Origin of the sequence: Fusobacterium sp. IOR10 (genome assembly GCF_010367435.1) — a bacterium.
Classification (GTDB): domain Bacteria; phylum Fusobacteriota; class Fusobacteriia; order Fusobacteriales; family Fusobacteriaceae; genus Fusobacterium_B.
The window spans coordinates 1-40,496 of the sequence record NZ_WJWY01000020.1 but is presented as its reverse complement, the minus strand read 5'-3'; the positions used below and the strand labels follow the sequence as shown (position 1 = coordinate 40,496).

The following is a 40,496-nucleotide window of genomic DNA, read 5'->3' as shown; positions in this document are numbered from 1 at the left end:
CAACTTCACCTGTTACAGTTGTACTATCAAATGGATCTCCATCAGTTCCATCTGCTAATAATACTTGTTCTTTATTAACATCATCTTCAAAACTTATATCATTAATAATTGAATTTCCTGTATTTTCGATTACTACATTATAGACCATTTCACCATTTGGATAGTAAGTTTCAGTTTCTGCTGTTTTTGTTATTTCTATTTTATTTTCTTCTGGCTTAAATGCAATTAAATTACTATAATTTTCACTTCCAGCACCTAAAGTATAAGTTGAATTGTTTTTTATTTCTCCAACTGCATTTTCATTTACCTTTGCTGTTATTATAAATGAATACTTATCCTTTGAAGCTAGATTTCCTGTTGATTTTAAATTATTATCATTTGTTATTGTATTAGTTATGACACTATTATTATTAGTTGGAAACTCAGACTGTACTATTGTCCAGCTGCTAAAGGCATCTCCATCACTTCCATCTGCTAGTTCTACTTTCATAGATTTTAAATAGTTATTTATATCTATATTTTGAGCAAATGTATCTTCAGGATTCTCTATGAATACTTTGAATATTACATCTTCACCTGGCACATAACTTGATTCAAATAAATCAAATTCCCCTGTATCTGGATTTTTAATCCTTTCTGTTACAGATAGACCTTCATTTTTTTGTGTGGCCAAAACTTCATTTGAAGTTTTAGAAGTTATTGTTCCCTTTGAATTTTCATATTTTGAATCAAGTGTTATTGTTCCAGTAATATTATCATTAACAACTCCTTCTATTTTGAAAATAATATCTTCCCCTGGAGCAATATCCATAGTTGCATCTAGATTATAATCACTTGAATCAAAAACTACATTATTCCCAGATTCTAAAGTAATAATTATAGTGCTTTCCTTAAATGCAAGACTTTCAGTTCCATCTGAAGCATCTGCTTTAATTTCATTAATTAAATTACTCAATTTAACATTATTGTCCCAACCTTCACCTGTATTTGATAGTGTTACCTCATAATATAATGTTTCACCTGGAATATAGTTAACTGGAGTTTCTGAGTAAACATGTCCATATTCTGATATTCTAGTTACTATATTTAACTTTGGAAGAACTGTTTCTAAACTTACAGGATCTTTTAATTTAGTTCCATTATATGTTACTACTGGATCATTTACTATTTCTCCAAGTATATTATCATTAACAGTTCCTGTTAATGTTATAACTATACTTTCTCCTGGCGCAATATTGAAATTTCCTTCATATCCATTACTTGTACTTGGAGTTCCTATAGAAGCGCTATTATCTCCAATAGTTGTATTTACAGTATCTATTGATTTAAAAACTAATCCCAGAGGACTTCCATCTCCTGATATTTCCCCTGTCATAGTACTTAACAAATCTTCAACATTTACATTTTGAGCATATCCATCACCATTATTTGTTACTGTTAAAATATAAGTTACTGGCTCTCCTGGAGTATAACTGCCTACATCTGCTGTATTTGTAATTTCAACTTTTCCCAATGAAGAGCTTATATTTACAGTTGATTCTGGTATATCATCCTCTCCATTTTTACCTGTAACTGTATTTGATATATCTCCATAAGCCTGTGAATTTACAGTTCCTTCAACATAAAGTGTTAAAGTTTTACCACTTTCTATATCCACATCTATATCCAAATCCTTTCCAGTAAATGATGTTAAATCTGGAATAACATTTGGAAGTTCTTCTGTTTCCTTTGTCCATTCCCAATCATTTTCACTAAATGCAACTGCACTTCCATTAACTGTATCAACCATTATTTTTGAAATTTCATCTACTATATTTATATTGTCTCCAAATCCTTTTCCTGTATTTTCTATTGTTATTTTATATTTTATTTTTTCTCCAGGAATATACTCATTGGATGTAGGTTCTTCTACAACTTTCGTTAACACAATTTCAGACTCTTCAGATATAGTAGTTACTTGATTACTGCTAACTGGCGTTCCACCATCAACTGTATATGTTGCAACATTTTTTATATCTCCCACAACATTATTATTAACTGTTGCTGTTATTTGGAAGGTTATCTTTTCTCCTATTTTAATATCAAAGGAAGTTGAAGTAACCTTTCCTGTTGTACTGTCTGCTGAAACATTTGGATGAGTTGTTGTTATAGTTGTTTCTCCTGAAACAACTTCCCCTTGAACAGTTGTACTATTAAATGGATCTCCATTATTTCCATCTCCTAATAAAACTTGTTCACTGTTTATAGCATCTTCAAAAACTATATCATTAATAATTGAATTTCCTGTATTTTCTATAACTACCTTATAGACCATTTCTCCATTTGGATAATATGTTGTAGAATCTGTCGATTTTATCATTTCTATTTCATTTTCATTTGGAGTAAATATAATAGTATTGCTAGGATCTTTAACTATACCATTTACAGTTAATAGGGATTTATTTTCTATTGTTCCAACTGCATTTTCATTTACCTTTGCTGTAATTATAAAGGCATATTCATCATTTGGTGCTAAATTACCTTCTGACTTCAAATCATTTCCATTGGTAAAAATATTAGTTAGCACACTTTCTGATTTTAAAGGCCCCTCTTGCATTATTTCCCATTCACTAAAGGCATCACCTTGGCTTCCATCTGCTAAGGTTACTTCCATATTAGTTAATAGATTATTTATTTCTATATTCTGTGCAAAGGTGTCTGCAGTATTTTTTATAAATACTTTAAATGTTACATTTTCACCTGGTATATAATTTGACTCATCTAAATTAAATACTCCTGTATTAGGATCTTTAATTTTTTCTTCTATTGATACTTCCCCTATCCCTTGTGTAGCTACAACCTCATTTGAAGTTTCAGTAGTTATTGTTCCCTTTGAATTTTCATATTTTGAATCAAGCTTAATTTCTCCAATTATATCAGAATTAACAATTCCTTCTATTTTGAAAATAATACTTTCCCCTGGAGCAATATCCATAGTCGCATCTATATTATGTGCACTTGAATCAAAAACTACATTATCCCCAGATTCTAAAGTAATAATTATACTACTTTCATCAAATGCAAGACTTTCAGTCCCAACAGAAGTATCTGAATTAGTTGCCTTTATTTCATTAATTAAATTACTCAATTTAACATCATTATCCCAACCTTTACCTATATTTGATAATGTTACTTCATAATATAGTTTTTCACCTGGTATATAGTTAACTGAATTTTCTGAATAAATACTTCCATCTGTTGATATTTTTGTCACTATATTTAACTCAGGAAGAACAGTTGTTAAAGATACTGGAGCTAATAATTCCTCTTCATTATATGTTACTACTGGATTATTTATTATTTCTCCAAGCATATTGTCATTAACAGTTCCTGTTAATGTTATTACTATACTTTCTCCTGGGGCTATATCAAAGTTACCTTGATATCCATTAGTTGTAGTTCCTGTTCCTATAGAAGCACTATTATCTCCAATAGTTGTGCTCACACTATCTATTGATTGGAAAACTGCTTCAAGACTTCCATCCCCTGAAGCTTCTCCTGTCATAGTACTTAATAAGTCTTCAACATTTACATTTTGAGCATATCCATCCCCTGTATTTTTAATTGTTAAAGTATAAGTTGCTTGTTCTCCTGGAGTATAAGTTGCTTGTTCTCCTGAAGCAATAATATCTCCATCTGCTACATTTGTAATTTCTACCACACCTGGAGTTGGTTCAATTGTATCTGATATAGTTACCTCAGTTCCTGCAGGAGAATTTATATTATAGGTTGCTATATTTTTTATAGAACCTACAGCTTTCACATTAGCTTTTCCTGTTAAAGTAAAGGAACATGAAGAATTTTCTCCTAACCTTATATCTGTATCCAAGTCCCCAGTTATTATTTTTTCTCCTGATAAAAGCTCTATGGAACTAGATGGACAATAAACATCTCCACTTTCTGTTTTTAAAACAAATTTATAGTCTGATTGGAAAGCATTAATTTCTTCCCCACCTGGTCCAGTTACTTTTAAATTAGAAACTATATCCTTAATATAAATTATCCCAGGTCCATCTCCATTATTTTCAAAGGTTAAAGTATATGAAATATCTCCCCCTGGAGTATAGTATACATCTGTAGTATTTGGATCTGTTCCTGCTATTTTTCTTCCAACTATGTCTGATGGAATTGATTCTGTTGTTACACTATCAGATTTTCCTGATTCAATAGTTGGATTTCCTTCTCCTTCAACTAATATTTTATTTGTAATAGAACCTATTGCATAGGCAGTTGTTTTACCAGCAATATAAAATTCCACTGTTGAATTTGGAGCTAAATCTATAGTTGTATTTATTAAAGAACTTCCTGAAGTATCTCCAGTAACATAAGTTTTACCATCATTTGTTCCTTCTAATGAAGAAGTTCCATTATAAATTTTTGTTGTCACTGTTACCTCTCCATCTTGAAAGGCCTTATCATTTTGACTTGTTTTCAAATCATAAATCTTATCAATTACACTTAAGTCATTAGCATAACCTTCCCCTGTATTTTTAATTACAAGTTTGTAGAAAAGTGTTTCTTCTGGTGCAAAATTCTCTTTATTTGGAATTTCATTCTTTAAAGAATCAGTAAAAGATTTATAATATGTTATTTCTGGAGTTTTTTGTTGTAACTTTTCACTTTTTGCAATTATATTATTGTAAGTTACTATATTTTCATCTATTTCTCCTATAATATTATCCTTTAATTTTCCTGTAACTTTTATTGTTACAACTTCTGGAGCATTTTCTTTTCCTGGATCCATATCAATTACTGTCTTTAAGCCAACCTGTCTAATATAACTATTTCCACTATCAATAACTTCAAATGAATAATTTTCAAAAGCTTCTGATAATGTATTCCCAGCTATTTTAGCTTGAATTTCATCTATATTTTCATTTAAAACTAAATTATTTTTATGTCCATATCCTGTGTTTGTAATTGTTATCTCATATTCAACTGTATCCCCTGGATCATAATTAATAGGGTCTGTTCCTTCTGGAATAGTTGTATCCCCTACTTTAATAACTTTTTTATCAAGGGAGATATTTGAAGATTTTTCTCTTACTGTTACACTTTTAGAAATATTTCCAAATGTAACTTTATTAACAATATTTCCCATAATATTTTCTTTAGTTATTCCAGTAATTTCAAATTCAACTGTAGCTCCTGGAGCAATAATTAATACATCATCTATATCAATATTTTCTTTAGTTGAATTTAATTCAAAAGTTCCTATTTTTGTTATATTATCTATATCATTACTACTAGTTTTACTTGCTGTTATTGTAAAGCTATCAAAACTAGCTTCCTTTGGATTATTTCCATTGCTTCCAGTTTCTTCAACTAAAGATAAAATACTACTTATTCCATCTTTAATTGTTCCAGAGATTATTCCTTCCCCTGTGTTTTTAACAATAACCTTGTATACTATTTTTTCCCCTGAAATATATCTGCTTTTAGAAGTAACTCCATCTTCTTCGTAAGCTTTCTTAGTTAATACAGCTTTCCCAACTAAAGATTTTGAAGTTTCTGAACTATAATCTTTTCCATCAACTGATACTGTATTTTTAATATCCCCAATTGCTCCTTCATCCACATGGGCTAAAATATTTATAGTTACACTACCCATAGAAGGAATATCCATTTCCCATCCTAGAGAAGTACTTCCTAGGGCTTCTGTACCACTAGTTAAGTTAATATTAGATTGACTATCTGTTCCTGTTTTTTCACAGCTTAAAATTTCCCATTCTGAAAAAGCATTTATCTCTTTAGTTGATCCATCATCATCATAGGCTGTTGTTTTTATACTTGCCAAAGTATCTGAAACAGCTATATCATCTGCTATTCCCTTTCCAATGTTATTTATAGTTATTTTATATTTTATCCAACCATTTGGAACATATCCTCCATTTACTTCACTTGTTCCATTATTTCTATAATAAGATACTACTTCTTTTTTTACAGTTAAATTGGAAGATAAACTTTGTACATTTGCAGAAACAGTGTCACCATCAAGTATTACTTTATTAACTGTAGCTCCAACTGCAAGTTCATTTACCTTTCCTGTAATTTTATAAATTAATTTTCCTCCAATAGGAATACCAATTTCAGTATTAATATCACTTAAATCTGTATAAGTTCCTGCATTTATATACTGTGAATTATCCCCTGATTTTTCAGCTGTTATTGTCCAACCATTTGGGAATAATTTTCCTGTGGTTCCATCAGAGAGTTCTAACTCTAGACTGTCAATAAGATCTTGCAAATCTATATTTCCTGCATTACCATTACTATTATTTTCTATTGTTGTCTTTAGTGTTATTTCTTCACCTGGAATATATCCTCCCTCTTCCACTGTTGTCTCTATTGATAAATTATGTCTATAGGGTTCTGTTACTAGACCATTAAAATTAATTGCTCCAACTATATCCTTTCTTATAGTTCCTTTCACCTTATATATAATAGTGTCCTCTGGAGATACATCTATAGTTTGAACTATATTTTCATTATCTGACACAGGACTAGTTACAGTACCATTAGAATTAGAAGTTCCATCTAAAACTCCATTTACATATCTTTCCACTGTAAATTGAGGCTCACCATCATCTATTGAAAATGGATTTCCTGTAGTTCCATCTAATAATTCAACTTGAATATTCTTTACATCCTCATTAACACTATAGTTGTTTAAATATCCATTATTTCCCTTAGCTGTAAATGTGTATGTTAATTCTTCACCTGGAATATACAAACTTTTATCAACATTTCTTGTATAAGAACCACTGTTACTTCCATCTATTTCATGGGAAGTAATTGCTATTTGTGTTCCGTCTGTTTTTTCTATAACTGCTTCATTTTTTATTTCTCCAGAAAGAACCCTATCTTTCAAAATTCCTCTAAATTTATAAGTGTATTCACTAGGCTTAATTAAGTTCCCTGATTCAACTATTCCTGCTAATAAACTTGGTTGATGCACATAATCTGCTTCTGCTGTTATTTCAGTTTCTGATCCACCATTTACTGAAACAAATAATTTTTTAAAAGGACTTCCTGTTGTATCTGCTATTGTTCCACCCATATCATTTGCTAAATTAGCATCAATTTCAGAAAATTTGTCTCTAAATTCATACCCTAAAACTCCAAAATCAAGAGGAAGAGATGTTGTATTGTAAAGTGTAACTGTATAATTTATTTCCCCCCCTGGGCTATATGAATACTGAGATGCATTTTTTGTAATGTATATTCCAGTTGGATCAGCTAGCATTAATTTAGCTGAAGCTTTATATGTATTTCCCCTTTGAGTATCTGTAACTGTTCCTATATTTGTAATTGTTTCCCCTGAAAGAAGAGATTTTACTGTTCCTGTTATTTTATATGTAATTATTTCCCCTGGAGCTATATCTATAGTTCCATTTATATCTGTGTTATTTGAAATATTTCCATTAACATCTGCATCAGTTCCTACAAATGGAGAAGGAACTTCTTCTTCTATAGTCCATTCACTAAAATTATTTGATAATTCATCTGAAATAGTTGCATTATCTGCATAACCTTCACCTATATTTTCAACTTTTAATAAATATTCAACTGTTCCACCTAGAGTATATGATAAATTTGAAGTTGATTTTTCTATCCTTAAAGCTGGAAGTTTTTTACTTGTTGTATAAGATACATTTATAGGAGACATAATAACTTCATTTTTATCCTTTGGAGTTACTGTCACAGTATTTATTATATTTTCATATGGGATTATATCCATACTTGGATCTCTTTTTGCCTTTGCTTTAATTATATATTCCACATACCCACCAGCTGTAATATTTGCAGTATCGTCAATATCTGTAGTTGTACTTGTTAGTGGATAAGCACTAGAACTAGTTAAAACAGTACCATCTCCATAAACATTAGTTGATATATCCCAACTTTCAAATAAATTTGATATTGTACTTCCATCTAAAGCTGTAGTTGATACATTACTTAATGCATCTTCTATTTTAACGCCCTTAGCAAACCCTGCTTCACTATCATTTGAAATTTTCACTGTATATGTTATATCAAATGGTGACTCTAAATCTTCCCCTGTTTTGGGATAACTAGGATAATCACTTGAAATTGAAACATTTATGTCTGGATCAATTGCAAAAGAACCTTTGTCTGAATAAAGTTCATCATTAATAGTTGCTATATTTTTTATTTTACCACAAGCTTCTCCACTAACAGTTGCCTGTACTGTATATATTAATCTTGTTGCAGCTCCTATTCTAGCTGTAGTATTTAAATCCTCATCCACAAGTGGTTCTGTAATTAATCCTGAATCACCACTAGGAGTAATATTAGTATCAATTCCTTCAAAGGAAGAAGTTATATTCCATGATTTAAATGCATTATTTATACCAGCTCCGTCCTTATCTTTAATGGAACTTAACAAATCCTTAATATTTACTTCTACATCATAACCTTTCCCCTTATTTTCAATAATAATATTATATGTTAATACTTCATTTGGGCTATACTGTGTTTTATCAACTGTTTTTCTTATAGCAATTTGAGATGGGAAAGATTTGATTCCATTTCCACTTTCCATAACGTTATCTAAACCACTACTTGTATTATCTAAAATATCTCCAACAGAGGTAACTGAAACATGAGCTACTAATTCATATATAATTTCTTCCCCTGGAGCCATATCAACAGTTAAATTTATATTATCTGTTATTTGTGACCCAGCAATGTTAGTTCCAACCTTTGTTCCATTAGTTGAAGTTGTAGGAGACACTACATTTAAAGTCCAATTACTGAAAGCTTGCCCTTGTGTTCCATCAGCTTGGGTAGTTAAAATATCACTTATATTGTCTATAATATTATAGTTATTCACAAATTTATCATCAGCATTATTTTTAACTTTAATTGTATAAACAACATCTGTATCTGGTTCATACTGAGTTACTCCAACTGTTTTTTCAATGGTTATGTCTGAAACATTCAAGTCTTCAGGATCCATTGATATTATACTACTATCATTTACATCTGTTCCATTTGTAAATGATACTTGATTATCAATTTTACCAATTGCAGATTCATTAACTTTCCCAATAATAGTATAGGCTAAAGTTTCCCCTGGTCCAATATAAATATCATCATTTAGATTTAATGTATTTTGAGAATTCCCTTCTGTATAATTACTAGATCCAGAATTATCACCTTTTTCAGTAAGAGTAATAATTGCTGAATCAAATGCACTTCCTAAAGTTATATCACTTGAATCATCTATGGAACCTGTGCTATCATTTGCTAAATCAGTAGTTATTATACTTAAATCATCTGATAAAGTATATCCATAGGCATAACCTTCTCCATTGTTAGTTATGGTAATATTATATTCTATTTCATCCCCTGGTAAATATTTTCCTGTATTTGTCTTCTCTTTTATTATTGTAATATCTGGTTCTTTAGGGGATAATTTATTCAAAGCATTTACTAGTTTTTCATTATTATTTCTTAACGCTTCATATACCTTAACTAGTTTTTCTCCACTTGTACCAATGGTTCCAATTTCTCCAATAGCTCTTTCCTTTGTTGAAACTATTATCGTATATTCAATTACCCCATTTGGTCCTAAAATTATATTTTCAAGATTCCCCTCTTGTCCAATATCTCCATAACTAGAATCTATCCCTGAAACTACTGCTGTTATACTAACATTTGAATAGTCAAAAGCCTCTTGATTTGCTTCAACTGTTCCATCTTCATTTAATATATCTGTTAAAATATTGCCCCAATTATTTTCAGCTTTTAATCCTTTTATCGTGTCTATAGAGCTGTTATTTTCCAAACGTAACTTAATAAGTTACTAAACTACCTGGTGCATATGTTGACTCAACAGATTCTAAAGTCGCACTATAATCATAAACTACTCTAGATAATGTTGAATCCACTGTCACTTCTAATATATTATCTGAAGCTCTAGATAGTTCCCCGTTACTTACTATATTCTCACTAAAATTGTCCTTTACTTTCCCTTTAATTTTTAACTTTATATATCCTTTTTCTTCAGCTGTTGTAATTACTTCATCAGTTAAAACTTCATTAGTGTGTCCTAAGGTGATTCCTGAAATTATCAAATTACCCTCACTTGGTGAACTTGGAATATTTATAGAAGTTCCATCCCCTCTACTTTCAAGTACTTCAACTGAAAGATCCTCTAACCCACTTGAATTAAATAAAGTGTCTGTTAACTGTAAATTTTCTTGAACTGTGCTGGTTTTATTTTCCAGCTCCAAAATATATTCAATATAATCCCCATTTTCATAATGGACCGTTTCTGTTTCTCTTTCTAAATTAACAACTTCTCCAGCTGCAAATATGTTTAAACTAAAAAATAAAAGTAAGATCACACTTACAAACATTTTCGATAATCTTTTTATTATAGAACTATTAATATGATTTTCCATACTTTCCTCCCCTTTATATACATAAAAATTTAAATTTAAATATTCTCTATCTTATTTATGTAATTATACCTCATAATCCCTAAAAAAACACAACTTTAAAAGAACTTTTTGCTTTTTTTTATTAAATGGTATATAATTGACATTCTAATATGCTATAATGTTTAGTAAGATAATTTAAAATCAGGAGTGAGTTTATGAATTTTGAAAAAATAAAATATAAAGATAGAAAGACCAGTGAAATATTAACAGAGGATGTTCCTGGGGAAAAGTTTTTAAAGTTTTTGTATTACAATCCCTTTGGGAAACTAGCTTTAAATTTAATAGTTAAAAGAAAATTTTTATCTAGCCTATATGGGAGAAAAATGAATTCTCACAAATCTGTTAATTTAATAGAGAATTTTGTGAAAACTTATAATATTAATATGGAAGAATCTGTAAAAAAAATTCATGAATTTACATCTTTCAATGATTTTTTTATCAGAAAATTAAAACCTGAGTCTAGAAAAATAGACTTTAATAAAAATACTTTAGTTAGTCCCTGTGATGGGAAAATTTTTGCTTTGGAACGTATTAATGACAGTTCTAAATTTTTCTTAAAGGGAGATGAATTTAGTTTAGGAGAGTTTTTTAAAGATGAGAAGCTTGCTAAAAAGTTTTTTAGTGGAACTATGCTTATAATTAGACTTGCTCCTGTTGACTATCATAGATATCATTTTCCTTGTGAAGGAAAAATTTTACCAAGTAAACTAATAGGTGGAAATTATTTTTCTGTTTCTCCCCATGCAATAAAACAAAATTTTAGAATTTTTTGTGAAAATAAAAGAGAATTTTCTATTTTAAAATCTAAAAATTTTGGAGATGTTTGTATAGCTGAAATTGGAGCTACTATGGTTGGAGGAATTGTGCAAACATACAAGGCTAACTCAATGGTTAAAAAAGGTGAGGAAAAGGGTTATTTTTATTTTGGAGGCTCTACAGTTATCTTACTTATTGAAAAAAATAAAATAATTATTGATGAAGACATTTTAGAAAACAGCAACAGAGGAATTGAAACTCAAATTAAAATGGGTGAAAAAGTGGGAATTAGTATTTAGGAGAAAATTGTGAGAAGAAAACCTTGTTATTTTAAAAAATGTGATTTAATTATATATTTTTTTATTTCTTTAATATTTTTTTTAGGAATAACCTATGCTTTATCTTTAAAAGTACAAAGGGGAGAAAAGGTAGAAATATACGTAAATAACCAATTAAAGTATGTTTACCCCCTTATAAAAGAGAAAAAAAATTATTTTATAGATACAAATATAGGGGGAGTTAATGTGGAATTTGTTAATATGAAAGTTCGAGTAACATCCTCTAATTCTCCACTGAAAATTTGTGTGAAACAAGGGTTCATATCAAAATCAGGTCAAACTATAATAGGTATCCCAGATAAGCTTCTTATTAAAATTACAGGGGAACCTGAAAATGATTTAGATGGAATCGCTAGATAATCTATTTAAAAGGAGAATGGTCTATGAAAAGAAAAAATTTTTTACCTTTTTTTATGTTAGGATTACTTATTGTAACTGTCCAATCATTATTTCAAAACACTTCCTCTTTAACTAACGTTTTAGGATTAATTATAAATTACATAAGACCATTTATTTATGGAATTTTCATTGCAATAATTATAAATCCTATGGTAGAATTTATAGAGAAAAAATTTAAAATTTCCAAAGGAATATCTCTTTTTATTTCCATGATATTTATAATATTGTTTTTTGTAGGGGTTATCTTTTTAATTCTTCCAAGTATTGTTGACAGTTTTAAAGAGATTTCAAATCAAATGCCTACATTTAAAATTAGATTTACTAAGTATCTTGAAAATATTTTAGCTTTTTTAAAGGAAAAAAATCTTTTAATTATGAATATTGACCAAGCTAAAAATACAATTGAGGACTTTTTCATTAAAAATATTTCAAATATAAGAAATTTTATATTATCCTTTAGTTTAAATATAATTGATTTAGTTATGGAAGCTTTTATAATTTTACTTGGAGGATTTATTGCTATGTACTTTATTCTTGAAAAATCATATTTTACAACCTTTATTAAAAGAATTATTTTCCTAATTTTTGATGAGAAAAAATCCCAAGAGGGATATGAATTTTTAATAAAATGTAAAAATATATTTCTAAAATATTTACAAGGTCGTACTATAGTATCAATTGCTGTCGGAATTATAGCTTATATTATTATGAGAATATTTAAAGTTCCCTATGCTTCCATCAATGCAATTATGTTAGGTATAGGTAATATGATTCCATATTTTGGATCTTTAATTGCTGGAACAATTGCATTTATTTTGGTAGTCCTAGTGGCTCCTATAAAAGTGCTATATGTTTTTTTAGCAATATTTATAGCACAAATGGTTGATGGTTATATTATTGGACCTAAAATACTAGGGGAAAGCGTAGGACTTAGTTCATTTTGGATTGTTACATCAATTATAATAATGGGAAATATTATGGGAACCTTGGGAATGTTCTTAGGAGTTCCTATATTTGCTATTTTAAAATTAATTTATATACATTTATTAGAGGCAAAAAAAGAAAAGAATTAGTTATATATTTAAGGAGGATCAATGAAAGAATACACAATAATTGCATCATCTACAATGGGTCTTGAAAGTCTTGTGAGAGATGAATGCAAGGAGTTAGGTTTTAAAGACATTGAAACATTCAATGGTAAAATTCAGTTTAAAGGAACTTTAAAAGACGTTGTAAAGGCAAATCTTCATTTAAGATGTGCTGATAGAGTTTTTATAAAAATGGGTGAATTTAAAGCTTATACCTTTGAAGAATTATTTCAACATATAAAAAAAATAAATTGGAGTGAATTTATAGAAAAAGATGGGGAATTTCCAATTAGTTGGGTAAGTGCTGTTAAATGTACATTATTTTCAAAATCTGATATTCAAAGAATATCAAAAAAAGCCATGGTTGATAATTTAAGTGAAGTATATGGTATTGACCAATTCCCTGAAACTGGAGCTAAATTTAAAATTAAGATACAAGGAAACAAGGATCTTTTCAATGTTATGATAGATACATCTGGAGAAGGACTTCATAGAAGAGGTTATAGAGCTTTAATTAATGAGGCTCCTTTAAAGGAAACTATGGCTGCTGCCCTAGTTAAGCTTACTAGATGGAAAGGTGGAGAAAGACCTTTCATAGATCCAATGTGTGGTACTGGAACCCTTGCTATAGAAGCTGCTATGATAGCTAGAAATGTTGCCCCTGGGGTAAATAGAAATTTTGTCAGTGAAGAATGGAAAATAATTCCTAGAGATCTATGGATTGATGCTAGGGACGAGGCTTTTTCAAATGAGGATTTAGACAAGGAAGTTAAAATTTATGCTTCTGATATTGATCCTGAAACTATTGAAATTGCCATTGAAAATGCTAAAAAAGCTGGAGTGGAAGATGATATTATCTTTGAAACTAAAAACTTTTTAGAATTGGAGTCACCTAGTGAAACAGGATGCATTGTTTCTAACCCTCCTTATGGAGAAAGACTTTTAAATGATGATAAAGTTGAAAGACTATATGGATTACTTGGAGATGTATGCACTAAAAGATTCCCTAAATGGTCTTATTATATAATCACATCATACAGAAATTTCGAAGGATCTTTTGGAAAAAGATGTACTAAAAATAGAAAACTTTATAATGGTGGAATAGAATGTCATTATTATCAATATTTTGGAGCTAAATAATTATGGAAAGAAAAGACTTTATATATTTTTCTTTAGAAAGTATTTTACAAGTTCTAAAAAAATATGATTTGGAATTGAAAATAGCTGAAAAGGAAAATGACACAGAAAAAATTAAATTATTAAAAGAAGAAATTATTCCTAAATATGACAGACTTTATTTTGGTTTTAAACATACTGATTTTAAAGAAAAAACCAATGAAGAAATTCAAGGAATAGAAAAAACAATTAATGATATTTTAGAAAAAAACAATATTTCAAAAACATATATAAAAAAATGTATTGAAAAAAGAGAGGCTCTAAAGGAAAATTCTGGAGCAGAAGTTACTAAAAATTTATTTCTTTATACTATAAAGGAACTAGAAAAGAAAAAGGGAATTCTTCATGATAAGTTAAAACCATTACTTGAAAAGGAAAAACAATTGGAAGCTGATTTAAAGGAATGTATTCAATATGATGAAGAAATGAGAATTTCTGGTGAAATTATTGATCTAATGGAAGAAAAAAGAGAGCTAAATGAAAAATTTGATCACATTGACTTTTTAATTAATCAAATTAATTACGATTTAGATTGTGGTTGGAAATATGAAATATTTGGCACTATTTCCAAGGAAGAACTTAAAAAAAATATATAATAGGAGAAAACTATAATGACTAATACAATTAAGTATGTATCTATTATTCTAGGTATATTTGTGCTATTTCTACTTACTAAAGCATTTTTTATTAAATTAAAAGGTGGAAGTAATAAAATAAATATTAATACGGAGGTAAAATTAATGAAAGACATTAATTTAAATGCAAAAATTATAACTGATAGAGGAGAAATAAATATTAAATTATTTCCAGAAACTGCTCCTTTCACTGTTTTAAACTTTGTACATTTATCACAATTAGGTTATTATGACGGTTTAAAATTCCATAGAGTTATTTCTGACTTTATGATTCAAGGGGGAGATCCTGAAGGAACTGGTGCAGGGGGACCTGGTTATCAATTTGCTGATGAATTTACTAAAGAAGTTGTTTTTGATAAACCTGGACTTTTAGCAATGGCAAATGCTGGAAAAAATACCAACGGTTCTCAATTTTTCATAACTCATGTTGAAACTCCTTGGCTTAACCATAAACATACTATTTTTGGTGAAGTTATTAGTGAAGAAGACCAAAAAGTTGTAAATGCTGTTAAACAAGGTGATACAATTACAAAAATAGAAATTACTGGAGATATTGATTCTCTTTACACTGAAGAAGTAAAAGAAACTGTTGCTCAAATTGATGCTAATTTAAAAGACAGATTTCCTAATTTAAAATATTAGTACTAAAAGCACAACATAAGTTGTGCTTTTTTTTTTATTTACGTTACCTATGCAACAAAAATAATTAAAAAGAAGTGGTATACTTATACTATAGAAAAGGAGGTATTTATGAAAGGACTTAAAAATTTACCAATAGATAATCCTAAAAAATTAGGAGATTTAATTAACTCTGAAAAAAATCAAGTTGTCAGTATGTCTCTTTCTAACAGTGAATATTCCCATATGATGCTCTTTAGTTTTCCACAGGGAGAAATGTTAGAAGAGGAAAAATATCCTTTAAATACTATGTACTTAGCAGTTGAAGGGGAAGTAATAATAAAGCAAGGTGATAAAATTAATATACTAAAAGAAGGGGAAGTTTTCATGGTTCCTGCTGATGTTTTCCATGAAATAGGTGGAAAAAAAGCTTTTAAACTTCTACAAATAAATATTTAACTATGGAGGTGCTATATGGAATTAGTAAAAAATTTAGAAAAAGCAAAGGTATTTAAAGCAAAGGAATTAATAAATTATAATGAAAAAAAAGTCACAAGTTTAAATCTTGTTCAAAAACCTGGATTGAACTTAACTGTTATTTCAGTTGATGAGGGGGAAGAGCTTAGCACTCATACTGCTTCAGGGGATGCTATTGCTATGATACTAGAAGGACAAGCACAAATAACAATAGATGGTAAGGTAAATATTGTAAAAGAGGGAGAAGGTATCCTTATGCCTGCAGGATTGCCCCATGGATTAAAAGCCTTAACAAAATTTAAAATGTGGTTAACTGTTGTCAAATAAAATAATATAATTAAAATATAAAAGCACAACCTTAGTTGTGCTTTTTTTATTTTAAGCTTTCTAACTTTTCTTTTATTTTTTTCAAATCTTCCCAAGCATCTCTTTTTTTACTTGGATCATATAGCAAAGCTGCAGGATGATAGGTTCCTATAATCCAAAAATCACCCCGTTTAATCCATGTTCCATGTTCCATTGTTATTTTAAAATTAGGATGAATTATTCTAGTTCCTGCTACCCTCCCTAAACAAACTAATATTTTTGGTTTAATGATCCTAACTTGATTTCGTAAATATTCTATACAAGCTTGTTGCTCCTCAGGAAAAGGGTCCCTATTACCAGGAGGTCTACATTTAACTATATTTCCAATATAAATGTCTTCTCTTTTTAAGTCAATAGCTTTTAACATCTTATCCAAAAGATGCCCTGCTTGACCTACAAAGACTTCCCCTGATAAATCCTCTTGCTTTCCTGGACCTTCCCCTATAAGCATAATAGTAGCATTTGGATTTCCATTTCCAAAAACCATTCTGTTTCTAGTTTTAGACAAATTACATTTATGACAGTTTTTACATTCTTCCTTTAACTTTTCTAAATTCATTTCTCCTCCCCTATTTATAGCAATTTTCCACTTTGGTTATATATACATCCATATTAAATTTTCTTTCTAATCCCTTTGCATTCATATATCTAATTTTCCCAAATATTTCTCTTTCCTTCCATGCTCTATCATGTTTTCCAAAACACCAAGCTACACCTGCATAGGAATTTGGATCTCTACCATCATAAAAATATTTATTATTTAAATATATAATAGTTTTATATGCTTCAATTGAAGATTTGCTCCATTCTATAATTTTTTTACCCCAGTACATTCTCATATAGCTATTCATAAATCCTGTGCAAAGCATTTCCCTTTGAGCAGCATTCCAATAAATATCATGGGTTTTGAAGTTTTCTAAATCTTCTAGTGAATATAAATATTCCCTTTGATCTTTACTATGTAATTCAAGAGAATCATATGCCCATTTGTAGGTTATCCCATCCCAATTGTCATAATTTTTATTATAATAAACAAAATTAAAAGCGAGTTCCCTTCTTATTAATAACTCTTCTAAAAATTTATCCCTTTGTTCTTTATGTTCTTTAACCTTTATTATTTCATTATATATATAATATGGGGAAATTTGTCCAAAATGTAAATATGGAGATAATTTTGATGAAAAATCATTTTCTGGGGAAGATTTATCATAATTTTTTAAATTTTCCCTTATAAAAAATCTTAATTTTTTTATAGCTTCCTTTTCACCACCTATAAATTTCCCATCTAAAAATTTCTTCTTCTTTGGTAAAATATCATTTGCTAAATTATCTATTTTTTTTAATTGTGTTAACTTGTGTTCATAGGGTATTTTCAAGAAAAAATTATCAAAATCACTAAGTAATTTACTATACTTTAATCTCAAATTTCTAGCACTATATTCTTCCTTTACTGAAACTTTTTCAACTGGGATTAAAACACTCCCCTCTATTTCAATAATATTACAGTTAATAATTTCCTTTAATTTTTCCCTTTGCTTTCTTTGAAATTTTAAATAGGATTTATCCCACACTAAATACCTTGATTCTTCACATATTTCCTTTAGGTTTTCCTCTATGCTCCCATCTAACATAATGAACTCTATATTTCTTTTTAATAAATTTTCCTTTACATCTAAAAGTCCTTGAAGCATAAAATCAAAATGTCTTTTTTGAGCCTCTGGATAATTGGAAATATAGTTAAAAAAAACATATACAGGGACATTATATTTATTAGCTATCCCTATTGAATATTCTAAAGCATAGTTATATTTTGTTCTTTGAGCCTCTTGCATCCAATAAACCACATAACCCTTTTGTATACTATTATTTTCCTTTACTATATTTACCATAAGCTCACCTCATTTTAATATAAAATGACTCCCTTAAAATTAAGAGAGTCAATTGTGTATTATTTATTTTTATTCAACTGTAACTGATTTTGCTAAGTTTCTAGGTTTATCAACATCTAATCCCTTTTCAACTGCTGTATAATAAGCTAAAAGCTGCATTGGAATAACTGCTAATTCTGGAGTTAATAATTCTCCATTATCCCCTACTAATATAACATCATCTGCTACCTCTATTACTTCCTTATGATTTTTCTTTGTTATTGCTAATACGTAAGCTCCTCTAGCTCTAACTTCTTTTATATTTGATGCTACTTTTTCTACCATTTTATCTTGGGTAGAAACAACTACAACCATAGTTCCCTCTTCTATTAAAGCAATTGGTCCATGTTTTAATTCCCCTGCAGGGAAAGATTCAGTATGAACATAGCTAACCTCTTTCATTTTTAAAGAACCCTCTTTAGCTATTTTGTCATCAATTCCTCTACCTAAATAAAATCCATTTTTTCTATCTTTGATTTTTTTAGCTATTTCTCTTATTTTTTCTTTGTTTTGTAAAATCTCTTCAATATTTTCTGACAATTTATATGCATCATCTAAATATTTCTCATATTGATCATCTGTTATTTTACCTGATCTTTTTGCAAAGTATAAAGATAATAAATACATAGTTAAAGCTTGAGTTGTATATGCCTTTGTTGAAGCAACTGATATTTCTGCACCTGCTAAAGTATATATAACCTCATCTGCTTCCCTTGAAATTGTAGAACCTAAAACATTTGTAACTGCTAAAGTTGTAGCGCCTTTTTCCTTAGCTAATTTCATAGCCATAAGAGTATCTAAAGTTTCCCCTGATTGACTTAAGAATATTGCCAGTGTATGTTCATCTACAAAGGGATCGTTATATCTATATTCTGATGCTATATCTATATATGTTTTAAGACCATTTATTTTTTTGAAAAAATAACTTCCTTGAAGTCCAGCATAATAAGCTGTTCCACAAGCTATTATTTGTATTTCTTTTATTTTGTCAAAATCAATATTTTCAAAGGATTTACCAAAATTTATTTCCCCTTGAATATTAATATAAGAAGATAGAGTTTTTTCAACTGCTGAAGGTTGTTCCTCTATTTCCTTTATCATAAAATGAGGATAACCATTTTTAGTTGCTTGTTCCATACTCCAGTCTATTTTTGTAATTTCTTTTTTTATTATTTCTTTTTTATCATTATATACTGTTACTTTATTTTCTTCTAGTAATGCCACTTCTCCATTATCTAAGAACATTACATCCCTAGTATATTTTAAAATAGCTGGTACATCTGAAGCTATGAAATTTTTATGCTTTCCAAGACCAATAATTAAAGGACTTTCTTTTCTAGCACATATTATTTTTCCTGGATGATCCTTATGAATTATACCAAAGGCATAGGAACCTCTAATTTTTTCTTTTAATATATAAAAAGTTTCAACTAAATCTCCAGTATAAAGTTCTGAAAATAATTGAGCTATAACCTCTGTATCTGTATCTGAATGAAATACATATCCTTTTTTTATTAGCTCTTCCTTAAGGGAAGAGAAATTTTCAATAATTCCATTGTGAACAACTGCTACTTTTCCATCATTACTTAAATGAGGATGAGCATTATTATCAGTTGGTACACCGTGAGTTGCCCATCTTGTATGACCTATTCCAACTTTAGAATGGTGATCATCATTATCCAAGGCATCTACTAAATTAGATAGTTTTCCACTTTTTTTCTCTATGAAGATTTTACCATCTTCAACTACAGCAATTCCTGCAGAATCATAACCTCTATATTCTAATTTACCAAGTCCTTCTAATATAACTTCTACAGCTTTTTCATCATTTCCTACATATCCTACTATTCCACACATATTTCTTCCTCCTAAAATTTTAATACAACATTATTAAGTATACTAAAACTAGTATATTCATACTTTAGTAATGTTATATTTAGAAGAATGTTACAATTATTTCTTTGTCCTATAAATCACTTTATAGTTTTAAAAATAATGGTTGTAACCACCTCTAAGGCATCCGCCGAATGTTTCGATAACCTTAGTCCTCGTCAACTTATAAAATTATAAGTTCTGGCGCTATTTTATATTTTCTTCTTTCAATGTAAATTATATCATAATTATTTATGTTTTCAAAATGTTTTTATTAAAGATATTTAAATAAAAAAGGATAGAAGCAAAAACTTTCTATCCTTTTTTGTAGTTTAAAATATATAACCAATTAAAATAATCCTGTTATTTTACCATCATCGTCAATATCTATTAACTGTGCAGCTGGTTTTTTTGGTAATCCTGGCATATCTATTATGTCCCCTGCCATGGCAATTATAAATCCTGCTCCTGCAGCTATTTTTATATCATTAATAGTAACAGTAAATCCACTAGGTCTTCCTAATAGCTTAGCATTATCTGATAGGGATTTTTGAGTTTTTGATACACAAATTGGAAGGTCATTATATCCATTTTCTTCTATTAATTTAAACATTTTTTTAGCTTTTACTGAATACTCAACACCATCTCCACCATATATTTCTTTAACTATAGTTTCTATTTTCTTAATTGGTGTGTCCTTTAAATCATATATTGGTGAATATTTTTCAGTGTTATTTGCAATTTCTTCTACAACTAATTTAGCTAATTCTTCTCCACCTTTTCCACCCTTTTCCCAAACATCACATAGGGCAACTTTCACATTATGTTTTTTACATCTTTCTATAATTAACTTAAATTCTTCCTCTGTGTCACTTAAAAATCTATTCATAGCAACTACAACTGGTAAGTTATACTTTTTCATATTTTCTATATGTTTATCTAAGTTTTCAAGTCCCTTTGATAGAGCTTCTAAATCTTCTATTCCTAAATCTTTTGCTCCACCGTGATGTTTTAACGCTCTAACTGTTGCAACTAAAACTACACAATTTGGAGATAGCCCTGCTTGTCTACATTTAATATCTAAAAACTTTTCAGCTCCTAAATCTGCAGCAAATCCAGCCTCTGTAATAGCATAATCACTTAGTTTCAATGCCATTTTTGTAGCTAGAACAGAATTACATCCATGGGCTATATTTGCAAAGGGTCCTCCGTGAATTAAAACAGGTGTGTTTTCCAAAGTTTGAACTAAATTTGGTTTTATAGCTTCCTTTAAAAGAGCAGTAACTGCACCTGTAACTTTTAGTTGGGAAATACTTAATGGTTTCCCATTTACATCATAGGCAAAAATAATTTTCCCTATTCTTTCCTTTAAATTCTTTAGGGAAGTTGCTAAACAAAGGGATGCCATAATTTCTGAGGCAACTGTTATTTGATATGAATTTTCCCTAGGAATTCCTGAAGCTTTTCCTCCAAGTCCTATAACTGTATTTCTTAGAGCTCTGTCATTCATATCTACAACTCTTTTCCATATAATTTTTGTTATATCTATGTTTAATTCATTTCCAAATTTCAAATGATTATCAATTATTGCAGAAACTAAATTATGAGCTACTCCAATTGCATGAAGATCCCCTGTAAAATGTAAATTTATATCTTCCATTGGAATAACTTGAGAGTAACCTCCCCCTGTTGCTCCACCTTTCATCCCAAAAACAGGTCCTAAAGAAGGTTCTCTTAAAGCTGCTATGGAACTATAACCTAAACCATTTAAAGCTTCAGTAAGACCAACACTAACTGTTGATTTTCCTTCCCCTGCAGGTGTTGGAGTTATTGCTGTTACTAGGATTAAATTACCATCCTTTTTATCCTCCATATCCTTTAATAAACTTAAGTCTATTTTTGCCTTATATTTCCCATATTGATCATATTTGTCCTCAGGTATACCTACCTTTTTTGCAATATCATTAATGTTTAAAATATTTGCCTCTTGAGCTATTTGTATATCTGTCTTCACAAAAACCTCCCTTAATTTTTCCTTTTATATATTACTGTATAAAAAAAACCAACACTAACCAGGCTTCTTTGTGCCCAGACGGTCGGCTACTAATATTATACTCCCTGTGGTTAATTCCACTTCCGTCAGTCGTATAATTAAAATAAATATTATCACAATTATTTTTAGTTGTCAATATTTGGAAAATATTTATATTTTTTTTTCATAAAATATGGGAATTTATCCTTGACAAATTCAGGTTTTTAATTTATTATGTATCTATCTTAAATAAAAAATAATATTTAACAACCGTATAAGCCCTTAATATGGTGGGGCGTCTCTACATACTACCTTAAATAGTATACTATGGCCTGTTTTTTTAGATGTATAGGCCTGTAATTTTACAGGCCTTTTATATTTCTAAAATTACAACGTATCTAAGGGCCTATAAAATTATAGACCTTTTATTTTTTAACAAATTTAAATCGGAGGGTATAATGGAAAAATTTTTTAGATTGTCTGAAAACAAGACAACAGTGAGACAAGAGATTATCGCAGGGGCCACTACATTTTTAACTATGGCATATATAGTTTTTGTAAATCCTGCTATTTTATCAGCTACTCATATGGATCAAGGAGCACTTATTACTGCAACTTGTTTATCTGCAATTGTTGGTACTGGACTTTGTGGTGTTTGGGTTAATGCACCCTTTGCAATGGCACCTGGAATGGGACTTAATGCTTTCTTTGCTTATACTTTAGTATTAGGGCAAGGGGCTACTTGGCAAGAAGCACTTGGAGTTGTTTTTCTTTCTGGTGTTATATTTGTAATATTAACATTAACAGGAGTTAGAAAATCTCTTATTAAGTCAATACCTATGGAATTAAGACTTGCTGTTGGTGCTGGAATTGGTTTATTTATTGCCTTTCTTGGAATGCAAACAATGGGACTTATAGTTGACAATCCTGCTACTTTAGTTGGACTTGGACATTTTGATACTAAGCTTGCCTTATCAGTAATTGGTCTTATTGTTATGATCTATCTAGAAGTTAGAAATATAAAAGGTGGTATATTACTTGGAATCTTAATCACAACTGTACTTGGAATTATAGTTGGTGAAATAACTTTACCTAAAACTCTAATGTCAATGCCTCCAAGCATTGCTCCAATTGCATTTAAACTAGATATACTAGGAGCTTTGAAACCTTCATTAATCGCTTCTATATTTTCTTTCTTATTTGTTGATTTATTCGATTCCCTTGGAACTATATTAGCTTGTGCAAATGAAGCTGGACTTATTGATGAAAATGGAAATGTTGATAAAATAGATAAAGTTTTAGAAGCAGATGCTGCTGCTACAATAGTTGGTTCTTTAATAGGTACATCAACTGTAACTACATTTGTTGAGTCAGCTTCTGGAATTGCTGCTGGAGGAAGAACAGGACTTACTTCTGTTACCACTGCACTTTTATTCTTTGTAGCTTTATTCTTTTCACCAGTTATAGGAGCTGTTCCTGGTTATGCAACTGCACCAGCCCTTGTAATAGTTGGAGTATTTATGTTTAAAAATCTTTTGGACATTGACTTAAGAAATTTAGAAACTGCTATTCCTTGTTTCTTAACTATTATAATGATGCCTTTAACTTATAGTATCTCTTTAGGATTAGCATTTGGATTTGTATCTTATGTTCTAATTAAAATATTTGTTGGAAAAGTTAAGGAAGTTCCATTTATTCTTTGGATCGTTGCTGTTTTCTCTTTTCTAGAAGTTACAGGTCTTACAAAAAGTTTAATGTCAATATTTATGAAATAGTCATAGCAAAATTTTTATAAATATATTATAATATACATCATACGGTATAATATTAATTATACCGTATTTTTTATACTAAAATTTAAAAAAGGATGAAGAATTAATATGACGAGCAATTTATTACTATCTTTAAATGTAGTTTTCCCGATTTTTTTTATGATGAGTGTTGGATATTTAATTAGAAAATTAAATATGGTAGATGATCATTCTCTAACTATTATGAACAACTTAGTTTTTAGAGTTTTTATGGCTATTCTTCTGTTTGTTAATGTTTCTAAAATGGATATTGGAGCCTTAGTTGATATTCAAAATCTCACACTTATTTTACTTTTATATGGAGTTATTACTTCTATGGTATTATTTTATTTTTTAATCTATAGAAAAACTGTTTCAGACATTAACAAGGTTCCTGTAATGATTCAAGGATCCTATAGGGCAAATCTAATACTATTTGGAATTCCCATGGCAACTGCCCTTTACGGGGAAAATGGTGCTGGAATAATTTCAATAGCAATTGCAGGGGCTATCCCACTATTTAATGTACTAGCTATACTAATACTAGAAGGATATGCTAATAAGAATGCTAGTAAAAAGAAATTGGTTATGTCTATTTTAAAAAACCCTTTAATTATTTCATGCTTTCTTGGAATAATGTTTGTTGTTTTGGGAATTAAAATACCTAATCTATTATTAAAACCACTAGTTAGTATGGGAGGAGTTGCAACACCCCTTGCATTTATTATTCTAGGAGCTACCTTAAAATTTTCTAGTCTTATTAAAAATTTAAAATTTATATTTGTAGCTAGTTTTATGAAATTAATTATTTTACCCCTTGTGGCCATTACCTTGGGAATAAAATTTGGATTTGTAAATGAACATTTACTTGCTATTTTAGGAGCTACTGGGTCACCTATTGCCATTGCTTCCTTTATAATGGTTAAAGAAATTGGTGGAGATGAAAATTTAGCAGCAGAATTAATTGTCTCTTCCTCTGTATTATCTATTTTCACATTATTTGTTTGGATATTTTCTTTAAAAACTCTTGGCTTTTTATAGAAAAAATACTATAATTAGGATATAATGAAATAGGATGTGGATTATGACAGATAATGAAATTGAAATGCAAATGAATAAGGCATTAAAGAAAGTTCCCCTTGAGGTTAGAAAGATAAAATTTATTTTATTTTTCATAAAAAAATGGAAAAATTTATTAAACCTATTTAAATTAAATTAATATGGAGGAAATATGGAAGAAAAATTAACAAAATTAATGCTAAGAATAAATGAAGAATTTCAAAAAAGAGGTTATGAAATTAAAGATGATTTACAGGAACTTCTTGAAACTAATGAAATGATTGCTGAAGAACTATCAAAAACTAAATTTAAAAAAATAGAATTCTTTGATATTAAAGAAGAAGATTCAGTTGGGTTTACTTTGGAAGATTTACAAGTTAGTTTTTACCTTGAATACGGTGAAGATGAAGAGGGACCTTGGTATGAGGCCACTGCTGAAATTGTAAGCTTCTAATATATCTAAATTAGGTAACAATCTTATCACAATAATATACTAAAATAAGGAAAAGGAGGTTATTGATTATGAAAAAATGGGAATGTGAACCATGTGGATACATTTATGATCCAGCTTTAGGGGATGAAGATGCAGGAATAGCTCCAGGAACATCTTTTGAAGATTTACCAGCTGATTGGGTTTGCCCAGTTTGTGGTGTTGGAAAAGAAGATTTTAAAGAATTAGACTAAATAAAAAATAGCGAGTAATCTCGCTATTTTTTTATTTTTTGTTATTATTATATTTTTAACTTTTCTTAGCATATTTCATTGAATCAAAGGCTACTGCTGCAATTATTATTGCCCCTTTGATTATATATTGCCAATATGGACTTACTCCAACATAAGTTAGACCATAGTTTAAAACAGTTAATATAATTACACCAATCATTACACCTGATATTCTACCAATACCTCCATAAAATGATACTCCACCTATAACACAAGCTGCTATTGCATCCATTTCATACATGAAACCTAGATTATTAGTTGCAGAACCAATACGACCAGCTTCTAAAAATCCACCAAAGGCATAGTACATTCCTGATAAAGCGTAAATTAATACCATTGTAACTACTACATTAACTCCTGAAACTCTAGCTGCTTCTGGATTTCCCCCAGCAGCAAAAACATTTTTACCAAATTTAGTTTTATTCCACAATACCCACATAATAACCATAGCTATAGTTGCATAAATTATCAAAAATGGTAGCTTAAACCCAAAAACATTAAAGGACCCTTGGGCAAAATGAGAATAACTTTCGTTAAACCCTGAAATAGGAGAAGCCCCTGCAAAGTCATAATAAAGGGAATTAATACCATAGATAATTGTCATAGACCCCATTGTAACTATAAATGGATGGATGTTCAAACACACTGTTATTACCCCGTTAAAAGCTCCTATTATTGCACCTATTACCATAACTATAAGTATAACTGCTATTAATGGCATTTGACCCATATCTGGGTAAACCTTATTTATATTATCTGAAGCTTGTAATAGAGAAGCTGATACAACTGCTGCTAACCCAACTTGTCTTCCTGCTGAAAGGTCTGTTCCTTGGGTAACTATAATTCCTCCAACACCAAGAGCAATTATAGCTCTTACTGAAGATTGAGTTAAAATATTCTTGAAATTTCTAATACTTAGAAATGTAGGTTCCTTAACAACTATCATAACAAGCATTAAAAATAAAACTAAGTATAAACCACTTCTAATAAATAAATCCTTAATATCTATTTTCCCGTTCTTTTTCTTTTGTAATCTTAAATCCATAATTTATCTCCTTAAATTTTAAAATATTAGTTATAAGTACTTTGCTGAAAGGCTCAATAATTCCTCTTGGGTAGTTTCCTTTGTATTAACTATCCCAGCTAGTTTTCCATTACTCATTACAATTATTCTATCACTAACACCTAAAAGTTCTGACATTTCTGAAGATACCATAATAACTCCCTTACCTTTTTTTGCAAGTTCTATCATAAGTTGATATATTTCATATTTAGCCCCAACGTCAATACCTCTAGTTGGTTCATCTAACATAAGAATATCAGGTTCTGTTAAAAGCCATCTAGAAAGTATTACCTTTTGTTGATTTCCCCCTGAAAGACTTCCAATATGAGTTCTCTGAGTAGGAGTTTTGGTTCTCATACTATCAATTCCCCATTGAGTGTCCTTAACCATTTTTTCGTTATCTAATAATTTATTTTTCTTTACATAACTATCTATATTAGCTAAAATTGTATTTTCTTTAATGTCTAACATGGAAAATATTCCTGTTGCTCTACGTTCCTCTGTAACTAAAGCAAAACCATTTTTAACAGCTACTTTTGGAGATTTATTATTTATTTCTTTACCAAATAATTTAATTTTTCCCTTTGCTTTCTCTCTAATTCCAAATATAGTTTCAACTATATCAGTTCTTTTAGCTCCAACTAACCCTGCAACACCTAAAATTTCTCCCTTACGTAACTTAAAACTAATATCATTTATTGAAGGTTGATGTTTTGCTGAAAGGTTTTCCACCTCTAATATAAACTCACTAGGTTCGTTGTCCTTTGGTGGGAATCTATCTGTTAAATCCCTTCCAACCATAAGATTTATAATTTCATCTGTTGTTAACTTGTCACTTTCTTCTGTTGCTATCCATTTTCCATCTCTCATTATGGTAATGTCATCAGATATAGCTTTAATTTCTTCCATTTTATGAGATATATATATTATTCCACAGCCATCTTCCCTTAGCCTTCTTATTATTTTAAATAAATGTTCCACTTCATTTTCTGTTAAAGAAGAAGTTGGCTCGTCCATAACTATTATTTTTGAATTATAAGAAACAGCTTTAGCTATTTCAATCATTTGTCTTTGAGATACAGATAAATCTCTTACTTTCATTTTTGGATTTATATTTATTTCTAAATTTTTAAATATTTCAATTGTTTTGTCATACATGGCCTTTTCATCAACAAAGAATCCCTTAGTTGGAAATCTCCCTAACCAAATATTATCTAGTACATTTGTTTGAGTAACTTGATTTAATTCTTGATGAACCATGGAAACTCCATTATCTAAAGCTTCCCTTGTTGATGTAAAATTTATTTCTTTTCCATCAAAGGAAATAGTTCCACCATCTTTTTTGTAAATCCCAAAAAGACATTTCATAAGAGTTGATTTCCCAGCTCCATTTTCTCCCATAAGAGCGTGAACACTATGAGATCTAACCTTTAAAGAAACTTCATCCAATGCTTTTACACCAGGGAATGATTTAGAAATATTTTTCATTTCTAATAAATATTCTTTATTTTCCATAACTTTCTCCATTTCATATAATTATAAGTTGTTTATTTCATTAAAAGAGAGAGTGAAAACCACTCCCTCTTTAATTTAATTTTTATTTAATTTCCAAAAGAAATTAATATTGATCCACATTGTCAGAATCTATTCCTATACTAGGAACTAATAAAATTTTATTATCTAATACTAGATCAAGACCTTCAGTTGCATCTTTACCTGCTGCTAAATTAACTGCAATATTAAATGTTCCTCTACCTTGACTATCTGCATCATTTAAAACTGTTCCAGCCATTTCACCCTTTTTAATTTTTACAAGAGCTTCTGGAAGTGCGTCAACACCAAATACTGGTAATGTTTTTCCAAATGCCTTTTGTGATTCTATAGCACCTAAAGCCATACCATCATTGTTACAAATTATAACTTCTATCTTATCTCCATTGGGACCAGATAACCATGCATCCATTTTATCCTTTGCCATTGCAGTATCCCACAAAGCAGTGTCCAAATGTAATTCTTCAGTTTCAATTCCCATATCATTTAATGTTTTTACAGAATATTTAGTTCTTGCTTCTGCATCAGGATGTCCAGGTTCTCCCTTTAACATTACATATTGAATTACTCCATCACCATTTAAATCTGTTTCAGGATGTTCTTTCCAATATTTTCCAATTAATTCTCCTTGGGCAATTCCTTGAGCATCAGGATCTACTCCAACATAATAAGCTTTATCATAAGATTCAATAACTGAATCTTGTGGTCTTTTATTATAGAATACAACTGGTATTCCAGATTCTTTTATTTTATTACATACTGTTTGTCCAGAAGCTGGGTCAACTAAATTAATAGCTAAAGAGTCAACACCCTTAGACAACATAACGTCTATTTGATCATTTTGTGTAGTTTGACTATTTTGAGAATCGTTCATTTGTAATTCTACCTTATCAGAAACCTTAGCTGCTTCACTTTCCACAGATTTTCTTAGTAATGCTATAAAGTTATCGTCAAATTTATAAGCTGTAAATCCAACTCTTAATTTTTGTGGCTCATCTGATTTTTTATCTCCCCCACACCCTACTAAACCTGCTGCTAATATAACTGACCCCAATAACAATCCCATTTTTTTCATAATATAAATCCCTCCTAATTTTTAGTCAATTCATAATTTTCATTTTGTTTTTCAATCTCTTGCTATCTATAGTTATACTTTAATTAATATTTTTTGTCAATAAATTAAACGTTTTTTGTTTAAAGTTTTATCAAAAATTATAAAAAGTATACTGACTTTTGCTATAGTATTTATCTTTTTCAGAATAAAGCTTACTTTTTTCATCATAAAATTGTAATACATCTGGATAATCTTGCATTTCCAAACAAAATCCCAAATGATTTTTTTTGAATATATCCTCTAGATAATTTCCTGTGTAAAGAACAACAACTGGCTGATTGGTTTTTATTTTTAAGCCTCGTCCACTTTTTTCATCCTCTATTATTCCATCTATATTTTCTTTTTTTGAAAGTATAAAGGGATGATCTAATCCACCATTAACTATTTTTATTTGCTCATCTTGAGAATTTAAAATATCTTTAAACTTCACTCCATTTCTTAGATCAAATATTTTAGAATCCACATTTGAAATTATTTTAGGTAATGTTCTCTCATCAACTTGTATATATTCATCACAATATAATTGTATTTTTTGATTGCCAATGTCCTCTTTAGCATCTCCACTGAGATTAAAATAAGTGTGATTAGCTAAATTCATATAGGTTTCCCTATCTGGAATACCTTCATATTCCACTGTTAATTCATTTTTTTCCAAAGTATAAATAACTTTAAAATCAACCTTTCCTGGAAAATTTCCTTCCATATGAGGAGAGCTTCTAGTGAGAATTAGTTTTACCCTATCCCCTTGAATAATAGTTGCCCCTCTCCACAACTTAGTAACAAAATAATCTGGGTATCCATGTAAATTATTCCCATTATTATTTAATTCTAATTGGTATATTTCCCCTTGAATATTCAGTTGTCCATTTGCTATTCTTCCTGCATTTCTTCCTACTATCCCACCTACATGATAGGACGGGTTATCTTCATATTCTTCTAGGGTTTCAAAATTTAAAACCACATTTTCAACATTTCCCTTCCTATCCTTGGTTAAAATCTTTCTAATAATCCCACCATAATCTAATATTTCAACTTCCAAATCATCATCTTTTAAACTATAGGCAAACACCTCTTCCCCTGTTTTTAGTTTCCCAAAAAAATTTCTTTTAATAACTGCCATTATTATCACCTAACTTTGTATATATTTTTCTGTAAATTTTAAATTTTCAAACAAATTTTCCCTTACTACAGATATTGCAGAGTAATACATTAGTTCTTCCCCTAATTTAGTGCTTTTTATTTCACATTTTTGAATATCTAGAGATATTTTGTTTAAATAAAAATTTAAGTTCTCCATTACAAAATCACTTTTAAAAAGTTCCCCTGCTAGAATAATTTTCTCAGGATCCACTATTGAAATAATAATGTTCAACCCCTGGGCAATATATTCCACAGCTTCTGTTATTGCTTTAATAACTAAAAAATCTCTTTTTTTTATTCCATAAAGAACATCTTTTATTTCTAATTTATTATTTTTTTGTAAAGTTTCTTTTAATATACTATATTTACCAACTTTTATTTCAGATTCTAATCTTTTTAATATGGCCTTATCAGAGGCTTCTGCCTCTAAACATCCTCTTTTCCCACAGGAACATTTTCTTATACTATTTGTGTTTATAACTATATGTCCTATTTCTCCAGCCATAGAATGAAAACCCCTGTACATTTTATTATCAATAAAATATGAAGTTCCTATACCTTGACATAGGTTTAAAACTAGAAAATTATCAACATCCTTACAAGAACCTATTTGCTTTTCTGTATAGGCCATGGCTCTCACATCATTTTCCAAAATAATTGGTAAATCATACTTTCTACCTAAGTACTTAACAATATTATTAGTTTCCCACTCATAATGAGGTGACATTAATATTTTAGAAAAATCCTTGTCCACTGGACCAGTTACAATAAGAACTATAACCCCTATGTTTTTATGTGCTTCTAAATTTTTCTTTATAATATTATCTAAAAAATTCAACATATTTTTTTTGTTCTTACTAAGTATAGCTATTTTAATTTTTTTAATAAAGTCCCCATTTACCTTACTCACAGATAAATATATTTTGTCGTCAGCTGTTATGTTTATTCCTAAAATATTTTTAAAATTATCCTCATTTATGGATAACAACATTGGACGTCTTCCCCCTGTTGATTTTCCTTCATTTTTTTCAACAATAATATTATTTTCTAATAAATTATTGATTAATCTAGAAATCCTAGCTGGAGTAAGACCAAATAACTTAGCTAAATCCATCCTTGAAATACTTATTCTATTCTTTATTATTTTTAATATTTCATACTCTCTCAGGCTCTCTTTCATTGTACTCTCCTAAAATATCTTATATCTATTTTTAATATATTTTACTTGATTTGTCAAAAGAAAACTTAATTAATAAAAAAACTTAATTAATAAACTTAATTAAGTCCCCTATCTTTTTAACAAAACAATTTGTTTTTTTTTTAACACAAAGTATAATTAAGATACATAGTATGTAATTTAGGAGGATAAAAATGGATGTTAAAAATACAATGCTTGTTAAATTTCATGAATTATTTGGAAATTTAGGAAGTGAGGAATTTTATTTTACTCCTGGAAGAGTTAATCTTATAGGAGAACATATTGATTATAATGGGGGTTTTGTTTTTCCATGTGCTCTAAGCTTTGGAACTTACGCTATTTGTAGAAAAAGAAAAGATCAAAATTTTAATCTATTTTCTATTAATTTTCCTAATGACAAAACAATAACTTTCCAAGGTAATAACTTAAAAAAGTCAGGTGTTTGGGGTGATTATTGTAAAGGAGTAATTAAAATCTTTCAAGATAATAATCATAACATACCCTTTGGCTTGGATATAGTTTTTTATGGAAATATTCCAAATGGAGCTGGCCTTTCTTCATCTGCTTCTTTGGAAGTTTTAATGGGAACTATTTTAAATGAAACTTTTAATTTAAATATACCTATGGTAGATATTGTTAAATATTCCCAAAGGGCTGAAAATGATTTTATAGGAGTTAGTTGTGGAATTATGGATCAATTTGCAGTGGGAATGGGTAAAAAGGATAATGCTATTTTATTAAACTGTAACACTTTAAAATATGAATATGTTCCTATTTTACTTAAAAATGCTTCAATTGTTATTATGAACACTAACAAAAGAAGAGGCCTTGCTGATTCTAAATATAATGAAAGAAGAATTTACTGTGAAAAAGCCTTACAAGATTTAAAAAATTCTAAAGTTAACATTGAATATTTATGTGACCTTTCCATGGAAGATTTTAAAAAGGTTAAACACTTTATAGGGGAAAATGAAGCTCTTCTAAGGGCAACCCATGCTATTAGTGAAAATGATAGGGTTTTAAATGGTATTACAGCTTTGAAAAACAATGACATAAAAACCTTTGGAAAATTAATGAATGAATCACATATTTCCCTTAGGGATAATTATGAGGTTACTGGATTTGAACTTGACACAATTGTAAAGGCAGCTTGGGAGGAACCTGGAATAATAGGTTCTAGAATGACAGGAGCTGGATTTGGTGGATGTGCTGTGAGTATTGTTGAAAATGATTTTATAGATAGTTTCATTAAAAATGTTGGGGAAAAATATACAAAGAAAACTAATCTTGTTGCTGATTTTTATATTGCTAATATTGGTGATGGTTCTAGAAAAATAGGTGATTTATAATGAATAAAAAAAATATATATATAGAAATTGAAAACTTATTAAACTATGCTGTAAATGTATCTTTTATTGAAAATGAAGATATAATATATTTCAGAAATAAAATTTATAATATTTTAAATATTGAAGTTAATGAAGAAAATTTAGAAAATATTGAAATAATAAATGGAAAATATCCCTATGAAATTTTAGATGAAATTTGTAATTTTGCTGTTGAAAATAATTTAATTGAAAACACTGTTCCTGAAAGGGATTTATTTGATACTAAAATAATTGGAGAGTTAACTCCTAAACCTAGTGATGTAATTAATAATTTTAAAAGGGATTATCAAGTTTCCCCTAAAAGGGCCACTGATAATTTCTATAAATTTTCCAAAGACACAAACTACATAAGAACTGATAGAATTAATAAAAATCTACATTGGCTATGTGAAACTAGCTATGGAAATTTAGAAATAACAATTAATCTTTCAAAGCCTGAAAAGGATCCAAGGGACATTGAAAAAGCTAAGCTTATTAAAGCTTCCTCTTATCCTAAATGTCTCCTTTGCAAAGAAAATGTTGGATATGCAGGAAGAATTAATCACCCTGCAAGACAAAATCATAGAATTATTCCTATAACTTTAAAAGATAAATCTTGGTTTTTACAGTACTCACCCTATGTATACTATAATGAACACTGTATAGTTTTTTCAGGGGAACATGCTCCAATGACAATAAATAAAAATACCTTTGAAAAATTACTAGACTTTGTAGATGTGTTCCCACATTATTTCATTGGTTCAAATGCTGATTTACCAATAGTTGGAGGATCTATTTTAGCCCATGAACATTTTCAAGGGGGATGTCATGATTTTCCAATGGCAATGGGAAAAATGGAAAAAACTTTCACAATTAAAAATTATGAGGATATTCAAGTTGAAAAAATAAAATGGCCAATGTCTGTTATAAGACTTAGGGGTAAAAGCAAGAAAGAACTAATTGAACTAGCTGATAAAATTTTTGCTAATTGGAAAAATTATTCAGATGAAAAATGTGATATTTTAGCATTTTCAAATAATACTCCACATAACACAATTACTCCAATAGTTAGGAGAAAAGAAGATTTCTATGAGATTGATCTTGTTTTAAGAAACAATAGAACTTCTGAAAAGTATCCCCTTGGGATATTTCATCCTCACAAAGAATTTCATCACATAAAAAAAGAAAATATTGGACTTATTGAAGTTATGGGTCTAGCTGTTTTACCAGGAAGATTAAAGGAAGAACTTTCAACACTTAGGGAACTTTTATTAAAAAAAGATCCCCTTGATTTAATTAATAAAAATCCAAAGGTTGTAAAACATTTAAATTGGTGTGAAGGTTTACTTGAAAAATATAGTGAAAAACTAAATGAAAATAATATAGAACTCATTTTAAAAAAAGAAGTTGGATTAGTCTTCTCCCAAGTTCTTGAAAACTCAGGAGTGTTCAAGAATGATGAAAATGGAAGAAGGGGATTTGACAACTTCATTTCATCTCTAAATTAATTTTTCTTGACATGGAAATAAAATTATGTTAGTATTCTAGAAAATTAATGGGGAGGAAAATTATGATGTTACTAAGGCATTTCAGGATAATCAACAAATATAATAGAAACTATTATTCTGAATGTTCAACTAGAGATCATGATTTTTTAACTTAGAATTTTTTTCTTTGAAAATTTTTAATTAATAAAATTATTAGAATTCTTTTGCCAGCATTCATATATGCTGGCTTTTTTTATGCACCAGTATGTTTAGAATAATATCTAAGCATGCTGGTTTTTTTATTTTGTAGGAGGTTAACAATGTTAAAAGTAGGAATTTTTGGAGCTACTGGTTATGCAGGGCAACAACTTGTTTGGTTACTGATGAATCACAAATTTTCACAAATTGAATTTATGGCTTCTAATACCTATGCAGGTAAAGAATTTAGTGAAATATATCCTAATTTTAAAAACAGGCTGGATTCTAAACTTATTTCCATTGAAGAGGCTAAAGATAAAATAAAGGATATTGATGTTTTGTTTTTAGCTCTTCCCCATGGAAAGTCAGCTGACCTTGTAAAATTATCTGTGGAAAATTCTGTTAAGGTAATTGACCTAGGAGCAGATTTTAGATTAACAAATCCTGAGGATTTTCTTTATTGGTATAAAATGAAATTTAATTATCCTGAGCTAATAAAAGACTCTATATATAGTTTACCTGAATTAAAATCAAAGGAAGATATTAAAAATGCAAAAATAATTGCAAATCCTGGATGCTATGCTACAGCTAGTTTACTTGCATTGGCACCTTTAGTTAAAAATAAATTAATTGATTTAAATTCAATTGTAATAGATGCAAAATCTGGAGTTTCTGGAGCTGGAAGATCATTAAAAGTTGGAAGTCTTTTCTCTGAATGTAACGAGTCTATAAAGGCTTACTCTGTTGGAAATCATAGACATACAGCTGAAATAGAGCAAGAACTTTCTTTACTTGAAAATGAAAAAATAACAACTTTATTTACACCTCATCTTGTTCCTATGAATCGTGGAATTTTAGCTGTGTCATATGCTAATTTGGATACTTCTAAAAGTTTACAAGAGATTTATGAAATATATAAAGATTTCTATAAATCTAGTTATTTTGTGAGAATTTTAGACTCCCTTCCTGAAACAAGATTTGTAAAGGGGAGCAACTTCTGTGATATTGGTATTAAGATAGATACTAGAACTAATAAAATTATAGTTATTTCAGCTATTGATAATCTAGTAAAGGGAGCTGCAGGACAAGCTATTCAAAATATGAATATTTCATTTGATCTTGATGAATTTCAAGGAATAACAACTTTAGGAATAAATATATAAAGGAGAATAACATGAAAATTTTAGAAAATAAATCATTTACCCTTGTTAAGGGAATAAAAGCTGCAGGAATATCTTGTGGATTGAAAAAAAGTGGAAAAAAAGATCTGTGTCTAATATACAGTGAAGAGAAAGGTATTTCTGCTGGAGCCTTTACCCAAAATCAAGTTAAAGCTGCTCCTGTTCTTTTAAGTATGAAAAACGTTGAAAGTGAAAATGTTCAAGCTCTAATAATAAATAGTGGAAATGCAAATGCATGTAATGGAGCCAAAGGATATGAAGACGCTGTTACAACAACTGAACTTGTTGCTAAAAACTTAAACATATTACCTAGTGAAGTTCTTGTACAGTCAACTGGAATTATTGGTCTTCCCCTTCCAATGGATAAATTAATTTCTGGGATAAATAATATTTGTCCTAAACTATCTAAAGATGGAGGAGAAGATGCTTCTTTAGCAATACTTACAACTGACACTTTTCCTAAAACAGTTACTGTGCAAATTGAAATAGATAATAAAACTGTCACTATAGCTGGGATAGCTAAGGGTTCTGGGATGATCCATCCTAATATGGCAACTATGCTTGGAAATATATTTACAGATGTTAATATTTCTAAAGAATTACTTAATGAAACTTTTAAAGAAAGTATTGATAATACCTTTAATATGATATCTGTGGATGGGGACACTAGTACCAATGACATGTGTATAATTATTGCAAATGGAGCTGCTGAAAATAAATTAATAGATACAAAGGATGAAAACTTTAAGATTTTTAAAGATGCCCTTGATTATGTAAATGAAAGCCTAGCTAAATTAATTGCAAAGGATGGTGAAGGGGCAACAAAACTTTTAGAAGTATCTGTTTCAAATGGGAAAACAAAAAAAGATTCTAAATTAGTTGCTAAATCAATTATCACATCTAATTTAACTAAATGCGCCTTCTTTGGAGAGGATGCTAACTGGGGAAGAATCCTATGTGCCATTGGATATTCCAAAGCTGATTTAAACATTGAAAGCATTGATATTCATTTAAACTCAAAGGGAAATTCTGTACAAGTTGTTAAAGATGGTGCAGGGCTATCCTTTGATGAAGACTATATTAAAAATATTTTAGAAGAAGATAAAATAAATATACTTGTGGATTTAAAAAATGGAAAGCACAATGCTAAAGCTTGGGGATGTGATCTTAGCTATGAATATGTAAAAATTAATGGATCTTATCGTTCTTAAATTAAAAGGAGATTTTATGGAAAATAAATATACAAAAATAAATAATATTATTGAAATAATCCCATACATTGATAGCTTAATTGGAAAAATTATTGTTATTAAATATGGGGGAAATGCTCTAATAAATGAGACTAAAAAAATTCAATTTATTAAGGACATTGTTTTTCTAAAAAAACTAGGAGCTTATCCTGTTATTATCCACGGAGGTGGCCCTGATATTAATGCAATGCTTGGGAAAATTAATAAGGAATCTAAATTTTTAAAGGGAAATAGAATTACTGACAATGAAACTATGGAAATTGTAGAAATGATTCTCTCTGGAAAAGTTAATAAAAATCTAGTGTCATTAATTAATAAATATGGGGGAAATTCTGTTGGTATAAGTGGAAAAGATAGCAATCTAATAATAGCAGAAAAAAAATATATTATTAATGATAATGAAAAAATAGATATTGGGAATGTTGGAGAGATTCTAAAGATTAATGGAAAAATTATATATACACTTATTAAAGAAGACTATATTCCTGTTATTTCCAGTGTTGGAACTGATTACAATGGAAATACCTATAATATAAATGCTGACTATGCTGCTAGTTCAATTGCCAGTGAACTAAAGGCACATAAGTTTATATTTATCACAAATGCCCCTGGGATTATGATGGAAATGAACAATATAAACACTAAAATTGAAACTTTAAACTATGATGAAGCTATCACTCTTATTAAAGATAAAATAATAACTGAGGGAATGATCCCTAAAGTTGAAGCTTGCCTTTCGTCTTTAAAAAATGGAGTTGATAATGTTCATATAATTGATGGAAATCTTGAACATTCACTACTTGTGGAATTACTTACAGATTTAAACACTGGAACTAAACTTATTAAAAATTAAAGGGGAGAAAACATGGAAACTAATAATATTTTAAACACTTATAATAGATTTGATGTTATTTTTAAAAAGGGGAAAGGAGTATATCTTTACGATATTAATGACAATAAATATTTTGATTTTGTTTCTGGAATAGCTGTTAACTGTTTAGGTCATAGTAATCCTAAAATTATAAACACTATAAAAAATCAAAGTGAAAATCTTATGCATATATCAAACCTTTATTGGAATGATCAACAAATAAAACTAGCTGATAAATTAATTAAAATTGGAGATTTGGATAAGGTCTTTTTCTGCAATAGTGGAACTGAAGCAAATGAACTTGCTTTGAAAATAGCTAGAAAATTTGGAAAAGAATTTTGCCCAGATAAAAATAAAATTATTTACATGAAAAATTCCTTCCATGGAAGAACTTTAGGAGCTCTTTCTGTAACTGGACAAGAAAAATATCAAGCTCCATACAGACCTATACTTGGGGGAACAGTTCAATGTGAATTTAATAATATTAAGGATTTTTATTCTAAATTTGATAAAAATGTCTGTGGAGTAATTATTGAACTTATACAAGGGGAAGGGGGAATTATTCCAATAGACCCTGAATTTTTACAAACTGTTAAAAATCTATGTGACATTAATAACGCCCTACTTATAACAGATGATGTACAGTGTGGTATTGGTAGACTTGGAACTTTCTTTGCCTATGAAAAATTTTCAGTAATACCAGATATTATAACTGTTGCCAAGGGACTTGGGGGAGGTTTCCCAATTGGTGGAGTAATTGTTGGGAAAAAAGCTTGTGAAACATTAAAACCAGGGGATCATGGTTCAACTTTTGGTGGGAATCCCCTTGCATGTTCTGTTGCTAACACTGTTGTAGATTGTTTAACTTCTGAAAATTTTCTAGATGAAGTTAGTAACAAAAGTGCTTACTTTAAAGAAAAAATTAATGATTTAATAAAAAAATATGATGCATTTGAAAGTATAAGTGGAATGGGACTTTTACTTGGATTAAAAATTAATGATAAAATAAGTTCTGGAGATTTTGTAAAAAAAGCCTTTGAAAAACATTTTCTATTAGTTGGAGCAGGGAATAATACTGTTAGATTACTTCCCCCTTTAAATGTTACATATGAAGAATTGGATAAGGCTGTTATGCTTTTGGAAGAGACCATAAAAGAATTTTAATATTACTTGGAGGGGAAAATAATGAATGAAAAACATTTTTTAAAATTATTAGATTTTACAGAGGATGAAATTAATAATTTAATAAAACTATCAGCTAAATTAAAAAAAGATAAAAAATTAGGAATAGAGGAAAAAACTCTAATAGGAAAAAATATTGCTCTTATTTTTGAGAAAACTTCAACTAGAACCAGATGTGCCTTTGAAGTTGCAGCTTCAGATCAAGGGGCTAATACCACATACCTTGATTCTTCTGGAAGTCAAATAGGAAAAAAAGAATCAATTAAAGATACTGCTAAGGTACTTGGAAGAATGTTTGATGGAATACAATATAGAGGTTATGAACAGGAAAAAGTAGAGGATTTAGCCACTTACTCTGGAGTACCTGTTTGGAACGGTCTTACAAATGATTTTCATCCTACACAAATAATTGCAGATTTTTTAACTATACTAGAACACAAGGGAAAACTAAAAAATATTAAACTAGCATATATTGGAGATGGAAGAAATAACGTAGCTAATTCTCTTTTGGTAGGTGCTGCTAAACTGGGACTTGATTTTAGAATTGTAACTCCTATATCTTTGTTTCCTAAAAAAGAATTAATTGATACTTGTTTAAAAATCTCAAAGGAAACAGGAGCTAAATTAACTTTAACAGATTCAATTGAAAAGGGTTTAAAAGATGCTGAGGCTGTATATACAGATGTATGGGTTTCCATGGGTGAAACAAAGGACACTTGGAAAAAAAGAATTGACCTATTAAAGCCTTATCAAGTGAACAGCAAATCAATGTCTTACGCTAAAAAAGACGCTATATTTTTACATTGTCTTCCTTCTTTCCATGATTTAGAAACTGATGTTGGAAATAATATTTTCCAAGAATTTGGAATAAAGGAACTTGAAGTTTCTGATGAAGTTTTCCAAAGTGAGAATTCAGTTGTTTTTGATCAAGCTGAAAATAGACTTCATTCAATAAAAGCTATAATGGTTTCATCTTTCAATAATTAAAAAAGCTCCCTTTGTAGTGAACCCATTTTCTTGGACATGAAATTTAATATTTAATTTAAGGATTGATTCCTGTATTCTGCAGGAGTTAATCCTTTTAATTTTATTTTAATTCTCTGATTATTATAATAATCAATATAAT

Annotated in this window: 32 protein-coding genes and 2 riboswitches; of the genes, 20 read left to right on the top strand and 12 right to left on the bottom strand. The window is 29.2% G+C overall.

Features of this window, described 5'->3' with window-relative positions; translation table 11 throughout:
- On the bottom strand, positions 1–9,853 hold a 9,853-nt coding region (locus GIL12_RS06860; protein ID WP_163469762.1), incomplete at its 3' end, for a DUF11 domain-containing protein.
- 7 nt (positions 9,854–9,860) lie between these two features.
- Positions 9,861–10,472: a hypothetical protein gene (locus GIL12_RS06855; RefSeq protein ID WP_163469761.1), complete on the bottom strand. Its 612-nt coding sequence runs from the start codon at positions 10,470–10,472 to the stop codon at positions 9,861–9,863.
- Positions 10,473–10,666: 194 nt separating this feature from the next.
- Between GIL12_RS06855 and GIL12_RS06850 the strand changes: the two genes are divergently transcribed.
- The 8 genes from GIL12_RS06850 (at position 10,667) to GIL12_RS06815 (ending at position 16,325) form a co-directional block, all read left to right on the top strand.
- Positions 10,667–11,566, top strand: coding sequence for a phosphatidylserine decarboxylase (locus GIL12_RS06850; protein ID WP_163469760.1), 900 nt, complete (start codon positions 10,667–10,669; stop codon positions 11,564–11,566).
- 9 nt (positions 11,567–11,575) lie between these two features.
- Positions 11,576–11,965, top strand: a complete 390-nt coding sequence (locus tag GIL12_RS06845) for a NusG domain II-containing protein (RefSeq protein ID WP_163469759.1) — start codon at positions 11,576–11,578, stop codon at positions 11,963–11,965.
- Between the two features lie 23 nt (positions 11,966–11,988).
- The gene (locus GIL12_RS06840; protein WP_163469758.1) at positions 11,989–13,077 is read left to right on the top strand and encodes an AI-2E family transporter; all 1,089 of its coding nucleotides are present in this window, start codon (positions 11,989–11,991) and stop codon (positions 13,075–13,077) included.
- Positions 13,078–13,098: 21 nt separating this feature from the next.
- Positions 13,099–14,232 (top strand): class I SAM-dependent RNA methyltransferase, encoded by a 1,134-nt coding sequence (locus GIL12_RS06835; protein ID WP_163469757.1) that lies wholly within the window; start codon positions 13,099–13,101, stop codon positions 14,230–14,232.
- 2 nt (positions 14,233–14,234) lie between these two features.
- A complete protein-coding gene (locus tag GIL12_RS06830) occupies positions 14,235–14,864 on the top strand; it encodes a hypothetical protein (RefSeq protein WP_163469756.1) in 630 nt (209 codons plus the stop codon).
- 153 nt (positions 14,865–15,017) lie between these two features.
- Complete coding sequence (locus tag GIL12_RS06825; RefSeq protein ID WP_163469763.1) at positions 15,018–15,545, top strand: peptidylprolyl isomerase; 528 nt, start codon at positions 15,018–15,020, stop codon at positions 15,543–15,545.
- 108 nt (positions 15,546–15,653) lie between these two features.
- Positions 15,654–15,980, top strand: a complete 327-nt coding sequence (locus GIL12_RS06820) for a cupin domain-containing protein (RefSeq protein WP_163469755.1) — start codon at positions 15,654–15,656, stop codon at positions 15,978–15,980.
- A 15-nt stretch (positions 15,981–15,995) separates the two neighbouring features.
- The gene (locus tag GIL12_RS06815; protein ID WP_163469754.1) at positions 15,996–16,325 is read left to right on the top strand and encodes a cupin domain-containing protein; all 330 of its coding nucleotides are present in this window, start codon (positions 15,996–15,998) and stop codon (positions 16,323–16,325) included.
- Between the two features lie 46 nt (positions 16,326–16,371).
- Here GIL12_RS06815 and GIL12_RS06810 read toward each other — a convergent pair whose 3' ends face one another.
- The 4 genes from GIL12_RS06810 to GIL12_RS06795 form a co-directional block, all read right to left on the bottom strand.
- The gene (locus GIL12_RS06810; protein ID WP_163469753.1) at positions 16,372–16,923 is read right to left on the bottom strand and encodes a uracil-DNA glycosylase family protein; all 552 of its coding nucleotides are present in this window, start codon (positions 16,921–16,923) and stop codon (positions 16,372–16,374) included.
- 10 nt (positions 16,924–16,933) lie between these two features.
- Complete coding sequence (locus GIL12_RS06805; protein ID WP_163469752.1) at positions 16,934–18,253, bottom strand: deoxyribodipyrimidine photo-lyase; 1,320 nt, start codon at positions 18,251–18,253, stop codon at positions 16,934–16,936.
- Between the two features lie 69 nt (positions 18,254–18,322).
- Positions 18,323–20,149, bottom strand: coding sequence for a glutamine--fructose-6-phosphate transaminase (isomerizing) (gene glmS, locus GIL12_RS06800; protein WP_163469751.1), 1,827 nt, complete (start codon positions 20,147–20,149; stop codon positions 18,323–18,325).
- 364 nt (positions 20,150–20,513) lie between these two features.
- Entirely contained in the window at positions 20,514–22,178 is a 1,665-nt protein-coding gene (locus tag GIL12_RS06795) for a formate--tetrahydrofolate ligase (protein ID WP_163469750.1), read from the bottom strand.
- Positions 22,179–22,243: 65 nt separating this feature from the next.
- Positions 22,244–22,321: riboswitch (ZMP/ZTP riboswitch) on the bottom strand.
- Positions 22,322–22,446: 125 nt separating this feature from the next.
- Positions 22,447–22,544: riboswitch (purine riboswitch) on the top strand.
- Between the two features lie 110 nt (positions 22,545–22,654).
- Between GIL12_RS06795 and GIL12_RS06790 the strand changes: the two genes are divergently transcribed.
- From GIL12_RS06790 to rd, 5 genes are all read left to right on the top strand, one after another.
- Positions 22,655–23,971, top strand: a complete 1,317-nt coding sequence (locus tag GIL12_RS06790; RefSeq protein WP_163469749.1) for an NCS2 family permease — start codon at positions 22,655–22,657, stop codon at positions 23,969–23,971.
- A 105-nt stretch (positions 23,972–24,076) separates the two neighbouring features.
- Positions 24,077–25,027, top strand: a complete 951-nt coding sequence (locus GIL12_RS06785) for an AEC family transporter (protein ID WP_163469748.1) — start codon at positions 24,077–24,079, stop codon at positions 25,025–25,027.
- A gap of 43 nt (positions 25,028–25,070) precedes the next feature.
- A complete protein-coding gene (locus GIL12_RS10175) occupies positions 25,071–25,205 on the top strand; it encodes a hypothetical protein (RefSeq protein ID WP_255461060.1) in 135 nt (44 codons plus the stop codon).
- Positions 25,206–25,217: 12 nt separating this feature from the next.
- Positions 25,218–25,499 carry a hypothetical protein gene (locus GIL12_RS06780; protein WP_163469747.1) on the top strand — a complete coding sequence of 94 codons (282 nt, stop codon included), beginning with the start codon at positions 25,218–25,220 and terminating at the stop codon, positions 25,497–25,499.
- Between the two features lie 68 nt (positions 25,500–25,567).
- Positions 25,568–25,729, top strand: a complete 162-nt coding sequence (gene rd / locus GIL12_RS06775) for a rubredoxin (RefSeq protein ID WP_163469746.1) — start codon at positions 25,568–25,570, stop codon at positions 25,727–25,729.
- Between the two features lie 55 nt (positions 25,730–25,784).
- On the opposite strand, the gene mglC is transcribed toward rd, so the two are convergent.
- The 5 genes from mglC to GIL12_RS06750 form a co-directional block, all read right to left on the bottom strand.
- Positions 25,785–26,813, bottom strand: coding sequence for a galactose/methyl galactoside ABC transporter permease MglC (mglC, locus tag GIL12_RS06770; RefSeq protein ID WP_163469745.1), 1,029 nt, complete (start codon positions 26,811–26,813; stop codon positions 25,785–25,787).
- Between the two features lie 30 nt (positions 26,814–26,843).
- On the bottom strand, positions 26,844–28,346 hold the full coding sequence (gene mglA, locus GIL12_RS06765) for a galactose/methyl galactoside ABC transporter ATP-binding protein MglA (RefSeq protein WP_163469744.1): 1,503 nt from the start codon (positions 28,344–28,346) through the stop codon (positions 26,844–26,846).
- 103 nt (positions 28,347–28,449) lie between these two features.
- Positions 28,450–29,457: a galactose/glucose ABC transporter substrate-binding protein MglB gene (gene mglB, locus GIL12_RS06760; RefSeq protein ID WP_163469743.1), complete on the bottom strand. Its 1,008-nt coding sequence runs from the start codon at positions 29,455–29,457 to the stop codon at positions 28,450–28,452.
- Between the two features lie 130 nt (positions 29,458–29,587).
- Positions 29,588–30,616: an aldose epimerase family protein gene (locus tag GIL12_RS06755; protein WP_163469742.1), complete on the bottom strand. Its 1,029-nt coding sequence runs from the start codon at positions 30,614–30,616 to the stop codon at positions 29,588–29,590.
- 9 nt (positions 30,617–30,625) lie between these two features.
- Positions 30,626–31,816: an ROK family transcriptional regulator gene (locus tag GIL12_RS06750; protein WP_163469741.1), complete on the bottom strand. Its 1,191-nt coding sequence runs from the start codon at positions 31,814–31,816 to the stop codon at positions 30,626–30,628.
- Positions 31,817–32,007: 191 nt separating this feature from the next.
- Between GIL12_RS06750 and GIL12_RS06745 the strand changes: the two genes are divergently transcribed.
- From GIL12_RS06745 to argF, 7 genes are all read left to right on the top strand, one after another.
- The gene (locus GIL12_RS06745) at positions 32,008–33,183 is read left to right on the top strand and encodes a galactokinase (protein ID WP_163469740.1); all 1,176 of its coding nucleotides are present in this window, start codon (positions 32,008–32,010) and stop codon (positions 33,181–33,183) included.
- Positions 33,183–34,709 carry a UDP-glucose--hexose-1-phosphate uridylyltransferase gene (gene galT / locus GIL12_RS06740; RefSeq protein WP_163469739.1) on the top strand — a complete coding sequence of 509 codons (1,527 nt, stop codon included), beginning with the start codon at positions 33,183–33,185 and terminating at the stop codon, positions 34,707–34,709. The genes GIL12_RS06745 and galT overlap by 1 nt, the downstream gene beginning before the upstream one ends.
- A 299-nt stretch (positions 34,710–35,008) precedes the next feature.
- Positions 35,009–36,049 carry an N-acetyl-gamma-glutamyl-phosphate reductase gene (gene argC, locus GIL12_RS06735; protein WP_163469738.1) on the top strand — a complete coding sequence of 347 codons (1,041 nt, stop codon included), beginning with the start codon at positions 35,009–35,011 and terminating at the stop codon, positions 36,047–36,049.
- Between the two features lie 11 nt (positions 36,050–36,060).
- Positions 36,061–37,278: a bifunctional glutamate N-acetyltransferase/amino-acid acetyltransferase ArgJ gene (gene argJ / locus GIL12_RS06730; RefSeq protein WP_163469737.1), complete on the top strand. Its 1,218-nt coding sequence runs from the start codon at positions 36,061–36,063 to the stop codon at positions 37,276–37,278.
- A gap of 16 nt (positions 37,279–37,294) precedes the next feature.
- Complete coding sequence (gene argB, locus GIL12_RS06725) at positions 37,295–38,170, top strand: acetylglutamate kinase (RefSeq protein WP_163469736.1); 876 nt, start codon at positions 37,295–37,297, stop codon at positions 38,168–38,170.
- Positions 38,171–38,182: 12 nt separating this feature from the next.
- Positions 38,183–39,352, top strand: coding sequence for an aspartate aminotransferase family protein (locus GIL12_RS06720; protein WP_163469735.1), 1,170 nt, complete (start codon positions 38,183–38,185; stop codon positions 39,350–39,352).
- A 21-nt stretch (positions 39,353–39,373) separates the two neighbouring features.
- Positions 39,374–40,357, top strand: a complete 984-nt coding sequence (argF, locus tag GIL12_RS06715) for an ornithine carbamoyltransferase (protein ID WP_163469734.1) — start codon at positions 39,374–39,376, stop codon at positions 40,355–40,357.
- 50 nt (positions 40,358–40,407) lie between these two features.
- Here the strand turns inward: argF and GIL12_RS06710 are convergent.
- On the bottom strand, positions 40,408–40,496 hold an 89-nt coding region (locus GIL12_RS06710; protein ID WP_163469728.1), incomplete at its 5' end, for an IS3 family transposase.

What these genes read in the sequence shown, in the direction of transcription:
- GIL12_RS06855 (WP_163469761.1), bottom strand. Translation starts at nt 10,472, where the DNA reads ATGGAAAATCATATTAATAGTTCTATAATAAAAAGATTATCGAAAATG.
- GIL12_RS06850 (WP_163469760.1), top strand. Translation starts at nt 10,667, where the DNA reads ATGAATTTTGAAAAAATAAAATATAAAGATAGAAAGACCAGTGAAATA.
- GIL12_RS06840 (WP_163469758.1), top strand. Translation starts at nt 11,989, where the DNA reads ATGAAAAGAAAAAATTTTTTACCTTTTTTTATGTTAGGATTACTTATT.
- GIL12_RS06835 (WP_163469757.1), top strand. Translation starts at nt 13,099, where the DNA reads ATGAAAGAATACACAATAATTGCATCATCTACAATGGGTCTTGAAAGT.
- GIL12_RS06830 (WP_163469756.1), top strand. Translation starts at nt 14,235, where the DNA reads ATGGAAAGAAAAGACTTTATATATTTTTCTTTAGAAAGTATTTTACAA.
- GIL12_RS06820 (WP_163469755.1), top strand. Translation starts at nt 15,654, where the DNA reads ATGAAAGGACTTAAAAATTTACCAATAGATAATCCTAAAAAATTAGGA.
- GIL12_RS06815 (WP_163469754.1), top strand. Translation starts at nt 15,996, where the DNA reads ATGGAATTAGTAAAAAATTTAGAAAAAGCAAAGGTATTTAAAGCAAAG.
- GIL12_RS06810 (WP_163469753.1), bottom strand. Translation starts at nt 16,923, where the DNA reads ATGAATTTAGAAAAGTTAAAGGAAGAATGTAAAAACTGTCATAAATGT.
- GIL12_RS06805 (WP_163469752.1), bottom strand. Translation starts at nt 18,253, where the DNA reads ATGGTAAATATAGTAAAGGAAAATAATAGTATACAAAAGGGTTATGTG.
- glmS (WP_163469751.1), bottom strand. Translation starts at nt 20,149, where the DNA reads ATGTGTGGAATAGTAGGATATGTAGGAAATGATGAAAAAGCTGTAGAA.
- GIL12_RS06790 (WP_163469749.1), top strand. Translation starts at nt 22,655, where the DNA reads ATGGAAAAATTTTTTAGATTGTCTGAAAACAAGACAACAGTGAGACAA.
- GIL12_RS06785 (WP_163469748.1), top strand. Translation starts at nt 24,077, where the DNA reads ATGACGAGCAATTTATTACTATCTTTAAATGTAGTTTTCCCGATTTTT.
- GIL12_RS10175 (WP_255461060.1), top strand. Translation starts at nt 25,071, where the DNA reads ATGACAGATAATGAAATTGAAATGCAAATGAATAAGGCATTAAAGAAA.
- GIL12_RS06780 (WP_163469747.1), top strand. Translation starts at nt 25,218, where the DNA reads ATGGAAGAAAAATTAACAAAATTAATGCTAAGAATAAATGAAGAATTT.
- rd (WP_163469746.1), top strand. Translation starts at nt 25,568, where the DNA reads ATGAAAAAATGGGAATGTGAACCATGTGGATACATTTATGATCCAGCT.
- mglC (WP_163469745.1), bottom strand. Translation starts at nt 26,813, where the DNA reads ATGGATTTAAGATTACAAAAGAAAAAGAACGGGAAAATAGATATTAAG.
- mglA (WP_163469744.1), bottom strand. Translation starts at nt 28,346, where the DNA reads ATGGAAAATAAAGAATATTTATTAGAAATGAAAAATATTTCTAAATCA.
- mglB (WP_163469743.1), bottom strand. Translation starts at nt 29,457, where the DNA reads ATGAAAAAAATGGGATTGTTATTGGGGTCAGTTATATTAGCAGCAGGT.
- GIL12_RS06755 (WP_163469742.1), bottom strand. Translation starts at nt 30,616, where the DNA reads ATGGCAGTTATTAAAAGAAATTTTTTTGGGAAACTAAAAACAGGGGAA.
- GIL12_RS06750 (WP_163469741.1), bottom strand. Translation starts at nt 31,816, where the DNA reads ATGAAAGAGAGCCTGAGAGAGTATGAAATATTAAAAATAATAAAGAAT.
- GIL12_RS06745 (WP_163469740.1), top strand. Translation starts at nt 32,008, where the DNA reads ATGGATGTTAAAAATACAATGCTTGTTAAATTTCATGAATTATTTGGA.
- galT (WP_163469739.1), top strand. Translation starts at nt 33,183, where the DNA reads ATGAATAAAAAAAATATATATATAGAAATTGAAAACTTATTAAACTAT.
- argC (WP_163469738.1), top strand. Translation starts at nt 35,009, where the DNA reads ATGTTAAAAGTAGGAATTTTTGGAGCTACTGGTTATGCAGGGCAACAA.
- argJ (WP_163469737.1), top strand. Translation starts at nt 36,061, where the DNA reads ATGAAAATTTTAGAAAATAAATCATTTACCCTTGTTAAGGGAATAAAA.
- argB (WP_163469736.1), top strand. Translation starts at nt 37,295, where the DNA reads ATGGAAAATAAATATACAAAAATAAATAATATTATTGAAATAATCCCA.
- GIL12_RS06720 (WP_163469735.1), top strand. Translation starts at nt 38,183, where the DNA reads ATGGAAACTAATAATATTTTAAACACTTATAATAGATTTGATGTTATT.
- argF (WP_163469734.1), top strand. Translation starts at nt 39,374, where the DNA reads ATGAATGAAAAACATTTTTTAAAATTATTAGATTTTACAGAGGATGAA.